Annotated in this window: 30 protein-coding genes (1 of these 30 only partly in view); 8 read left to right on the forward strand and 22 right to left on the reverse strand. The window is 42.2% G+C overall.

Translation table 11 applies throughout. The features are described 5' to 3' along the window. From MTBBW1_RS06255 to MTBBW1_RS06275, 5 genes are all read left to right on the forward strand, one after another. Positions 1-191 carry the end of an acetate--CoA ligase family protein gene (locus MTBBW1_RS06255; protein ID WP_080800711.1) on the forward strand. The gene continues 508 nt to the left of window position 1, outside the view, so the window shows 191 of its 699 coding nt (coding positions 509-699); its start codon lies beyond the left edge, outside the window; its stop codon occupies positions 189-191. A 206-nt stretch (positions 192-397) separates the two neighbouring features. Further along, positions 398-1780: an acetate--CoA ligase family protein gene (locus MTBBW1_RS06260; RefSeq protein WP_080800714.1), complete on the forward strand. Its 1383-nt coding sequence runs from the start codon at positions 398-400 to the stop codon at positions 1778-1780. Positions 1781-1792: 12 nt separating this feature from the next. Next, complete coding sequence (locus MTBBW1_RS06265; RefSeq protein WP_080800716.1) at positions 1793-2560, forward strand: enoyl-CoA hydratase/isomerase family protein; 768 nt, start codon at positions 1793-1795, stop codon at positions 2558-2560. A 96-nt stretch (positions 2561-2656) separates the two neighbouring features. After that, positions 2657-3091 carry a Zn-ribbon domain-containing OB-fold protein gene (locus MTBBW1_RS06270; RefSeq protein WP_186441110.1) on the forward strand — a complete coding sequence of 145 codons (435 nt, stop codon included), beginning with the start codon at positions 2657-2659 and terminating at the stop codon, positions 3089-3091. Between the two features lie 44 nt (positions 3092-3135). Further along, positions 3136-4317 (forward strand): thiolase C-terminal domain-containing protein, encoded by a 1182-nt coding sequence (locus MTBBW1_RS06275; RefSeq protein ID WP_080800721.1) that lies wholly within the window; start codon positions 3136-3138, stop codon positions 4315-4317. A gap of 304 nt (positions 4318-4621) precedes the next feature. Here the strand turns inward: MTBBW1_RS06275 and MTBBW1_RS06280 are convergent, their stop codons facing one another. The 18 genes from MTBBW1_RS06280 to MTBBW1_RS06350 all read right to left on the reverse strand — a co-directional run bounded on the left by MTBBW1_RS06280 (position 4622) and on the right by MTBBW1_RS06350 (position 34747). Next, positions 4622-5461, reverse strand: coding sequence for a 4Fe-4S dicluster domain-containing protein (locus tag MTBBW1_RS06280; RefSeq protein ID WP_080800724.1), 840 nt, complete (start codon positions 5459-5461; stop codon positions 4622-4624). After that, positions 5458-8607 (reverse strand): molybdopterin-dependent oxidoreductase, encoded by a 3150-nt coding sequence (locus tag MTBBW1_RS06285; RefSeq protein WP_080800726.1) that lies wholly within the window; start codon positions 8605-8607, stop codon positions 5458-5460. Before MTBBW1_RS06285 ends, MTBBW1_RS06280 begins: the two co-directional genes overlap by 4 nt. Positions 8608-9079: 472 nt before the next feature. After that, on the reverse strand, positions 9080-9223 hold the full coding sequence (locus tag MTBBW1_RS28175) for a hypothetical protein (protein ID WP_186441111.1): 144 nt from the start codon (positions 9221-9223) through the stop codon (positions 9080-9082). 215 nt (positions 9224-9438) lie between these two features. Further along, positions 9439-11568, reverse strand: coding sequence for a UvrD-helicase domain-containing protein (locus tag MTBBW1_RS06290; protein ID WP_080800729.1), 2130 nt, complete (start codon positions 11566-11568; stop codon positions 9439-9441). A gap of 302 nt (positions 11569-11870) precedes the next feature. Further along, complete coding sequence (locus MTBBW1_RS06295; protein WP_080800732.1) at positions 11871-18557, reverse strand: DEAD/DEAH box helicase; 6687 nt, start codon at positions 18555-18557, stop codon at positions 11871-11873. A gap of 3 nt (positions 18558-18560) precedes the next feature. Beyond that, on the reverse strand, positions 18561-18752 hold the full coding sequence (locus MTBBW1_RS27440; RefSeq protein WP_139786681.1) for a hypothetical protein: 192 nt from the start codon (positions 18750-18752) through the stop codon (positions 18561-18563). Between the two features lie 29 nt (positions 18753-18781). Further along, on the reverse strand, positions 18782-18919 hold the full coding sequence (locus MTBBW1_RS28180) for a hypothetical protein (RefSeq protein ID WP_186441112.1): 138 nt from the start codon (positions 18917-18919) through the stop codon (positions 18782-18784). Between the two features lie 2 nt (positions 18920-18921). Further along, on the reverse strand, positions 18922-21648 hold the full coding sequence (locus MTBBW1_RS06300; protein ID WP_080800735.1) for a MinD/ParA family ATP-binding protein: 2727 nt from the start codon (positions 21646-21648) through the stop codon (positions 18922-18924). Continuing rightward, complete coding sequence (locus MTBBW1_RS06305; RefSeq protein WP_080800738.1) at positions 21645-22070, reverse strand: hypothetical protein; 426 nt, start codon at positions 22068-22070, stop codon at positions 21645-21647. Before MTBBW1_RS06305 ends, MTBBW1_RS06300 begins: the two co-directional genes overlap by 4 nt. Beyond that, positions 22067-26905 carry a hypothetical protein gene (locus MTBBW1_RS06310; protein WP_080800740.1) on the reverse strand — a complete coding sequence of 1613 codons (4839 nt, stop codon included), beginning with the start codon at positions 26903-26905 and terminating at the stop codon, positions 22067-22069. The genes MTBBW1_RS06305 and MTBBW1_RS06310 overlap by 4 nt, the downstream gene beginning before the upstream one ends. A 13-nt stretch (positions 26906-26918) precedes the next feature. Continuing rightward, positions 26919-27164: a hypothetical protein gene (locus MTBBW1_RS06315; protein ID WP_080800742.1), complete on the reverse strand. Its 246-nt coding sequence runs from the start codon at positions 27162-27164 to the stop codon at positions 26919-26921. A gap of 4 nt (positions 27165-27168) precedes the next feature. After that, positions 27169-30069, reverse strand: a complete 2901-nt coding sequence (locus MTBBW1_RS06320) for a DEAD/DEAH box helicase (RefSeq protein ID WP_139786682.1) — start codon at positions 30067-30069, stop codon at positions 27169-27171. Beyond that, positions 30056-30463 carry a hypothetical protein gene (locus tag MTBBW1_RS06325; RefSeq protein WP_080800746.1) on the reverse strand — a complete coding sequence of 136 codons (408 nt, stop codon included), beginning with the start codon at positions 30461-30463 and terminating at the stop codon, positions 30056-30058. The genes MTBBW1_RS06320 and MTBBW1_RS06325 overlap by 14 nt, the downstream gene beginning before the upstream one ends. A gap of 504 nt (positions 30464-30967) precedes the next feature. Continuing rightward, positions 30968-31549 (reverse strand): paraquat-inducible protein A, encoded by a 582-nt coding sequence (locus MTBBW1_RS06330; RefSeq protein WP_080800748.1) that lies wholly within the window; start codon positions 31547-31549, stop codon positions 30968-30970. A gap of 19 nt (positions 31550-31568) precedes the next feature. Then, a complete protein-coding gene (locus MTBBW1_RS06335) occupies positions 31569-32561 on the reverse strand; it encodes a proline racemase family protein (protein ID WP_222423999.1) in 993 nt (330 codons plus the stop codon). Positions 32562-32683: 122 nt separating this feature from the next. Further along, positions 32684-33121 carry a YkgJ family cysteine cluster protein gene (locus tag MTBBW1_RS06340; protein ID WP_186441113.1) on the reverse strand — a complete coding sequence of 146 codons (438 nt, stop codon included), beginning with the start codon at positions 33119-33121 and terminating at the stop codon, positions 32684-32686. A 32-nt stretch (positions 33122-33153) separates the two neighbouring features. After that, positions 33154-33735: a YqaA family protein gene (locus MTBBW1_RS06345; RefSeq protein ID WP_080800752.1), complete on the reverse strand. Its 582-nt coding sequence runs from the start codon at positions 33733-33735 to the stop codon at positions 33154-33156. Positions 33736-34075: 340 nt separating this feature from the next. Continuing rightward, entirely contained in the window at positions 34076-34747 is a 672-nt protein-coding gene (locus MTBBW1_RS06350) for a protein-L-isoaspartate(D-aspartate) O-methyltransferase (protein ID WP_080800753.1), read from the reverse strand. Positions 34748-34876: 129 nt separating this feature from the next. On the opposite strand from MTBBW1_RS06350, the gene MTBBW1_RS06355 reads away from it, so the two are divergent. Then, the gene (locus MTBBW1_RS06355; protein ID WP_080800755.1) at positions 34877-35878 is read left to right on the forward strand and encodes a potassium channel family protein; all 1002 of its coding nucleotides are present in this window, start codon (positions 34877-34879) and stop codon (positions 35876-35878) included. Here the strand turns inward: MTBBW1_RS06355 and MTBBW1_RS06360 are convergent. Further along, entirely contained in the window at positions 35865-38117 is a 2253-nt protein-coding gene (locus MTBBW1_RS06360) for a CHASE2 domain-containing protein (RefSeq protein WP_080800757.1), read from the reverse strand. The two genes, MTBBW1_RS06355 and MTBBW1_RS06360, sit on opposite strands and share 14 nt — an antisense overlap. 69 nt (positions 38118-38186) lie before the next feature. Here MTBBW1_RS06360 and MTBBW1_RS06365 point away from each other — a divergent pair, with 69 nt between their 5' ends. Further along, positions 38187-38369, forward strand: coding sequence for a hypothetical protein (locus MTBBW1_RS06365; RefSeq protein WP_139786683.1), 183 nt, complete (start codon positions 38187-38189; stop codon positions 38367-38369). 127 nt (positions 38370-38496) lie between these two features. On the opposite strand, the gene MTBBW1_RS06370 is transcribed toward MTBBW1_RS06365, so the two are convergent. After that, complete coding sequence (locus MTBBW1_RS06370) at positions 38497-41994, reverse strand: response regulator (protein WP_080800765.1); 3498 nt, start codon at positions 41992-41994, stop codon at positions 38497-38499. A 165-nt stretch (positions 41995-42159) separates the two neighbouring features. On the opposite strand from MTBBW1_RS06370, the gene MTBBW1_RS06375 reads away from it, so the two are divergent. Then, the gene (locus MTBBW1_RS06375; RefSeq protein WP_080800767.1) at positions 42160-43248 is read left to right on the forward strand and encodes an ATP-binding response regulator; all 1089 of its coding nucleotides are present in this window, start codon (positions 42160-42162) and stop codon (positions 43246-43248) included. Here the strand turns inward: MTBBW1_RS06375 and MTBBW1_RS06380 are convergent. Then, on the reverse strand, positions 43199-46009 hold the full coding sequence (locus MTBBW1_RS06380) for an ATP-binding protein (protein WP_080800770.1): 2811 nt from the start codon (positions 46007-46009) through the stop codon (positions 43199-43201). The two genes, MTBBW1_RS06375 and MTBBW1_RS06380, sit on opposite strands and share 50 nt — an antisense overlap. Continuing rightward, a complete protein-coding gene (locus tag MTBBW1_RS06385) occupies positions 46006-47514 on the reverse strand; it encodes a bifunctional metallophosphatase/5'-nucleotidase (RefSeq protein WP_080800773.1) in 1509 nt (502 codons plus the stop codon). The genes MTBBW1_RS06380 and MTBBW1_RS06385 overlap by 4 nt, the downstream gene beginning before the upstream one ends. Between the last annotated feature and the right edge of the window lie 221 nt (positions 47515-47735).

Below are 47735 nucleotides of genomic sequence, written 5' to 3' on the forward strand. Positions count from 1 at the left end.
GGAAAAAACTGCTTGAAGGCTATCGGGGACAAGAGCCTGCTGATATCGCTTATCTACAGGATATGCTGCTGAAGCTCTCGGATTTTGTGGATAACACACCCGGCATTGAAGAGATCGACATGAATCCGGTGTTTACATACAAAGAGGGAGCCGCAGTGGTTGATGCGCGGATCATTCTTGCAGCAGATTAACTACTACTGCTTTGTCAAATCTTAATTTTAGTGTTAATTCTATTAACAGAGTACCCTGAATCTTAGTCTTGACGAAGCACTACCTGATTATCAATGATCATGAAAAATCCTGTAAAAAGAAGCCGGATTAATTTTGTGCAGGTATTTCAAACAGATAGTAAACACCAATTCGCCAAACCAAGTGAGATAAAGGATGGTGCAAAGCCATGATGGAACTATTTTTTAAACCCAAATCTATTGCTGTAATCGGAGCAAGCGGAACCCCTGGAAAACTGGGGTACGTAATCATAAAAAATATATCTGACAGCGATTTCAGCGGAAATGTCTATCCTGTAAACCCCAAATCAGATGAAATCCTGGGATATAAGGTCTATCGCAGTGTAACAGAAATTCCCGGAGATGTTGATCTGGTTGTTACAGTTCTTCCCACTCCAAAACTTACTGTTGCAACCATGGAAGATTGCGCTAAAAAGGGCGTTAAAGCCGTAATAATCGAATCTGCCGGATTTGCTGAAATGGGAGGAGATGGAAAACTCTATCAGCAACAGATAGTTGATATTGCAAAGAAAAACAATATTCGGGTAATGGGGCCTAACTGTTCCGGTATTGTATCACGGGACATTGTAACATCCATTTACCCGATAACAAAAAAAGTACCAAAGGGTAATGTGGTGCTCATAGGTCAGTCAGGCCTTCTTGCTGCGGGAATGGCATCGGATCTTGTGGAGAACGAAAGCCTGAATGTCAGAAATGTCTGTTCATTCGGCAACAAGTGCGATGTCAATGAAAATGACCTTTTAGAATACTTTGGCAATCAGGATGATGTGGATGTTATCTCCATGTATCTTGAAACGATTTCCGATGGAAGAAATCTTACCCGTATTGCCAAAAAGGTTGCTGCAGAAAAACCGGTTATCTTTCTTTCCGGAGGGCGTACCGAAGCCGGTGCCAGAGCAGCCATGAGCCATACCGGAAGTATTGCAAGCAATGCAATGATTGTTGAGGCTGCTGTGAAGCAGACCGGCATGATAATGGCCGATGATTTTACAGAACTTAAAGATTTTGCAAGGGTGTTTTCCACCCAGCCCCTTCCCAAAGGAAACCGGGTGGCTGTCATTACTCTGGCCGGAAGTGTAGGGGTCAATGTTTCTGATCTTTGTGCAAATTTTGGTCTGGAGCTGCCAAAACTTACTCCGGAAACAACAGAGAAACTAAAGGATATGTTTGACACACCAGTATCAAATCCCGTTGACCTCTATTTTTCCGTAACTAAGATAGGCTTTACCAAAACACTTGAGACCACTTTTCCTGATGCATTCCGTGATCCCAATATTGATGCGGCTGTCATTATTCTGGCAGGCTTTAAATATACCGAGGAAGCTGTTCAGAAAAAGATCATCCAGAAAATTGTCAAAGAGGTTGGAAAGCCTGTTGTGGTATGCATGGTTGTTGGATACAACAAATACAAAAACGTGATCATGGATGAAATGGGAAAAGAGTTGCCGGTCTTTCCCTCTTTGATCTCCGGTGTCAAAGCCTTGAGCAAACTGTGTGAATACGGCATCCGTAAACAGAAAATGTCATCCTGAGGAGATAAGGGTATGTCTTACGAAAATATCATTTTGGAAAAAGAAGAGAAGATTGCCATCATTACCTTCAATCGCCCCGAGGCCATGAATGCCCTGAATATCAAAACACGGGCGGAATTTGCAGCAGCCGTCAAGGATGTTGAAGAGGATGATGCCATAAAAGTGCTGATTCTAACAGGCTCTGGAAAAGCCTTTGTAGCAGGTTCTGATATAAAGGAGTTCCACGCCACAACACCCTTTGCAGCACACAATATCGTTCGTTTGGGCTCCATTGTGGAAAAGCTTGGAAAACCTGTTATTGCAGCAGTAAACGGTTTCTGCCTTGGCGGCGGCTGTGAGATTGCCATGGCCTGTGATCTTATTATTGCCTCGGAAAAGGCAAAGTTCGGTCAGCCTGAAATTAATCTCGGCATCATTCCCGGAGGTGGCGGTACCCAGCGTTTGCAGCGTCTCATTGGTGTCTGCAGGGCAAAGGAACTCATTTTTACCGGAGATATTATACGGGCAGATGAGGCAGAGAGAATCGGCCTTGTCAACCGTGTTGTGGGTATGGATGAGTTGATGCCAAAGGCAAAGGAGATAGCAGCCAAGATTGCCACAAAGAGCTCAGCAGCATTGAAGCTTGCCAAGCAGGCCATCAACAAGGGAATGCAGACAAGCCTTCAGGATGGCCTTGACTACGAATATGAGATGTATGCCCTCTCTCTATCCCTGGAGGACAAAACAGAAGGGGTGAATGCCTTCCTTGAAAAAAGGGCACCCAATTTTGTTGGTCGTTAATCCCCCATTTGATTCAGTAATAGGGCATGATGAATCAGGATGCCCGGGATTAACAGGATAATCAATCAGGATACAAAATTTATTAGGAACAATACAATGGAAAACATGGCAAACAAAGTAGCACGAATACCCAATTTAGTCGATTGGTCAACCGGTGAAGTGAGATTGATGAGTGCAAAATGCAACTCATGCGGCACCTATTTTTTTCCAAGGGAACATTATCAGCATCGCCCTGGATGCTCAAGGGAAGGTGTGGAGAACGTACTTCTTCCCCACAAAGGGAAACTGGCCAGTTACACCATTCAATATTATCCCTGCCCCGCACCTTTTAAAACCGAAAAAAAGATAACCCCTTACGGTATTGGCCTTGTTGAGTTTGAAGATGAGAAAATTCAGGTGGCCGGCATCATAACCGATACCGATCTCAAATCTCTTAAAATGGGGATGGAGATGGAGACCACAATTCTTGAAATGTTTACAAATGAAGAGAAACAGCAAGTGGTCACCTGGGCATTTAAAGCGGTTAAATAACGAATCAGCGATCAGTAGAAGCATATAAAAAAGGGATAATAAAAATGAGAGATGTATATATTATTGGAACCGGAATACACCCCTGGATGGGTTTTTCTGAGCAGGTATTTGCCGATTTTGCGGCTGTGGCTGTTGATAATGCATTGAAAGATGCAGACATTGAGTGGAAAAAAATCCAGGCCATCATGGCTGGAATTTTTATTTATGGTGGAAATGCAGGTCACCTTTCCGGTCAGTATCTGGAGAGCATCTTTGGTGAAACCGGCGTTCCTGTTGTAAATGTCTATAATGCCTGTGCCACAGGCTCCGCCTCCATCAGGATGGCATATAACAGCGTTGCTGCCGGTGAGACAGATACTGCTCTTGCCTTTGGAGCAGACGTTTCCCCAAAAGGTTTTCTTACTGCAAAATCCGACAATGCAGTTCAGGACAGGGATGTAATCCGCTGGAAAATGGGCGGAATGCCTAATCCCATTTACTGGGCACTGGAGTGCAGGAAAAGAATGGAAAAATATGACACCACAGAAGAAGATTTGGCATTGGTAAAGGTGCTGATGAGTGAATATGGCTCCAAAAATCCCCATGCACGCTTTAAAAAGACCTACACCATAGAAGAGGTACTGAACTCTGTCTATGTCTGCGATCCTTTAAGACTCTTTGAGATATGTCCTGTCAGTACCGGTGCTGCCGCGGTAATTGTCACAGCAGACAAGGAGCTTATTGCCAAAGCAGATAAAGCTGTTAAGATCAATGCCACCACAATGGGAAGTGCCATCTATGGCGATCCAACAATCCGTATCTCTGCTCTTTCATGCCCAGCTGTTCCAGAAGCACCCATGCTGAGTGAAAGCTATTCAGCTTCACGTCAGGCCTATGAAAAATCAGGCATCGGACCGGAAGACATTGATGTTCTGGAGCTTCCGGACAACAGCTCCTGGCATTATCTGGTCTATCTTGAGACCTGTGGGTTCTGTAAAGATGGCGAAGCTGACAAAATGCTCAGGGAAGGTGAGACTAAAATCGGCGGAAAACTGCCTGTAAATCCAAGTGGAGGATTCTCTTCCCATGGAGAAGCTCTTTCTGCCCAGGCGCTCTGGCAGGTAATTGAATGCACCAATCAGCTCAGGGGCCGGTGCGGTGAAAGACAGGTTGAAAATCCTAAGGTAGCCATGGCTCAGACCTATGGCCTTATGGGAAACAGCGGGACAACTATACTATCTGTATAACTTCCACGATGCAAAATGCGTTACAATCTAATCAATGAAAGTGGTATTTTGTTTTTTAATTTTGCAGCTATTGAATTTGTCTGAAGCAGGATAAAAAGGATATTCAGGATAGATAAACCTGCCTTATCCTGTTAATCCTGGGCATCCTGATTCAGACATTTTTGACAAAGAATGAGCAGGAAATAAACTTGTGTTGTCAGAAAAGAGAGAAGTCTTTGAAACATGTCACCAAAATGTACGAATGTGCAAGTGGTTTTAGACTCATTAAAAGCCTCAAAGAGCATAGGTGTCGGTTTCAAAAACGTCATATCCAGCTAACTTTTGCAAAACAGCTTTCCACAAGTTCAATATCAAATTCATCTGTCACTTTATGCTGATAAATGACCCTTATCTGATATTTGCCCCTTTTTTCCGGAAGTCCTGAAAATCTGTATTCTCCGAATGAATCAGTAATTTTTTGATCAACTAGAGAACCATTTTTAAACAACTCCACTGTGACTCCTTCAACACACTCTTCCACTCCATTTTTTCTGGTTGCAACTGATCCAGCTATAAAACATTTTCTATAAAGGGAAAGATTTTTATACATAACTATTGAACGCCCTCTCATTACTTTATGAAATGATTCAAGATCATTTGCCTTGATAAATGAGAAAAGCTCCTCTTCCGGAAGCGATTTGAAGGTCAAAGCTCCAGTGGGGCATGCCTGGACACATCGCGGTGCCTTCCAGCCATCATCAAGCAGATGTGCGCATAGGGTACATTTTTGAGGTGTCTGATTTTCCTCGTTCCACCATATGGCACCCTGGGGACAGGCTTTGACCAGATTCCGTTTTCCTCTGGCTTTTTCAGGATCAACAACTACTATGCCGTCAGATCGCTGATATATCTCTTTTTTCGATGTATTCCGAACACATGCTGCATCTTCACAGTGAAAACAGGGTTTTGGAAGATAGGTGACTGAAATATAAGGGAATTCCCCTTGTTCCCGTGTCAATATGTTCATCCAGCGGTGGCCGTGGAGAGGCTGGCTTAAAGTATAGGGCTTCCAGTCATTTTGATAGTGCTCATCCTTGCAGGCGAGAAAACAGTTATTGCAGTTTTCGCACTTTTCTATATCTATGATCATCAACCATTTATTCATTTTATTGCCTCTCGTTTTCCTTCAATTTGTACAGTCACACTTTTTCCTTCAATTTGTACAGCCCCACTTTTTCTTTCAATTTGTATAGCCCCACTTTTTCCTTCAGACATTTCATTTTTCCATAGTCTTATCTGAACAAGACATGAGTTTGGGGCCGATGAATGTGATCTTTTAATGATGCTTTTCCCGGGTGTAAGAAGGTTGATACAGCCTCCTTTATCAGCAGAATTACCAGGCTCGCCCACAGGTTCATATCGGGCAGAACCTTCACAGGAGTGGACAACCCCTGGAGGTAGTCTATGGGTAAGTTGTGCTGCACAGATAACCGATCCTCGGTCGTTAAATATCTCCACCAGGTCATGCTGCCTTATGTTTCTTGCCGCAGCATCAAGTGGATTTATTCTCACGATCCAGTAATAGTGGCCTTTTTTAAGGATTCTGTGATCCTTGACATCGTTCATGAAACCATCTTTAGCATCAAACATTGTATGAAAACTGTACCGAGGATGGGGGGATATCATCTGCAATGGGTATTTTTCCACCAAATCCTTGCACCCATGTCCTTCCCATGAGGGGATATATTTGGATATTGTGGGTCTTTCAGGATCATCAGGTGCAAATCTCTTGAGGCTTGATGACTCAAACTCAAGTTTTCCTGACTGGGTCTGGAGACCGGATTTCCATTTTTCAGTATAATCAGAAGGCAAAGGAGAGAGTTCCGGCAGATCCTTTTTTCTGCCTTCGGCAAACCAGCGGTATGAGACAGGTGCCCGCAGGGATTCATCAGGAGCCGGCACAACATAGTAACCCTTTTTCATAAACTGTTGCCATGAGATAACCTTTGGAAGATCACTTGCATTAAAAAGGCGGCGACACCACTCAAGCTCAGAGCTTCCCTCGGAAAAAGGAGCTCCAAGATCAAGACGCTTGGCAATCTCAAGGAAAATCTGATAGTCGGATTTTGATTCGCCCAGAGGCTCAATGCACTTATGCTGCATGGTGATGATCCGGTGATTCCACTGGGTAAACTGATGATGACTGTATCCGCCTGAATTTGCAGTCTCTCCTATATCCCATCTTTCAAAGTTGGTACAGGCAGGAAGAATGACATCCGCAAACTTTGACTCACCTTCAAACCAGATTGACTGGTTCACAACAAATTCAAGGTTGTCGCTTTGATACGCCTTTACATAACGGTTGGATTCAGGCATGGTTCCAAAATGAGAGCCGCCATATTTATAGTACATCTTTACAGGTGAATATCCTGGAGCCGGATATTTGAACTTTTTGAACTGCCCCTCAATGGTTTTTGGATCTGTGGGATAGCCCTCACAGCTTCCGTTGAGAAAAACCTCTGGTATTCTAAGACGGGGAATCATCTGTGCAACTGTATTCATGGATGGAAGCTGTGGCATTCTCTGGTATAGATTGACCCTAAGAGATGTGCCGTCCAGATCTCCTGAAAGACCGCCTTCAGCATATCCTGGAAAGAAAAAATGTGTATCCACAGGAGTTCCCTGCTGGAGTCCTCCCATGTTTATCCCGGGCTTTCCCAATCCCTGCATGGCCATGAGACAAACCATGGAGCGTGCCCACTCAATTCCTGTGGCACTCCTGCAGGCTCCTCCAAATCCGGCAAGTCCCCCTGGAGAAAGATAGGTTTTCCGTGTTCCCCATTTTCTGGCAAGGGCACGAATTTCCCTTGCTGGAACTTCTGTCTCTTTTTCCTGCCACTCCGGAGTTTTCTCAATTCCATCTTCTAAACCAAGGATGTAGTCCCGCCACTTTTCAAATCCTGTGGTGCGAAGTGCAACATATTCTTTGTCATAAAGATCTTCTGTAATCCACACATATGCTATGGCAAGACTCATGGCATTGCCTGTATCAGGTCTTGGGGCTATCCATTTGCCACCCAAAAGAGCTGCTGTATGGTTGTAATAGGGATCAATATGAACCATCTCAATGCCAAGCTCCTTTGCCCACTGCCTGCGCACTGTTCCTTCAAATGCTCCATATACGCCGCTTGTGGATTCCGGGTCGCTTGACCAGAAGACGATCATCTCACACTCTTTCAGGCAATCTTCAACTGTACCGTAGGTGTCAGATGCCCCGTTCCTCATGCTGTTACCCCAGTGGTGCATGGCTCCCCAGTACCATCCTTCCCAACTGTCGGGATTGTGGACAACCGGACAGTAGCCAATGGAGTTCATGAAGCGGTTTCTTGTGCTTAACCAGTATCCAAGATTTCCCCATGTATGGTGGGAACCGCTTCCATTCATGATGGAACCCGGGCCATAATCTCTTTTCATGCGCTGAATCTCTTTTGAAACAATATCAAGAGCTTCGTCCCAGGAGATACGTTCATATCCTGAAATTCCGCGATTCTGGCAGTTGCGTTCTCCATCTGGATCAAAGTCTATCCGTTTCATGGGATATAAAAGCCTGTCCGGAGAATAAATAAGTGACTTCAGGGCAAGAACATAAGGATTGACAGTGCCTCTTCTTGGTGGTGTAAAAGTTTTCCCGCGGGCATTGATTTGCCAGGGTGGAGCATCATTGTCATCAAACTCTATGGGAGTTATGCGTATAATCCTGCCCTCTTTAACATATACAAATACCGGCCCCCCATTGGTGTTGTTTGTGTATTTTTTGACACCATCCTTTAAAGGAATGCCATAAGCACCAGGGGTAGAAAGTCCTTTGAGCCATTTGAGACTCTGCATGAACCATATGGCAAGATCATCAGGGCCTTCAACATTTACAACAAAATTTTTCATGGCATGGATCTGCTCATGGTAATTGCCGCTGTTAAGCATGAGCCACACAGCAGAAGCAGCATCTGTAAAACTTACAGTAACATCTGCCTGGAAATTTGCCACATCATGGTGTTCATTATTACTTCCACAATTGAGATCAGTTGACCTTGCGACAATAGAACCGCTCTTGAACTCAAATATTCTGCCTTTTTTCTCTTTCAGGGCAATGATTTGTGCTGTAAAATTTTTTTCATTAAGGCGCTTTTTAAATTCCTTGTCAAAAATAGCTCTGATCCTAAATAGATACCCCAAGGCAAACAACATAAAACTCAAAAGGGGTTTTCCTGTAATTTTGAGTAATCTATGGATGATTATTTTCAATACTGGCATGGTAGGCTCCTCTGGTGAGTATATATTTTAATGAACTCTGGCTGATTAAACAGCAAAATACATGCCTATTTTTATAACGTACATGGCTGATGACCGCCACAATCGAAGAGATGAAAGTCGTTTTAAAAACAGGATGTTACCGAGACTTTCATATAAACGGCCACGGCAAACATATTTGCCACAACGAAGCATGAAAGCCTTTATATATCAATACTTTATGGAGACTTTTAAATAAAATAAACTGTAGGGGGCAGACCTGTATGTCTGAACTGTATGAGGGCAATCACTAAGAGGTTATTCTCCCTACTTTGCAAATATTCATTGTGGCATAAGGGGCTGTAATGGCCGTTATATGAAACAACTGAAGGGAATTTTTTTGTCAACATTTTGGGAGGATATCAGGTCTGGATTTATAAATCAGAAGCAATAAAAAAGCAAAAAAAACTTGGGGTTAGAGTGAAGGTTTATGTTGTTATATTACCGGATATGGTGATATGCTTTTACCATATCCGGTAATATATGATTGTGGTTTCCATATATGGAGATTATGGGCTTCCTGAAAAATGATTTTGGAATTTCGATTTTTAAAGGCAATTGCATTGTGTTGTATCTCCATAATTTGGCCTCCTTAATACTCCCATAAAAATATTGGCATCTATCATAGCATCCCAAAAATAGATTACATTTTTTTATTGAGAACCCCGATAAATGGGCATGTTGTCACAGCAAGTGTAAACCGATAAATGAAAGATGCCTTTATTTTGGGATGATATGAAGGATGTCTGATGTTAAAAACATAAATTTATGGATTGTTGCGCAACAAGGTGATGATTAAACATTGAGGTTATTTGATAACACTACCAACAGATATTCCCTTGCTCGTGAAATAGCGACATAACGTTCACATTTTTGTAATGGAGAGGCCTTATCCATATGGTTCATGGGATCATTTATATCCCCGCAGGCCAAACAGATCGCTCTGAACTCAAGTCCTTTTATCCGCTGCATTGTTCCCATCCGTATCCCGGGTTCATTTGCACCCGGATCAATCTCTCTGGGCTTCAGTCGGAAAATTTTAAAACCGGCTTCAGTCAGACTTGTAACAATTTGTTCTTTATAAGGGGTAATACAGATCTCATGATCCTTAAGGCCTTGCTCATTAATAAGGATTTGAACCCATGATATGATAGTTTCACATTCATCATTAATATTATTGCATTGTTCGACAAATGGTTCCGGTCCTTTGAATACAGATCTGTCACCTGTAATGGAAATAGAACCACCGTTTAGATCGTCAATCTCCATCCCTTGAAGAACACCATGGCTGTATCGTCTTATCTGCTCACTGGTTCGGTAGTTAATTTTCAATCTTCTGGATCTTCCTCTGATTTCGATTCCCGCCCGGCTCATGGGAATTTTACTGCGATAAATTCTTTGATGCCCATCGCCCACCGTACAAAGCGGATCACTCAATCCTTTGTCAACAGGGGCGATGGACCTGATTAGACGCAACGCTTCAAGACTGAAATCCTGCACCTCATCAACAAGGACATGCCTGTAACTTCTAAAGTTACCTTGTTCCACAGCCAGCCGTGCCTGATGCACAACGCCTTCAAAGGTCAATAAATTTCGTTTTTTCATTTCTGTCTGAAATTTCTTCAATACAGGCCATATCGCTTTTTTCTGTTTTCTTGAAAAACGGGGTCTTCCGGTTCTGACGGCTGAGAGATAATCATCTTCACAATATATTCCATTGACATCGACAACTAGCCAATATTCATCAATGATCTCTTCCATTTGTACCGGTATCTCTCCGGTCAAAGAGCGTTGAATCTCTTGCCAGATGGCATCATAATCTGATTTAGCTCCAATTTTTCCTTTCCAGCCGGAATGGAGACATATGGTTCTTGCAAGAGCATGAAGATTTGTCACCTCAATTTTTTTGGCTGCCTCTTTATCCATCCGGTAAATATAATCACTCAAGGTGATCGAAAGATTGGTTGTAAACGTTGTAATCAATATTTTATCATTGGGATCTTCAAGCTGATTGGCAAGATGAACGGCACGGTGAAGCATAACAACTGTTTTTCCCGTACCGGCAGCTCCGTTAATATTCATGGGGCCCTTTGTCTGCCAGCGAACCATTTTTTTCTGATAGGGGTGCAGGAATATTCTCCACTCATCAAGGGATCCTTCAAGAATCTCCTTTAGATGCTCTTCTCCATCAATAAGTACCAGATCAAAACTCGCTGAGTGGTCAATATTGGAAAAGTCTCCTGTTTCTTCCGGCCTGACGTCATCTTCTTCTTTAATCCGTGACAATCCAAGCATCTCATTCAACGCTTCATCGACACTCATTCCACAGGCAATACCGGTGAGTACGTCCTTGCAGTCGTTGGGAAGGTAGTCTATCAGAGCATCAAAGGCATCATCGGAGTCAATGGCGAGAACCGCCGGGATGAGAGGCTTGGGAACCCCTGCCATGAAGAGATCTTCATGGGATAGACTGGAAAGGAAATAGCTGTTTTCGTCAATAGCGCCTGTTTTTGATAAAGTCGGTGTCTTTGGTGAAGAGGCTGTTTTTGATGGAGTGGCTGTTCGGTTTTTTGCCATTGATTCCATTTCTGTGACATCAAACAGCTGAAAAACGCCGGTTTTCGGGTGAACTTCAAATCGTTTGTTTTTTGCCCACTCATAGGCTTTGTCATGGGAATCAATGTGTACCAGCAGAAAGATCTCCCCTTTATCCGGTGCAATGATAATCGCCCGATACCCGGATGGCAGATTCGCTCCCCTGACTTTATGGTCGGCCATACTCTCTTTAAGGGAGTGGAGATGCAATGAAGAATCTGTGGGATCTTTTTGAAAGATGTCGATAAACTCGGCCACTCTCTTCTGAACATTGGCGGGTATTTTGTTGAAATATTTCAATACATTTTTATGCACCATCAATTGAGCCATACGAAAATCCTTACTTTACTGTGAAAACAGCCGCTGTTTTCATTTTCGGGGGTGGCTGATCGACAGCCATGACCGTTTACAATAAACACGAGTTGGCGTTTTATAAAATTTAGCAAGAAAACCCACCGATCAGCGAAGTGTCGGTGGGTAGTTGACACCTTTTTAAATCTCAGTTTCAAAAATTAGGAATGAGTACGAAATAACTTACCCATTCTCCCCCTCTCCATTTATGGAGAGGGGGCTGGGGGGTGAGGTTGTTGGGCAAGTTATTTCAGACCGATTCCTTAGCTCACAAAGAGACGTTAACGACTTTCGCTCATTATGTTTAAAAACCACGCCAGACCATTGATCTCCAGGTCATCCGGCACAACGACTTTCCATCCATCTCCTTGCCATTTCTCACTGAAGTCGATCTGTTCACCGGCAAGCACGGCAACCGGCGGGCTTAAATCCGGCCAGGCAAGTTCTGCGAATGCATCTCCATCCACAGCGTCATTATAAAATTCTACTTCAGGGATGGGGGATGCTTCCATGGCAAGCCTCTCAACAAGAGGATAAAAAGCGGAAACCGTCTCTTCCTTGATCTCCTGCCACTCTTGAGAAAGCGTTTTCTCTTCTTCCACCCCAAAGTCCGGTGCTGTGCCGTTTTCAGCTTCTGATGTTGTCCAGAAGCTGAAGTTGTCATGGAATTGATAAAAATTCAGACAGGCAAGAAATCGTCTCCATCGTTCATTAAAATCACTGCCGTTGATTTCAAATTCCGTATCACCAAGATGGGCAAAAATCCCGAATCTGAAGGCTTTATGCAGCAGCACATCCTCCAATGAGGAAAATGCAAGGATATCCTGATTGAAAGAGATCTGATCAAAGAACAGGTGGGTTCCGGTATCAGCGCTTTCAATGGACTTCAGACCTTGCCCGGTTTGCCATGACTTCATCGATTCAATCAGATCAGAATAGTCGTATTTTTTATCTTTTGCCGCTATGGTCGATAGAGTGAACGTGGTTATAAAATGGATCGTATCCTGCCATTTCCTTTGGTAAGGTATTTTAAGAAAGGCTTTAATCTGCTCAAAACCATTATACAGTATCCCCCATGGATCTGTTCCTGTTATATTTAGCGAATTTTTTGCCACAGTATATTTATTGATGTAAGCAGCAATGGTTTTAGGACAGACCATTAAATGAAGTTGACGATCTGTATGTAAATCATCCCATGTGATATTCCACACCCAGAACTTTTCACTCTCCAGGATAGCTCTCCGTTTCATCATATCATCGGCAAGACGATTGTTTGGATAACAGTGATATTCAAATCCATCGGTGAAAACCGCCACAGGCCTTATGGATTCATCATCACAGGTGAGAAGAAAATCAGGTTGGGACGCTGTCATAACCCCTTGGGGCTTCCCCAGTCGGGGCTGCAATTCAAGCTCCCACAATCTTCCAAAAATTTCAAACCGAAACCCCTTGGCACCCTTTATAATGGTGGACTCCCATCTCCCCTTTTGGGTTTCAACAAACGCCTCCAGGGCGTCGACAAACCTCTTTTCCAGAACACTTCCAAACAAAGAATCCGGTTTGATATCTTCAAGTGTCCCCTTTGTGACCCTGTTGCGTCCCGCTTCCAGAAGCTCTTCAAGTAGCTTTATTCCTCTTTCCCTGCTGATTTTTTCAGATTTGTATTGCAGATGATAGGTTCTCAAGCATCGATAACAGCCATCAGTATCATCTTCTTTCTGCTTTAAATTTCTGCAGGAACAGAGCATCAAGGCATTTTTCGCACGTTCCAGGATATCCATGATACCTTCTGCAAATATTCCGGCTTCGTTTTTTTCCTGAAACAGCGTTTTTAAAAATCCAGTACCCCCCGGTACCGCATCCATGAGAATAAGATAATGTTTTGTCAAACCTGTGGATTTATCGGGCAGAATATGGGGAAGGACAATCAAATGGGCAGGGTCTCCCTCAAACCGTAATCTCAATCCAAGATAGATGCAGGCAATAAGTGTATCAATGTCCTGGTCATCAATTACAGGAAGCAGCAGACGAATCGCTTCTGATTTCAATTCCCGGTAAAGAAATATCCTTTCCCATTGAAATGGATTCAGGTGTGTATTGTACTGCCGGTCTGTGTCATATCTTTTTCTGGCCTTACAGCTTTTCCTATGTTTATACGACTCAAATTTCTCCTTTGACACCCCTGGTGGCACCACAACGCCGCAATCTTTACAAATGAAAAAACCGTTTTCCGAGAGCTTTTGATTCGGTCCGATATTGATATCAACACCTTGATCAAGGTATCCGCCGTTGATCACTCTTAAAATAATTTCTGTTCTATATTCAATCCCAAACGGCAGCGTATCTTCACCGGCAGCCCCTTTTGGAGAATTCAGTGTCAAATCAAATGAAGAGACAATATTGTAAAAAAGCTGCTCCCTCTCTTCTGTTTTGTCTCCGGAAAGACTGTCATAATACTCCATGTATGAAAGGGCCTGAGAATCGGAAAAATGGATAAAATCCTTTTGTTGCCCCAGGTCAAAAAGACTGTCACTGTCCCCTTCATGGCCGCACTGGGGACAATCCGGTGATGCGCCGGGTGCTTTGAGTCTGCTCAACGGTGCGACAAAGCCGCAGTTACCGCAGATTCCCCATTTTTCAGCCAGGGGCTGGTTAGGGTTTCCCATGGTGATCTGCTGAATGACAAAATGTTTCTTATGTGTGTAAAATGTGTTGCCCGGAGCAAGCTCCCTTATAGCCGAAGAGGCACCTCGGTAAAGATCAACCGGTTTTACTTCAAGATTCGTTCTTCGATGTCTGTTATAGACCGCACCATAAAATCCCACCCCACGTTCAGGAAAGGCATAATTGGGAAGCAGTCCATTACCGGTCAGAATTTCCAGTGTACTCAGCCGATTGATGTTGAGCAGCCGGGTTGTGATGATTTTCATCTCCTGGTCAATTTCAAAGGCTTCATCCACCTCTTCAGCGTTGAATTTTGCTTCATCCGCCTCTTCAGCATTGAGTTTTGATCTCTGGCTGTTCAATCTGTTTTTTGCATTTTCAAGATCCCGGATCGTTCGATCATAGAATCCTGCAACCTGGTGAATCTTCTGCAAAATGAGTTCTGTGGCTGTCTCAACATAAAATCGCTCTTTTGTGTCCTCTTTGATAATGCCCGGGATCGATTCAAACCGGTTCAGAAAATGGTTTTGAAAAATTTTTTCACTGTTTGAGACCCAGGTCATCATCGATATAATGGCCCCATTGCCATCGTTCATATCTTTAATGAACTGCCGGCAACTTGCCGGTATGATCATAAGTTTTCCGGCTTTGACGGCTGAATCAAAACAAAAGCCGAGGTATTGCCTCGCCAGTACGGCTGACGCATCGAGCCAGCATCCCGGCGGTGCCACCTGTCCTTTGATCATCTCGGAAGGTCTGGCATAAAAAAAGAGATCGTGTGGGCGCTGATTGATAATGGAGATGATCAATGCCGTGCCGGTGGAACGTCCTGCTCTGCCGATTCTCTGGAGATAGTTGGAGGTCGTCGGTGGAATGGAGCAGAGCATGGTACTGGAGAGATCCCCGATATCAATCCCCATCTCCAGCGTTGAGGTGCATGCCAGGACGTTGGGATCATCTTTATGGGATGACGTTTTAAAATCGTTTTCGATCTTTTCCCTCAGTTCAGTATCAAGAATACCGGTGTGTTCCTGTGCAACCACCCGCCGTAAAGCGCCTTTTTGATACCGATCCTGATAATACTTCTGGCGGGGGTCAAAAGATACCTGTCGATAAACCCCTTTGTCGGCATAGTATTCCATACTGGGCGCATCAAGAAATACGGACGCCTCATCCGGAGGCTTTACAATGAATTTATCTGTTTCACTGCATGCCAGTTTTACGCACTCCTGAAAAAGAGTGGCGGCATTCTGGGAAATGGCAAAAAACTCCGTTTTACTGTCCTGATGAAGTTTGACAAACAATCCTGCATCATGTCCGGCATTCAGAAGGGCTTTCAAGAGATCAATGTAATCCGTATTTGAAACAGCCGGCCTTTCAAGTGCCCGGGCCGTCCATAACAGATGCCAGGGATGGCGCCCTCCGCTACTTGGAGCAAGGACATTGACATGCTCTTTCTTATGGGAAGTCACCATGAGTTTCGGTCGATATCGTATCGCCGGTGGATAGGTCTCTCTTCCGGGAACCGCTCTGCCAAAGGGGTATTTTCCCCAATAGTTCTGTTTGGCATATGAATCAAGGTATGGGTGATAGAGTGCGCCTGATTCCCTGCATCGATGGAGAAATCCAAAAAGCCAGAGCCGAAGGCGGTCATCCGTCAATTTCGTCAGCACCGGGCTGATGCCTTCAATTCTATCCTTTAACTTGTCTATGGTTCGATCTATGAAGTCAGGTTGCCATCCCATACAGGCCGCACCGTTTTTCTCCATGGTTCTGCCATGGGAGAGCATAAAACCAAACTCACTCACTGCCTGCCACTTGAGGCGGGTTTCAACATCCTTGTAAAGGGCTGGCGGTGGGTCTTGAAGTTTTTCATTGTTTCGATATTTTGTATAGGGAAGATATTCAGATAAATCCGGCGGCAGCAGCGAGGCCATGGCTTCCTTAATGGAACCCGGGCGCCCCGGCAGCGGCAATGACCAGTAGGTCAAAAGCTTATCACCGGCCTCTTTAACCGGAAGTCCTTGAAAGCCCGCTTCATTGATCACATGCTGAAGTGCGGTTCGGTATGTGAAGTGGTATGTCCGTGCAGAGAAATACCCAGCCCGGTGCGACGCATCCTGAACACTGTCGGTAAAGGCGAGCAGCTTGGGATCATTATTCAATACCGAGCCAAACATTTCATCAATGATGACACTTGACAGGGTTGCAGACTGACACCCGATAAAAAAGATCCCCTCCTCCAAAAGACATTTCGGGCAACGCTGGGCGCCCACAACAGATCCGTTTTCAAGGCTTTTTATGCTTTTATCCACTTCAACACGAAACAGTTTATCCGATCCTGTCAAAGGGCAGGTGCCGTAGCCTTTTCTCAGTACAAGACTCTCCCGACACAGGTAAAACCCATCTGATTCCATCCCCGGCAAGTCATGTTGTTCTCCAGTTTTAATGGCATATTCTTTTTCATTAAGGAATGGGTCTGAAATAACTTGACCATCAACCTCACCCCCCACCCTTTTCTCCATGAATGGAGAGGGGGAGAATGGATCATTTGTTTCGTGCACATTCCTAAATGGAGTGATCACAACCATGTGCTGATCTTTACGTCCCTTTATTCCGAACCATCCCTGGTAAATCGTCCTCGGGTCATCAATTAGCTGATGCCCTTCAACACCCTCTGACTTGATGACGGTATCCTTGTCCGGCTCCACCATGGATATCCATCCAGACGCTCCACACTCACTGCAATGAAATGCCGGAAGGCTTCGGATATTTTTGGATGGCTCATCCAGCCAGATAAATCCCGGTTTCTCGTGTACAAGTCGTCCCAGACGCCTCAGTTCCCGAATCCAGAGTTGAACCTGTGTCGGAACCAATGGAAAAGGTCTTCCACTTCGCTTTTCTGAAGCATGGGAAATCAGGGAGCAGAATGAAGAGAGAATGGTGCTTTTATCTTCGTTTTTCTGTATGGCATTGATTTCAAAGTCAGCCTGACTGATCTTTTTGACAAAAAGATTCCATGGAATCGGGTCTTCCTGTTTCATTTCAGCAGCTTTAAAAATATTGAGAACCGCTTTAAAGAGCTTACTTCCCTTGAGCCAATCTCCCAGTTCCAGCTTGAAGGCAGCAACATCCTCTGCTGTATTGATGTCCCCTGAAAATAGAGGGCCTCCCCATATTTCGGATTGGCGGATCGCATAGGTCAGAGCATCTTCATCTTCTCTATTATGACATTGTTCTACATCCGGAATATCAACCGCAAAAAGATCGGATTTTACGATATCTTCAACCTCAAGACGCTCTTCTCCAATCACTGCTTCAGCTTGAATCTCCTCTTCAAACAAGATCGTAGCAAATGCTGCCAGCTTGTCCTTTCCCGTTGCCATGGCATCGATGGAACCATCTGTGATTTTGACATCGATATCTTCTTTATTTTCATCCAGGGTGGCACTGGTACCAACCACACACATTTCCCCTTTGGAAATTTCCAGTTTCTCTTTCAGGCGACGGATTAAACAGGCCACATCCGCACCCTGGGCCCCGTCATAGGTGTGCAGTTCATCCAGCACAAGATATTTCAGAATTCCCGGTGTATTGAATCGCCACAGTTCCTGATCCCGGGGTCTCATCAGTAGAAAGTCCAGCATCCGGTAGTTGGTCAACAGAATGTCCGGTGGAAACTCTTGAAGCACCTTATGATTTGAAATGCCGTGATAACTCTCCCCCTCTTTGCCTTTGCCCATTGATTTGGTGCCGCTCTCCCTGCCTGATCCGGGATCGGAAGGGTCAAACCGGCCGGTATAGTTTCCAACTCGAATACCTGCCGCTGTTAATTCAGGATCTTTTAAAACCGTTTCGGCAAATCTTCTTTCCTGATCCGAAGCAAGGGCGTTCATGGGGTAGAGGATAATGGCTTTAATGCCGTTCTGTCCCTTTTTCTTCTCCCGCAGACAATGGTCAAGGATCGGATAGAGAAAACATTCCGTCTTACCGGAACCGGTGCCGGTCGTGACAATAGTGGATTTCGGGGTTTGATTTCGACTGCTCAGTCTTAACCATGATTTGTACTGATGGAGAAACGGGTTGAATGGAATCGTAGTGTCCAGAGGAATCTTGATATTTTCCGGTGCCGGTCTGAATGGACGTTTTAACTGGAACCAGGGGCCTTTGAACATCCCGTTTTCAGGATCGTTGATAAACAGGCTGAATGCCTTTTCAGCCTGTTTGTCCAGAAAAGAAAATGTGGCTTGAAGATAGTATTCAACCTGCTTTCTGATATTTTGTGCAATATGAGCGGGGAGCATATATCATTCCTTGATACCGTAGTAGATGGCGTCAGATACTTCATTGGCATCGGCAATCAGGTCATCAAAGATTTCTGTGTTAATACCATAATGGTCAACAGTGACTTTTTTTATGGAGTGATTATCTTTTAAGCTAAACGCCTTCACTTGATCCGGTCGCAGAATATCCTGTTCAACCATTTTCTCTTTTTTCATGATGCTCTGCTTGTTTTCAACGTCACTGTTCAACATGATTCTGTTGTTGATATGGCATAATTCACATAGGTCTTTCCTACATTGTTAGGGCCACAGATCAAGGTTAAATCCCCTAATTCCAATGCCCCTTCATCGACATAACCAAAGTTTTTAAAATTAAATTTCATATTCAATTCCAAATTGACACTGTTTTTTCAACCGCTTTTCGTTTTATACTGAGCACCTTTGGACGAGCACCTCGATTAAATTTGAACCCCAGACCAATGCGATAGATTTCAGGAATATAAAAACGTTTTTCTTCCGCAGAGTCGGTTGTGTCTTCATAAACAACGCCGAGCTGTTTCAGCTCAATCAATGTGCGGTTGTCATCATCATCATCATCCAGCAGAGACTTTGAAAATGGAATCACCAGTTCCTCTTTTCCTTCCATTCTTTCCAAGTCGTTGGCCCAGGACTCAAATACTTTGGATTCCTGCTTTAGCTCATTGACCCGATCTGCACTGCATCCATTCATGGCCCGCTTTATGGCTGATGGCGGCAGCAACCGATCTTTCCATGGGGTATGAACTGTTTTGTCTGATATTTTTGCAGCTTCTTCCAGAAAACGAACAACGTCCCTTGCCTGGAGATATCCTTTAAAATCAGATAAAGCACCATATACCCAATTGATGGTATTGGCTTCCTTGGAGTTGTCCTTGCCCAGCTTCATACCCCACAGCTTCTTTAACTCTTTTTCCAGTTGCTCCGGCTTCATTTCAGAAGGATCGCAATTCACATTTTCTTTTAACGCACCGGATTTTATCACAATCCAGTAAGCCAATCTTAAAAAATCCTCTCGATTCCATAAGAGTTGATAGCTCTCATATTTTTTTTGAAACTGTCCGCTGTTTTGTCTTTTGGCACTGCCAAGATAATCCTGCCGTAAGAAGATCACCAGACCGATCTTTCGATCACGAATTTCACTGAGCCGTGTCGGGATGTCAAGCAGGGCAGAAACAGCATTCTGATGATTCTTATCAAAGTGGATATCCGGAAAAATATTCTCCAGCCCATCAAAGAGGAAAATGATAGGACTCTCTTTCAATTGATCATTGAGCTGCCGGAAAGATGTCACAGCACGGTTGCCTTCCGAAACAGCGGCAATAATCTGCTTTTCCCAGAAGTTTTTCCATTCAGATTCAGTATGGGCCTTCTCATCCCGAAATTGTTCTAAGCTGCTTTTAAATTGATCATAATCAAACCGTTCAAAGCGGGGAAGATTCTCTTTTAACCGCATCATCACAGAGGAATCACCAGGAATATCCGTAGATCGGAGAATCGGGAAAAAATCAGCATCAATCCCTGTTTTATCAGGCGCAATTCGATCACAAAATTTTTTATACGTGACAAAGCCTGCCATCCGCATGAAATGGAATGTTTTACCGGCCCCTTTGGTGCCAAGAGAGACCACCAAAGGCAGTACGTTAAAATATTGCCTGGGAAATTCCTTGAAGAATTTTGTCGTTAAAAAATCTTCTGCGTTTGTGTTTTCCGCAAAAAGATATTGTGAACAGAATGTTTGTAATTTTTTCAGAGGTGATGACGGTCCATCCTCACCTGAGACAAGATCGTCATCATTCTCATCAGGATCTTCAAGACCTTGAAAATAGGGTTTGAAAAAATCGATTAATGAGCCGGAGTTATCCCACACATCTTCCCAGGATCGGATATTGAGCAGTTCGGTCTTGAATGGGGTGGAGTGGATTGAAATGGGGTCTAACAGCAGTTCATCTTCGGGCTCCGGTTCGGATTCATCATCACTTTCAAACAGGGTTTTCTCAAAGCGGCTTTTTGCATTGATCATCCGGATCTCATCCAGATCCGGCGGCACCATGGAGATGATGATCTCCGGCAGCATTTCCCTTTGCAACCCGGTTTTTGTTCTGTTCAGTTTTATCATCTCCTTTAAAACCAGTTCCGTTCCAAAAAGAGACTGCTCCGACAAGGTCGTCACCAGAAATCGGTCAACATAGGGATCAAGCAGAAAAGGGGCGCTCAATTCGCTGATACCGGCCCTTAAATCGATAAATACATAATCCGCACCGATCTTTGTTGCGAGTTTGTCGAGACATTCCCTCAGTTTCCAGGGGTTTGCGTCCTGTGAAAGGTGCTCCGGTTTCACATTGATCTGAAACAGGTCAATGGGATCACCAAATGCCGGCAAAACATATATTTTTGTGGATTCAATCCCATGTTCAAATCGCTGGATCTCTTCTGCAAAATATTGAATCACGGCATCTTCTGTGTAGTCCGTCTCCGGGTCTGCATACTGTATTGCATCGAGAAATTGAGTAAATCCGATATTAGCCGTGCCTCCGACTCTGTTTTTCTCCCAGAATGTAATCCCTGGTGCTTCCAGATCTCCATCTACAACCACTATTTTTTTATCTTCGTTTTTATCTTTTACGATCTCACTCAAAGATTTTATCATTGCCGCAAGGTGAAGCGTTCTTCCCACGCCGCCCTTGAATGAGTGAAATGCAATGAATTTATTCCGGGGTTTTGGAACATCCAGTATGGATTCATCGGAGAGAAAAACTTTTGAGAAATAGAGGTTGTCAAATCTTGGCCGTTCAATAAATCCAATTGGTTCATCACTGCTCTCTTCAATTGATATTTCCAGCGGCAAGCGGCCAATATCAAGATAGATTCGGTTCTCTTCAGGGTTGTATATATCCGGGTTGGGGAACCATGCTTTAAATGCCTCTTTTACGGCATCTACATCTTCCGTCCTCTGTTCAACGGCAATCTCATCCGGATAGAAATGAATATTGATGATGCTTTCAGGAAAATGTCTGAAGTTATCGGTCTCTTTTCGAATTATTCTTTTGATATCCAGCCAGCTAAGAAGTTTCATCGTGTTAACGCCTCCTGTAACCAGGAATCAATTTGATCCAGTTTCTTTTTCAATTTGTCTTTATCTTCCCGATTATAGAACGTTCCTCCATATCGCAATGCCTGATGCAGATCCTTCACCGGCACAGTTTCAGGTGTTTTTGAACGGGTCAGAAATTTAAAATCACTGGAAAAGCGGTACGGTGCATGAAGATTACATAAAAGGGCCTGCAGATCATGCGTTAAATTGGCTGTCCCCTCATTGTTTTGGAGTACAAAGGTGTCTGCCATATTTTTACGTTTGAGCAGCAATGCTTTGATTCCACACTCAATGGCATAGATAAACAATAATAACTTGGCGTTGGAGTCGGTATGGTTCTTTTTGCATTCCTGCTTCAGATGGCGATAGGATTTATCCAGCTTTTTCTGACTGACATGAATCATTGTTCAATTTCCATGACTTTTTGATCAGAAAATCGTTTTTTGAATTCGTTGTATGCGATTTCATAATCTTTTTCCCTGTCCACCCCTTCAAATGGAGGATAGAAGGTTTTTGTGACGGTTTGAAGACCGTTGTCGATTTCCCAGGAAACAGTGAGGGGGGATTCGCCGTCCCAATCTTTAAGGGCTTCTCGGAATTCTTTGGCGCCCTGGTTTTTCCTTATTGTATTTGGAATTCTACGCCCCCGAAGATCATATCGATCATTTTCTTCATAAATTCTAACAATTGGAAATTGAATTCTATATATTGATATCAGCTCTTGTAACGAGAAGCCTAACGATAATGCGATTAATACATCAAGTTCTAAGATAGACTGTCTCCGAGAATAATCATAACGAACAGGGTTTTTCCATTCCCATTTATTGTAATTTATATCTTTCCATTGATTCTCAAAATCATTGAGTAATCGGTCATTGTTGGTTGCCCAGGAATCTTCAACAATCAATTGATCCGCGACATCTGTCCATAAACTCTCAAAATCTTTTGTAAGACAGGACAAGCGCAACATTCTGTTAATTATTAATTTGTCATACATTGAATTAATGAAAGGAAGAGTTTTTAAATCATCACCAGTAACATTTGACCTGCCTTTAATTTTTATGAAAAAATCAAAGCAAATTGAACAACAAGCTGCTGAAAATTTAAATAGATCAATATTGTTTTTAAAAATGGCAATACGGGCTGCATGGATTGCAGAAACACCCGAAGGCATTATTGAGCCAATAAGAGTTCTTTCATTTGTAGGCACACACATACCGCGAAAAACAAATTTAGGCCATTCATATATTTTTTTTCCTTTATCCCCTTTAGGCCATTTTTGAATAGAAGATGAAAAAATCGATTTATCACCATTTCTATCACCTTTGCGATACACAGAACGAGGTACAAAATTGGAGTCAATAGAGGTTAAATCAATCTCATCATATGCCCCTTTTGATTTACATGTTGACCTCGGATTTTTACAAAATGGAGTAGCAACATAAAAATGAGGACCGGATAATACTAATTCAGAAGATGAAGTCGGTAGAAAGCTTGGATTATCAACTCTTGTGATAATTCCATCCCGTTGCCCATAAGTTTCATCAAACATTACCGTTACCAGGAAATCTTTATCCATTTTTGATAAACGGTCAGGTGATTTAACAAATTTTTCTATCGCCCTTGAAGCTTCCTGGCTATGAATTTGAGGCAGTTTCGTTCCCAATGGATATTCATCTTCTATTTGAAAAAGTTTGGAATATATTTTTAATTGCTTCTCATCTATGTCAATGATCCTATTGATGTGCCCTCTTAACTCCCAGTTACCTTTTGGGTTTTTTACTCCAGGGGTTGGCTCATTGGGGAGAGTATGCTTTTGACTTTCATTAATTGTTTTCGGATGAAATAGATTTGAAATAGTTTTAAATCTGGGTTGGGATATTTTTCCACGAAAAATATTCAAAGCAAAATTCATTGCATGACCAACATCTTTAAATAATTGCAGCTCATTTCTAAAATGATATTGCTTTATTAATCTTCTGTAAATTTGTTCCCGAAATTTTCCTCCCTTTGGATCATCATAGACACCATTTGGATGGAGTAAACCACAAATTCCAGACGGATTTAACAGAGCCCATGATCTATGAATAAAATTTTTATAAAGATTTGTTTGAATCCCAGTTAGTTCGGAATATAAAATTCTGGAACTTAAAAAAGTGATATTGGCGATGCTTTTTCTTATGTATTCAGAATATGAATAGAGATTCATATTTGATGTTTTCAAAATAGTATTACGTTTTTTATTGATCTCACTGCTTCTATCTTCTTTAATCCCTAAAAATGGCTCAAGCTCAAGAAGAATAATAGAATCATTTAGACTATATTTCATCCAAGGTGGGTTTCCTAAAATTAAATCAAAACCACCATCGCCAATCATTGCCCCCAATATTTCTGTGAAAACCAATTCCCAATGATGAAAATTCTGCTCACCCGCAATCTCTTTCCCAACGCTATACCAGGAAACAATACCGGATAATATTTCCGTATCAGGTACATCTTCCTTGGCGGCATCGAACAGCCCCTTTACATCAAAGTCAAAAACAGTGGATAAAAAGCTCTGAAGGCTTTCGGCGGGTGGCTTATCTCCAAGAAGAATTCTGGCAGATTCAAGGAAACCTGACCGTTTCGGAAGATTGCCGGTTTGATCAAGCGGCCAGAACCAGAGTGCACACCAGGTGTCCATGATCAATTTAAGCCGCTGAAAACTTCCACTGCTGACTTCGAGATTCTGTTTTATTTTTTCCTGCTCTTTCAAAGACGGCCCTTTTTCAAGTGCTTCACTTGAACTTGATGCAACAGGCCAAACCGTTGCGGTGCAGGATGTTTTTTTCAGAGCTGCAGCTCTCTCTTCAGAGTATTGAATCCAATGCGCATCAATGAGGTTTGAGACTTCAATTGCCCTGTAAATATCATCTTCTTCCCACTTGGTTTTCACTTCATTTGCAATCCAGGATTTGGCATCATCGCATGAAGAGAGATAGAACTTTTTCATCAATTTGTCTTTATGGGTCGGGATCATATCCTCATCAAAGACAAGAAAGTGATAAATTTCATTTGCCTTTCTCTTTTCACCGGGCTTCAGCAGTCTCGGGACAGCAGCGCTCTTTCCAAAATGCTTGCCCTTTTTGAGCTGTTCCATTGTCCAGACACTTCGTCTTGCCCCGATCAAGCTGTTTCCGCATCGCAGCCTCAACCCGAACCACGGTGTGCTTCCGGGTTTGTATAGATCCGGCTGTCCATTTTCTCTCTCTTTGATCAACAGCCTGTGAATACTTCCCAGCCACAGAGACAATGCCCCCAGCTCCACTGCCGTGGCATTGAGATCCACCCCATAGACATTCCGGGTGGCAATATAGTGCTGAACCCGCCTTAGTTCATCCTGAAACCTTCCGGGCTCGATGGTCTGATGGATCTCTTTCTGCTTGAGTTCCAGATATTTTTCAGCCAGTTGACGGGTGGCTTCATTTAAAAAGGCACCACTGCCCATAGCCGGCTCACAGATTTTAAGACCGAGTATTTTGTCTGCATCTTCCGGCTTGTAATCTTTAAGAAGCTCCCTCAATGCTTCCTCAACGAGACATTTTGTCAAGACTTCCGGTGTATAATAGGATGCACTCTGCTCCCGATCGATACCGGAGAGATGGAGGATGAATGCCCCTTTGGGATAGATCCTCGGTTTTTTATTGATCTGTTCTATTTCGTCTTTCTTGAACTCCCCCTGTCTTGCAGCATCCACAAACCAGGTGGGTGTTTTTTTGTCTCCCCATTTCTTTGCAGCGGGTTTCACCTGAATCAGATCCCTGTCCGCAAACATCCCCTTGTAGGAAAGAAGCCCCTCATACACTGCCCCCAGCTGGTTAATGCCAAGCTCTGCATAGTTGACCCTTCCAATCTCTTTGCTTCGCTCTCCTCTGCTTAAGGAAAGGCAGCGGATGACCTTTTGAAGACACAGATTAGATAAAACGGCCTTATCCAGAAGATAGAGGCTGTCAGGATCGAACAGGGTGGCTGTCAGTGGGGAAAGAGAAAATGTGCCGGAGGCTTCAAAATCAAAATTGAACAGCCCATTCTCCAGATCATCATTTTCAATGGGATTGAAACCTTCATGGATAATCTTGAAAAGTAATTTCAAATGCTGGTGGAAATAGGTTCCTTTTTCAGTGGCAGGTGTAAGCGGGACATTTTCAAGATCGCGGAGTGATTCCAGACTGTAACCCAGTTTGTATATATCGTCGCTGATGGGCAGAATTCCCAGCTCTCCCCCTCTGGCTTCGGCATAGAAACAGAACAGCAATCTATAGATAAAAATCAGAGACTCTCTTTTTAGTATTTCAGCAGAGATGTCCATACTGCCGTCGGGAAATGGCTGTTCTCTGGTGCCAAGACGGGTGTATGGCAGATTTTTCTCCCTGCGGTATTGTACCCATTCATTGGCGAGAAGCTCAATGGCCTCCCTGACAGCAACCTGAAGATTGTCTGTCACACCATGGGCAAATTTATGGCTCTGCTCTTCAAGGGTATCATGGAGAATGTCATCGGAATCACCGGATGCGCACAAAGTCTGTTTTGAGAGAAATGCAGCAAAGTGGTCAAAGGTATCTTTCTCGTTTCTTCCAAATGCATCATCAAAATCAAAGACTAAATAACGCCCCTGTGCCCATGTATGGCGATCCAGCAGCAGGGCTTGACTTCCAGCCAGAAAGAGCAGCCATCTTGGAGATGATTCCATGGTAAAGATCTTTCCGATAAGGCGTTCCCAATCCCCCTGACACAAACTGTTTTCAGGGGCTCTTATCTGATTTTTCACAGGCATTGATGAGAGGGGGTCTTCACTGGGGATGCCGTCGGGCAGGCTGCTGTCCGGAAGAGAGAAGCCGGTTTCACAGATGACCAGCCATGGCGTGTTGTACCTTGTCACCCTTGCAATGGAAGGGACAACGGTTTTTCCGCCTTCCACAAAAAAATCGTCAGGCGATCTATCGGTATATCCCAGGGCTTCAAGCAGATGGGCATGAAAACCGGACAGGTTGAGACGTTTCTGAGGGTCAGGCTCATCAAGGGCAAGGTTTTTCTCTTTAAAATAGAGTTGAGAAAGTTGTCGTATTTTCGACGGGGTGGAAGCAGACCCTTCTTCTCTCCATCCATCCACAAGATTTTTGATATCTTTTGCAAAAAAAGAGCTGAGGTAGTGGGAGCTGTAATATTCCCCCACGTTGCTGATGCTGGTATCAAGTGCCATGGTGTGTTATACCTTACGCCTCCTTTCCCTGTATGACTAAAATAAGCCTTGTTGAAGGTTCCTGCGTGGTGATGAAACGATTATGGAGCCAGTCTTCACGGTCTTTCACATACGCTTCAATTTCATTGAGCTCTTTTTTATACTGTTTTGACTTTACACTATTTTCTCCATGTTTTTCAATCAATCCCAGCAGTAATTCTTCTCTTTTTCTGCGCCAGTTTTTTAGCCGCCTGGACTCTTTTCTTATGGGGCCTGCCAAGGTTTTATCCCGACTTTTTTTTGAGTTCTTTCAAGTATGAAATGCTTTCATCTACAGCTGAAAGAAGCAACGGCACGGCGGCTTTTAAATTGGGTTCCACTCCCTGATTTTCCATATGCTCAAAATCAATTTTTTGAAGGATGTCGGATAGTGCATAGTGCCAAACCTCCCCGCCCTTTAAAAATGAGATGGCATGGCCGTCAACCACCAGCGGATTTCCTGTCTTAGATGCCACTTGACCGATGAAGCAGAAACAGAGTTCCTGATCTTTCAGTTTGTTTGAAATGATAATCGGTGCCTGTTCCCGCTGGATCTCCATCAGTATCCGCTCCTTGATCCATAACAGGGCCGGATGCTGTTCTGTGCAGAGAAGTTCCTGTGACCAGTAACCGGACATATTTCTGGCGGCTTTGATGGCAAGCATGGCCTGATTGACATCATGGGTCAGTTTGAACTGGTCATTTTCCGGCCATGATTCAAGGGGAATGGCGGTTGCTCCGAAGATGGTATCGTTGGGTTCTTCCTGTTTTCCCAGCCGTCTTCTAAGGTCTTTGGGGGCCGTCAGTATCATGATGTTTCCCTTTTCCTGAAGCGGCAAAAATCCGGAATCGGGATGTGCTTCAGACAGATATTTGTACCCTTGGAGAAGAAATTCTTTGTCTGAAAAAAGTCTATAGCGATTTTTTATGAAAGAGTGCGATCTATTTGAACATGCGATATCCGTATCGGTTATGTCTGCATCCGCTTGATCTTGGCTCTCCAGCTCACTTTCCAGTGATAATGATGCATCCCTCAGCATTTGTTCAAGAAAATCGGACTCAGAAAATCCATCGGGATCATCGGGGGCCGGAGAATCCAATACAGTGACATTACCGGATAGAATTCCCTGATCGGCAATATACGCTTCTTCCTCTTTTGCATCGTACAATTTTAAAACGCTTTCACCGGAACGCCTTAATGCATTGATCTCTTCGACTTTATCGATCAAGCGTTCAAATATGGCCCTGTCCCCTTTGAGCATTCCCTGCTCCGTATCAACCATCAGGTATCTCAATATCGGGGATTGATCCTGTCCCAGCCGGTCGATTCTGCCGTTTCTCTGGATCAAGGTGATAATGGACCAGGGCAAGTCAAAATGGATAATATGATGACACTCATGGTGAAGGTTGATTCCTTCTGATGCCACATCCGTTGCGATCAGCATGCGTATGGGCGCGGAACCGGTTGCAAAGGCCTCTACCGTATCCATCAAATGGGTATCGGGTGTACCGCCATGGATGATGGATACGGCCTGTTTTGTCTGATTTTCAAATTTTTCGCTGTATTTCAGTTTGAAATCAGCAGCAATGGCGGATGCCAGCACCTCCTGGGTTTTTCTGTACTCCGTGAATATCAGGATTCTGGGACTCTCATTTTTTCCATTCCACCCGATTTCCTTGAGTTGTTGTTTCAAAAGAGCATATCGGGAGGAACTTTGTAACGTCAGTCCGGTTAAGCTGTTTGCAATGGTTTCAAGTTGTTCATATTCATATGAGTCGATATTGATGACTTCTTGATCACACGCTGTTACACCTAATGCTGTTTCACCTGACGCTGTTACACCTAACGATGTTTCATCTGACTCTGTTATACTTGATGATGTTTTGTCTGAGGTTGTATTAACTGACGCGGTTTCACCTGAAAGATTTTCGATTCTCTTTTCAACGGTTTTCAGACATGCTTCCGGGCTGGATAAAAACAGTTTATATAAACCATAGAGCAGTAGATGGTTTTGACGTTTTTTATTGTCTGACGCATGCCGATCCTTAAGCAAAGCCCCCCTTAAATCGGCCAGTTCTTTGAAAACAATCTCTTCATCAGGTGTTGCCCGGATGGACGTACTCAATGTGGGGATGACCTTTCGGGGGGCGAGCATCTCTTCACCGGCATCCTGCCTGATATCTTCTTTGAAACGCATTAAAAAGAAATTCTTGATGTCGTCACTGTCATATTCTTTAAAGGCAGGGTCCGGTATCGCCGAAGGATCAAGAAGTGAAATAAGACGGCCGAAGGTCTCTTTTTTTCCGTTATGCGGCGTTGCGGTGGTTAAGAGCATACTGTCTGTCCTACGGGACAACAGACGTGCCAGACGATAACTCTGGTGCCTTTCCGGGACACTTGCACCGGCCACATTGTGCGCTTCATCGATAATGACCACATCCCAGTGGGTGTGTTTGAGAAAATGCTCATATCTTGCAACGTTCTTCAGTGTGTCAATGCTGATAATCAACCGTTGATAGACTTCAAACGGGTTTTTGTTTGCCGGGATTTTGAGCCGCATTTTGGCAATGCCTACAGAGTCCAGCCGGACAATGGGGATATTGAAACGGTTCCACAACTCGGATTGAAACTGAGTCAGCATCGATTTTTTGGCCAATACCAATATCCTGTCCGCCCGTCCCCTGCGAATCAGCTCCGTCAATATCATGCCCACCTGGATGGTTTTCCCCAATCCAACGGCATCGGCCAGCAACAATCTGGGTCTCAGCTGCTTCAAAGCATGTTTGACAGCTGACAATTGAAAGTCCATTGGCTTGAAGACACCTAAGTTTGCCAAATCCGGTTCCAGTCCCGTTGCCGGCATCTGTCGAAGCTGGGCACCGATGAAAAGCTTGGAAAGTTTATACCCATTTGAATTGTCAGCAACGAGCTGGGTGCTTTTGGGATCAGCCGGTATGATGGTATCAAGCTGAGTCAAAAAGATACTCTGGTGACCTCGAACGAGATCATCAATCCCGACACAATGCACTGCAAAGTCGGAAACTGATATTTTCTTCAAGGCTTCCACACGGGTGACCAACCATTCCGCATCCCGGCAGATCACTCTGCTGCCCGGGGTAACAGGGGGCGTGTTAACATTCATCATAGTCCTCCGGGTCAATGCACAAATCCGCTCTGTCAGCCAGTTTCAAACATGCATTTAAAACTGCTGCATCATCGTCAAAGCCGGTTGGAGACAGGAAGTCATCATCCTCATCAGCGGTTTCGATAAAATATTGAATCATGCCTTTACACCATGGTTTTGCCATTTCAGGAATATTGCGCCAATCAGCGTGTATGGCATGAATTGATGAGACGATGGCACAAGCAAGGTTTACATTCACCATGGGGTTTTCTTTATGTGCGGATTTAATTTTATCAAAATACAAATCTGTTTTATCTGTTAGTTCATCAATCGAAAAAGCACTCGCATTTTTTGAGCATTTTATCAAAATATCGAACTCTTTACGCATCAGACCAGTTGGAAATAGCTCGGGCATAAAATATTCCTTGTAAACCGTCATGGCCGGAGTCCGACCACCCTCAATCATGGAAATAATGTATCTATTCCCACGGTAAAAATAGGCACCCTTAATATGACTCCAAAAGTACTTTACTTTTTTTGTAAGATATTACCGACACTAAGACTTTTCTCTCCGGAAAGTGTAACCCAGGAAATGAAGCATGCCTAAGAATAGATGAAATACAATTAAATTAACAATACTATTTTATATCTTATTCAAAAGGCTTTGCATAGGTTTAGTGAAAAAGGCAGGATTATCTATCCTGAACATCCTTTTGATCCTGGTTATCCTGATTCAGACAAATGCAATAACTGCTGGGAAAGCAATAAGGTGTCGATTTTTAGTTTATATGGTATTAGAAATGAGTATGACTCTTGAGTATAGAATACCCACTTTACACTTTCCAGAGAATCAGCCCCATTTTTTGGGTGTATTTTTCCGAAAAGTTTAAAGTACTTTGATGTTTGTATGAAAGATGCCTTACGCCTTATTGCTCAATTTTACCACCTTGTTTGTAATAAACATGATAAGGAGAACAGAAGCTCCAAAAATGTAGAGTCCGGCATGTACCTTGATTGTGGCAATGGCTTTCAGCTTTACTGTAACAATAAGGACTGCCACCACCATAACATCCAGCATTGCCCAGCGACCATATTCATGCATAAGACCAAGGTAGCGCTGTAAGGATTTATCGAAGTCACTATTTATTTTGTCGGAGTCACTATTTATTTTATCGAAGTCACTATTTATTTTGTCGGAGTTACTCTTTATTTTGTGGGAGGCACTATTTATTTTACTGGAGGCGTTCTTTATATTGAAAAGAATTTTGAAGAGAAAAGCAATCTTTATAACAGGCAGCACAACACTGAAAACTGTCACAATAACAAAAAGTATAATCTGACCGTTTCTAAGGAGTTCATAGACTCCGGAAAGTACCGAAAAAGAGCTTCTGATATATAAAAATTTTGACATTGTGATCATGGGAGAGACAAGTCCCACAGTTAGCAGCAGAGTTGCAAAGGTCAGGAGAAAGATCAGAAACTGGTATTGTTTTTTTAACATCACAAGCTCTTTTTGTTGACTATGATACAACGGATAAAGAAAAACCCTCCTGAAAAGGGTCTCTTGCCTGCATTACAAAATTATGAAAACCGGTGATAAATGCTTCACCTTCAATTTCAGGAAGTATTGCGGGTTTGGCTCCAACCATTGTCTCTCCAAGAATTTTTCCGGTAAATTGGGTGCCAAGGATGCTCATATAAGGATAGGGTTCCATCATGCCAAGCTTCCCCTTTGAGTATAGCCATGCCATTTTGGCACAGGTGCCTGTACCGCAGGGGGATCTGTCAATCTGACCACTTCCAAACACCACCATATTTTTTGCAGGAGAGCCGTTCTGATAGAGTTCTGTAAGGGCTACCTGAGAGACTTCTCCTGTACCTGGATGAACCACCTTAATTGCATCATTGACCTTTTCCCTGATTTCAAGGGCTTTTCTTTTAAGATAATCAACGTTGTCGAGGATTAATTCAACTCCCAGATCCTTTGTGTTGACAAGAGCAAAAAAATTACCACCGTATGATATGTCCACTTTCAGTGACCCCAGGCCGGAAAGTTCAATGGATACACTGTCATAGAAAAAAGCAGGTACATTGCATATTCTTACCTTTGCTGCCATACCATTTTCAATGGTAACATTTGCAGTTATCCTGCCTGCCGGAGTGTCAATAAGCACTTTATCAGCAAGTGGAATCATTCCAGTATTCAAAAGAACAACCACTGCTGCAATTGAACCATGCCCGCACATGTCCAGATAGCCTTTGGAATCCATAAAAATCACACCTGCATCTGCATCTTCAGTTGCAGGAGCTGTTATAACAGCACCAAACATGTCTTGGTGTCCCCTTGGCTCAAGCATCAGCATTTTTCTGACTTTGTCCATTTTCTGCTGCATCCACTTTTTCTTTTCCATCATTATTTTGCCAGGAATATGTGGAATACCCCCTGTAATAATACGTGTTGGCTCGCCGGCCGTGTGGCAGTCAACTGTGGTTATCATCTTTTCAATGTGCAATTGAGCCTCCTAAAAAAACATTTTTATAAAAGTCTCCGCAAGTAGCTGTTTTTATAATGATTGTCATTTTTTACATTGTGGCGGTCATCAGCCATGTACGTTATATTGAAATTGATACGCAATCATGCTTCGTTTATCAAAACAACCCCAGGACACTCCTCAACCAAAAGGGAAATCCGGTTGTCAGTTACATTATCTATACTGTAATGAGCCCAGAAAGGAAAACTGCGGCATTGGGCAGGGCGAGCCTTGTATATTGAGCATTTTTGATTATTATCAAGAAAGAGACATCTGAACTCCTTGCCGTCAAACTGCTCTCTTATCAACAGGCGATTATCCCTTTTTTCAAAAAAATTTTGCATGGCATCAATGGGGTTGAGATTCAAAAGGCTTGAAATATTGATCATCTCCTCTCTATTTATCCATATATTGCCGGATTTACCTCTGCAGCACAGAGCATGACAATCCCTGCATGCTTCAGAATTAAAGTAAAAGGAAAAGCCTTTAGAAGAGATGATTCTGGAAGAGGATTCTTTTTTGGAAGTATTGCAAATGGCCATATTACAAAAGATCCGAAGGTATGCAAACTGCATCAGAAAAACAATTTTACGGCAACAAATCCTGCAACAAGGATCACGGTGAAAACTGTAGCAAGAGCATTAAAATATTTTTCTACATAATCACGAATCCCTACTCCAAAAAAATAGATCAAAGCTGCAACAAGAACAAATCTCAATGTTCGTGAGCAGGCAGAAGATATTACAAAAACGAGGAAATTCACCTTAAAAATACCGGCAGATATTGTAAAAAGCTTGTATGGTATGGGAGTAAATCCTGCTATGGCTACTGCCCAGGCATCCCACTGCCTGAAAAGCTCTCCTATGTAGTCCACCCTGTCTGTCAATCCATACAGGGCAAAAATTTTATCCCCTGCAATTCCCATGAACTGCCAGCCTATGACATATCCTGCTATACCTCCGAGAACTGAACCTGCGCTGCAAATAAGGGCAAAACGAAATGATCGGGAAGGTGCTCCCACACAAAGAGGGATTAAAAGCACATCAGGGGGGATAGGGAAGAATGAAGATTCACAAAAAGATAGCCAGAAAAGCGCCATGGCTCCTCCTGGCCTTTGGGACCAGCTTAACACCCAGTCATAGGTTTTTCTCATCATAATACATTGTTCTTTCAAGGTTGCATTGTCGGATAGTTTAATACTAAGGAATTGATTTTTAATAACTTGCCCATTTACTTAACGCCCTAAACTCCTCTCCATTACTGGAGAGGGGGAGCTTGGGTAAGTTAATTAAACCCTGTTACTAAACATCGACATCTAAGTGTTTTTTTAAGAACTTATTGAATTTGTCTGAATCAGGATAACCAGGATGGATAGGATATTCAGGATAGATATAGACTTCCAGAAAAATATTTTTTAATCTCAACTTTGAAGGGCAACCACATAGGGTTGCCCCTACATTGTGCTTGCCAATTCAATTATCTGGAATACAATAGCACTACTGATCTTTCTCTTCTTCTTTCCATCCATGCCTGCCAATAAGTTTTACAAATCGACATCCGCCCATACTTGTGGTGAAAATACCAGTTTTTCTTTTTTCAACAAGTAGAAGCTCCTGAATAAGATGTCCCCCCACAGGCATTATAAGGCGTCCACCCACTGTAAGCTGATCAATTAGGGGTTGTGGTATTTTTTCTCCGCCTGCTGTCACAATAACAGCATCAAAAGGGCTTTCTGATACCCATCCCTGGGTGCCGTCTCCATATCTGGTAACGATATTATGATATTTAAGGTTGTCAAATAGTTTACGTGTTCTTAGAAACAGATTATTGTTTCTCTCTATTGTATAGACCCTGAACACAATCTGGGAGAGTATGGCAGCCTGATACCCTGAGCCTGTACCAATTTCCAGGACACGCTCCCCACCCTTAAGATTCAGAGCCTGTGTCATCTCTGCTATAATATATGGCTGGGAGATGGTCTGACCCTCACCAATGGGAAGAGGGTGATCACCATAGGCATTGTCAATAAGGGCTTCGCTAACAAAAAGATGCCTTGGAATGGTTCGCATGGCATCTATGGTTGCAGGATCTGTGATGCCCCTTGCAACAATCTGCTGATCAACCATATTATTGCGCCATCTGTCATATTTTATGGAATCAATATTCATGTTTACCTATTATCAGCAGAAGCCTTTTCCGTCAAGAAAAGTGTAAAGTACTTTTGGGGTCATATGAAGGATGGGCATAGATATTACTATTTTCTTGATTTTTAATTATAGTGAGGTTAATAAAATTCCATGAATAAACTTCGACAACTCATAATATCTACAACCGCATCCTTAATGGTCTTTGCCATGGGAACTTTTGGGTATATGTTCATTGAAAAATGGGATCTTATGGATTCCATTTACATGACTGCATTGACTCTAGGTTCTGTGGGCTACAGTGAAGTGCATCCATTGAGTTTTAATGGCCGTATATTTACAACAATACTCATTATTTCCGGTGTCGGTCTTGTAATGTATCTTGCAGGTGTTGTGGTTCAGTTTGTGGTAGAAGGAGAAATCAGAGCCATCCTCGGGAGAAGAAAATTGGATAAAAGCATCAACAGACTTAAGGATCACTACATCATCTGCGGATATGGTCGAATTGGCCGGACACTTTGCCGACAGATAAATGAAGAATCAGCCCAGATTATTGTTCTTGAAAAAAGCGAAGAGCTTGTCCCTGTACTTGAGAAAGACAAAATGCTTTATATCCAAGGAGATGCATCCAGTGAATCAACTCTTATCAAAGCCGGGATTCATAGAGCAAAGGCCATTGTCACTGCACTTGCCACAGACACTGATAATGTTTTTCTGGTTCTAACAGCCCGTCAGTTGAATCCTGATATCTATATCATGGCAAGGGCTGGCAGCCAAAACGTCAAAAGTAAACTTCTGGCAGCCGGTGCCAACCGTGTCGAATCTCCCTATGACGTTGGTGCGGTATCAATGGCACTGAAACTTTTAAGGCCAAGTGTCAGCAATTTTCTTGACATAGCACTCTCCAGAAAACAGAGAGCCATTCAGATTGAAGAGATAAGAATCTCACCCAAATCCAAGATCATCAACATCATGCTAAAGGATTCAGGAATACGCCAGAATTACAATCTTATAATAATTGCAATAAAGAAAAAAGATGGTGAGATGATATTTAATCCTTCCTTTGAAACATTTATGGAAGAGGGTGATACTGTAATTGCAATGGGACGTGCAAGCAGCCTGAAACAGTTCAACGAAGAGCTTAATCCACAGTGATGCTGACTGTCGTCTCTCTGCTCATCTGCTCTGACACTTTTATTAGATGCTCCTCTTCAAGGATAAACGCATCCACAATATCAGGATCAAAGTGCCTCCCCTTGCCTTGTAAAATTATATCCTTTGCCTTTTCATGATCAAAATCACCATCTGCTCTTTTCATTTTTCTGATAAGGGCATCATAAACATCTGCAAGTGCCATTATCCTTGCAGAAAGTGGGATCTCCTTGCCTTTAAGGCCGTGATTATAGCCGCTGCCGTCCCATTTTTCATGGTGATAACGGATGATCTCCCTGGAAATTGCAAGAAAAGAGCTATTCATCTCAACATCTGAAGCCTTCTCTGCCTCGCATATTGTCTGCCACCCATATTCAGTATGTTTTTTAACCTCATTGAACTCTTCTTCTGTAAGTTTCCCTGCTTTAAGAAGAATTGCATCTGGAACAGCAACCTTGCCGATATCATGCATAGGTACAGATCTGTGCATCATCTCAATGGTTTCATTGTCAAGTTGATCTGCATAGTCGGGGTGAAGCGAAAGCCTTTTTGCAATAATTTTTACAAATTGCGCTGTTCTTCTGATATGGAGACTGTCTTCCCCGTCCCTTTTTGTTGCAAGACAACTTATTCCCATGATGGTAAGATTCTGGGCATCACCCATCTGCCTTGCTTTCTGCAGTATATTTTTCTCTCCAATGCGGAAACGCAGTATGCTTAGAAATAAAAAAGTGGTCAGCATCACAAGAAAGGGGTATAGCGTTGATATTACAACATTAATGCTATGAATAAATTCCAGTTGGCATAAAAAGAGCAAAAAGATCATAAGCGCAAGGGATGCAAGACACAACATGGGACTTAAGCGAACCATAATAAGGGTTGAAATCAAGCCTGTTATAATTGTAAAAAAGAGTTCCAGTCCCCTGCTCCAAACCGGTCGTGATAAAAAATTTTTGTTTATTATATTATCTGCAATTGTTGCATGGATATTGACCCCGGGGCAGACCGAACTTAACGGGGTAAAGTGAAAATCTCCAAGGCCAGATGCAGATGTCCCGAGAAAAACCATTTTTCCTTTCAATGTTTTGGAGTTAACCCTGTGGTTCAGAAGATCAGATGCCGAAAGGATTTCAAAAGGTTCATTGGGCGCTCTGTAATGAATCAGAAGTTCTCCATCACTTGTGAGGGGGATAAGGGTCTGATTTATTCTCAATCCTTCTATTCCTGATGATGAAATTTCTATAATAACCTTATTGGCATTCATCTGCTGCATAACAGTGGCAAGAGCAAAGCCAGGGAAAAAATATCCATTATGGCTTGTAATCAGGGGAACCCTACGAATAATACCATCGCTGTCAGGAAGCATATTGATAAAGCCTGTACCTGATGCTGTCTCTGTAAAAAGATCAAGAGGTGCAAGGAGTGAATTCCATTGGGAATTTTTTATGCTGTAATTATCAAAATTTCCATCAGGTGAACGTATCAGTGTATCAAGGGTATGAACCAAACGCTCTTTGACATTAACTTTGTTTTCATTAACTTTGTTTTTATTATGGAAATGGGATATTGACTGCCTTGAAGGGTCTCCATGAAAATCACTGTTTCCATTTTCATGGTGCAAAGCAGGTGATGGCAAGATGGTTAAATTCTTTGGAAAAAGGTTTTTAGGATAAGATGTGATAAATTTTGATGCAAGAATAAATTTTGCGTTTTTCAATGCCCGTGCCATCATAAGATCATTATCCTGAAAATCATGCGGGATATTTTCAAATGAATATTGATTGCCTGTTCTTGATGCCAAATCTTTAAGCACCCACGAAGGAGATGTTCTATCAGGCTCGGTGAAAAGTATATCAATGCCCACAGAGCCGGGCTTTGCATCACCTATGATGTCAAGAAGCTCTGCAACAAGGTATCTTGGCCAGGGCCACTGACCCATCTCATTGAGGCTTTTGTCATCTATATCAACAATAACCGGCTGGGGAGTACCTTTGCTTTTAATGCCTTTGTGCTGTAGATCATAAATTTTCTGATCAAGAAAAGAGAGAATTGATGGTTGATATAGTAAAATCAGAAAAAAGGTGCAGGTAATAAAAATCCCTACAACAACCATGCTGTTTTTTTCAGTCAGATGTTGGAGAGCCTTACCGTGAAAATTAAGAAAATTAAAGCGGTTTTTTTTAAGATGCGGGTTTGAGAAATAGCTCTGTATTTTATTTTTAAAACTGTTTTTATTCTGCATTTTTTATCCTGCATCAGATATATCATTCCAGATTAAACGGGCATGGCTGCCATCCAGCTACCCCCGAATATGAAAAATTGTATCCATTTCCACGGTAAAATATTTTTCGGTATGAATGGTAGGGGCACGGCGCGCCATGACCTTACAAGAAAGCTATTTGTCTGGAAAGCATTTGTCTGGAAAGCACTTGTCCGGCAATCTACTCAAAATCGACATCTTATTGCTTTTTCAGAAGTTATTGCAGTTGTCTGAACCAGGATAACCAGGATGGATAGGATGCTCAGGATAGATAATCCTGCCTTATCCTGTTAATCTTGGGAATCCTGATTCAGACAGTGTTGACAAGGCTTACAAGATCATAGGTGTCGACTTTGAGAATCTATAATTTCACCAGAATATCTTCGACAATGGAACCTGCATCCTTGAATTTGTACCGTGACAGAAAAGAACCAATTTTATCCATATCTGTTTTAACAAAAGCAGGGTATCCTTTTTCAAGAATATCATTAAGGATTTCCCTGCATTTTTTAGGTTTTCCTGATCTGAGCTCCGTTATCAATATTTTCAGGGCAGAAATAAAAAGCTCTCTATCTTTATCAGAAAATTCAACTGCGGCTTTCATCTCAGTGTAAGTTTCTTTTCCCATTACATGGGTAATAGCAGATTTTTTATCTGTAAGCCCATTTTCAATAAAATTTTCTTTTATATTACAACTGTTTTCTTTATCTACAATATATTTTTCTAAGAGTCCAAAAAGCTCGTCAGGCTCAATGGGTTTGGATATATGATCAACCATGCCGGCAGCAAGGCTTTTTTCTCTGTCGCCTGCCATGGCATGGGCTGTCATGGCAATTATGGGAATATGCGCATAATTTTTATCTTGGCTGATGGTTGATGCTGCTTCAAGGCCATCCATTTCAGGCATCTGGATATCCATCAGAACAATATCAAACTTCTTTTTCCTGATTTTCTCTATGGCATCTTTGCCATTTTCTGCAACATCGGTAATACACCCTTTTGCTTTAAGAATTTCCACAGCAATTTCTTGGTTAAATGGACTATCTTCGACAACAAGAATCCTGCTGCCACAGAGCTTCCCCAGGCTTTTATCGCTATTGGAGATTGAAGCAGGAGTGTGGTTAAGTGAGACCTTTTCTGATTTATCATCAAGATCAACATCATTTCCAAATCCTTGCAATATCTGTTTTTCACAAGCAGAAGAGTCTTTTTCATCGCAATAATCAGATTGATCTTTATAGGGATGCTTCACCACACCAAGCAGAACCGTAAAAATAAATGTGCTTCCCTCTCCCAAAGTACTCTCTACACGGATATCGCCACCCATCAGATGAATAAGCTTTTTGCATATGGCAAGTCCAAGACCTGTTCCTCCATATTTTCTGGTTGTTGAATCATCTGCCTGGCTGAACGCTTTAAAGAGTCTTTTATTCTGCTCGGGGGCAAGTCCAATGCCGCTGTCTTTTACTGAAAACTGGATAAGGGCTTTTTCACCATCTTCTTTTGTGGCATACTCCATTGATCTGTTGTAAAAGTCATTGTTACTGTGAAATTGATTTAATGGCTTATCATAAGGGTTATTATTATCAGGGTAATTAATACGCTGTACAAGGATCTCAATTTTTCCATGTTCAGTAAATTTTACGGCATTGGCAGTCAGATTAAGCAGAACCTGCTTCAGTCTCAAAGGATCTCCTGAAAAGATGGCCGGCAGATCAGAATCAACATGGAAAGAGAATTCAAGTCCCTTTTCCTCTGCTTTTAGCAGCATAATGCTGTAAACATGGTCAAGAATCTCTTTAAGATTAAAACTAACTATATCTATGTTAAGCTTTCCTGCCTCAATCTTGGAAAAATCAAGAATATCGTTTATAACGCCAAGAAGAGATCTTGCCGAAATATCAATCTTTTCAAGGTAGTCTCTCTGGCGGGGAGACATTTCAGACTGAAGTGCAAGCCATGTCATTCCCATTATTGCATTCATGGGTGTCCTGATTTCGTGGCTCATATTGGCTAGGAACATGCTTTTTGCACGGGTTGCCTCTTCTGCAGTATCTTTTGCCTGTTCCAGCTCCTCCATTGTTTTAAGCAGTGCAACCCTTGATCTTGCAAGCTCATTTACCTTATTTTTAACTGCCTCTTCAGCATTATGTCGATCTCTGATATCTTCGACAGTAACAATAACCTCGGAAGGTGTGCAAGATGGATCCACAGGCTTGAAGATGATTCTCAAAAAATTATATTCACCGCTTTCATCAAATCGGTAACGGCCTTCAAATTCTGCCTGCTCTCCTGCAATGGCTTTATTGAGAGCAGTTTTTATCTGTTTATCCCTGCCGTTTTTAACAGGATTAAATCCAATGATGTAACGTTTTGAAATACCAATCAATTTGATCAATGTATCATTGCAATTTTTTATTACTCCATCGCTGTCTATGAGAAGGATTCCAACAGGAGAATTTTCAAAAATTGTGCGATGATGAAGTTCGCTTGTCTTTAGCTGCTGTTCAGTTGCTTTGCGCTTTAGATTTGAAGATATTAATTCCGCAAGACTGTTTACAAAAAACTGCTCCTCTTCCTGAAGGGAAAGAAGCTCGTGGAAATTTATAACAGGAGATAAAATTGCAATTGTACCTTTATTAATACCATCAAGAACAATATCAGATTTAAAAAGTTCCTTTGTAAATTCCCATTGATCTGTACTGTAATCCCTGCCGTTAATATCAAGCCTTACAACAGTTGTTCCGGAATGGTCAATGGCCTCTTTCACAAGGGATATCAACTCACTGTAAAGGTCGTTGTTGGTAAACTCGGCTTTGTTGAAAAGCTCGGAGGCTCTGTAAAGGCACTGTATGATTTTCATACGTTGTTTCATGCCTGACACAAGGGATGTACTCTGTTTGAAGATCTTTTGCCGGTCTTCAATTATGCAGCGTATGCTTTTTTGTAGTGATTCAAGTTCATTGCATGAAAATTTATAGACAGGAGTATATTTTTCGGCAATCTTAAGAGCAGGATCCATTTGCCCGTCAATTTTAAGGGCGGAGTCCTTTTGCTCGCCAGTTTTAATGGCAGGATCATTTTTCCCGTCAACTTTATAAGGCTTTGTCTGGTCAGTCATGCCAGAATAGTCAGGTAGATCATTTTTGCCTGCTCCAAAAAAATGATCAATTTCCAGCAAATCCTGTTTTATTCCTGAAACCTTACGGCGGGTCACAAAAAAAATAACAGCGAGAATAGAGGCCAGCAAAGCTGCATTTTGTATTATGAAGCGCTTCAGGCTTTCTGACAAAATATTATCTCTGTCTGTGGCAACTTTTTCAAGATAATCAAAATTGAATCCTGCAATGACAACATGATCACCTTTTTTAACCATACTTGCAGTGTTAAGGGTTTTTCTGCTGGCAAAAGTTGTGGAAGCTCTTATTTCTGAAAACTGAGCATTAAAAGTATATTTTTTCCCATTCTCAAGTGTTGATATACGTTGAACAAGATTTTTAAACTCAACTTCAGACAGGCTGAAATTTTCTTCCAATGATTTTGTCAGAAGTTCAGAAGAGGAAGGAGATATGATTATATATTCATACCCATCAGGTTCAAGAAAAAAGAAGTTGCTAATTTCATTATACGGCAAGTTATAAGATGCGTAGTTTTGAAGAATTCCACCTTCAAAAAGCTTGACACTGTTGTCAAGCAATACCTTAAGTTTTTGCCTCTGATATTCAAAAGATGTTTCCATGCCTGCCATGGAAAGGGTCTCTTTAATTTTTGTTTTATATGTCACTCCGGAGAAAAAAATTGTCAATATATTTGATAACAAAACAACAAAGAGGATATAACCGGTAAAAAGGCGAATCATGTTGAGTTTTATCTCCCTTTGTAGTATAGAATAGTTACTTTTCTAAACCTTAATGGCTGGATTTAAAGGTTTACATTATCACACAGTTTGCTGATGATACAGCATAAAATACATACAAAAAACTAAGCCCCTGCTGTAAACACCATAAAAAAAGAAATTAAAAAAATGACAAAAGATAGAAAAAAACCAACTGTTCTTGCTGTGGATGATGTTCAGGAAAATATTGAGATCCTTTTGGAAATCCTTGATGACATGTGCGAGGTGGCAGTTGCACTGGATGGATTCAGTGCCCTTGAGATTGCATTTGCCACAAAGCCAGACCTCATTCTCCTTGATATCATGATGCCTGAAATGGATGGGTATGAAGTCTGTCGGAGACTTAAGCAGGATAAAGCTCTTAAAAAAATACCTATTATCTTTATCACAGCCCTTGACAGCAGCGAGGATGAATCAAGAGGACTTGCAGCCGGTGCCATTGATTATATAACAAAACCATTTAATCCTGATGTTGTAAAAGCCCGTGTAAAAAACCATCTGGCACTTTATGAAGCTTCAAAACTTCGGGAAGATATGGAGCAGATAATGCGCCATGATCTTAAAAATCCTTTGATGTCAATTATCAATGTTCCCCAGTTGATAATGATGATTGAAGAAAAATTATCCCCTCAATCCGTGGAGCTTCTTGAACAGATTGAAGCATCGGGACAAAAACTTCTCTCCATGATAAATCTTTCACTTGATACTTTTAAAATGGAGCAGGGCTTTTATTATTTGCAGCCTGTAAGAGTAGAACTTGTCTCTCTTTTAAACAGAATTATCAAGGAGCAGTGCTGTGCCATCAAAAAAAGAGCCGAGATCCTTATGACAATTGATGGCAAACAGGCAGAAAGCTCAGATACATTTGGAGTCTCGGGAGAGAGCCTTTTATGTTATACAATGTTTTCCAACCTGTTGAAAAATGCCATTGAAGCAACACGCGGAAAAGGCAGAATTACCATCACACTGAAAAGCGTTTTTCCAAGGCAGATATCCATTCATAATCCTGGTGCTGTCCCTGAAGATATCAGAAATACATTCTTTGAGAAATATGCCACATCAGGAAAAAAAGGGGGAACCGGCCTTGGAACATATTCTGCTTTCCTGATCGCCCAGACCCTTGGAGGAACAATTCAGATGAAAACATCTGAAGATACAGGGACTTTGATTACTGTTTTTCTTCCGGTTTTTGATGAAAGCCCTCATATATCGCATTAATGATTTTAAGCGCATCCGAAAATTTGTATCTACCCACTGCCCTCTCCAGCGATTGGAGCAACTTAGCTGTATCCTCAGGCCATACATACATTTTTATTTCAGAAAGAATCTCTTTGCACAGCTTTGGCTTTGCCTTTTTTACATTGGGTTCAAGCTGGTTTAAAAAGTTCTTCAGGATATCAATATCTGCAACAGGCATATTATTTCCAACAGGCACATTGTTTCCAACAGGCATATTATTTCGAACAGGCATATTATTTCGAACAGGCACATTATTTCCAACAGCCTCATTATTAAGCTCAATCTCTCCGTATTTGGCTGTTTTAGTAAGGCTTTCATCTCTTGATTGTGCAGGTGAGCAGCCATTGCCATTATGAAGATTATTATGCATTGACTCTTTAATAGCATGATGCCCATCTTTTTTCATAGGAACATCACCTTTCATAGGAGCATCACCTTTCATAGGAGCATCACCTTCCATAGAAACATCACCTTCCATAGAAACATCACCTTTCATAGAAACATTTTTTTCCTTCTGGGAATCTCCTGAAAAAACAGCCTTTTTAAATTTTGCTTCAGGTAGATCTTTTGCCTTTTCGGAAGATATGGATGAGGACAACAACCCCATACCGAACACAGCACTGAAGGAGAATTCACTTCCAACTCCCTGGGAGCTTGTGACACTTATTTCTCCCTCCATCATGGAGACAATATTTTTACATATTACAAGGCCAAGTCCGGTGCCACCAAACCTGCGGGTGGTTGATGAGTCTGCCTGGGAAAAAGGTTGAAACAGTTTTGTAAGTTCTTCAGGTGACATACCAATGCCTGAATCCCTCACAGAGAATAGTAATTTTAATCTATCATCTTCAAGGGGAGAAAAATCCACTGTTATGACAACTTCTCCTTCCTTTGTAAATTTTACGGCATTGCCGGCAATATTGGTCAATACCTGGGTAAGGCGAAGGGGATCTCCTGAAAGAAATCTGGGAAGCTTGTCATGTATATCAAGAACAACTTTAAGATTCTCCTTTTCCGCGGCTTTTACCCTGACGATGGTCAGGACATTTTCCAGAAGTTGGTTCAGGTCAAATGTTATCCTCTCCATACTCATTCTGCCGGCTTCAATTTTTGAAAAATCAAGGATATCATTGATAATGGCAAGAAGGGATCTGGCAGAGACATCTATGGTACTTATATAACGGTGCTGCTTCTCTTCAAGTTCACTTTTCAATGCCAGATGACACATGCCAATAATGGCATTCATGGGAGTTCTGATCTCATGGCTCATTGTTGCAAGAAAGGAACTTTTGGCTCTGCTTGCATCCTCTGCCAGTTCCCTTGCCCTGCTTATTTCATTTATAAAATAGTTAACAGAACGGGCAATGTCTGCAATTTCATCATTACCTTTTTCATCTATAACAGTCTGGCGACCAGCAACCCTTCCCAATACCGCCTTGTTAAGTGCAATCATCCGGACTGTCAGCAGATTCCTGAAATAGAAAAAGACTCCCACAGCAACCATCAGAGCAAGTAATAACAAAAAAATATATATCAGGATGGAGCTTTTAAGATGTCTTGAAAGCATCTCGGCATTTTTTGTGGCACTTTCAACCATTCGGGTAAATTCGGTTATATTGGAGGTGTTGAACTCCACAACAAGACTGCGAACAAAATTTCCCCTGCCGGCACTTTTGCTTGCAATGCGAATACGTTCATGTATTGAAGATATAATACCGAAATCTCCAAACAGAACTGCTTCAAGCCTGTTTCTGAAATGGTCAAACCTTTTAAACATCTCATTGCGGTCAACAATAAGGCAGGTAGCTCCCTGGTAAAATCTAAATTTTAATCCTGATCCGGCATCAAAAATCTGCTGCAAAAGAGAATCCAGAACATCCAGCTCTTTTTTAAGTGTCATCTCAAGGCGTTTGATATCATAAAGGCTTGTCATGAGCATTCCCTGGCCACCATGATCAAGGATATTCTGAGATTTTTGTTCCCATTGCAATATGAGTCTATCTATCTGTTTTTTTGCAAGCGAATCATTTTTGCCGTCAAAGCACCCTTTACTATTATGGTCAGAGATGGATGATGGATTTGAACATGAGGGGATGGCAAAAAGGAGCTTTTCATTATTTTTATGGTCCGGAGTATCTGAAGAATTTGGCCAAGGAGGGCTGACAAAATAATCTCCTTCATTGTTTTCATTGTCAGATGTGGTCGATGAATTTTGACATGAAGTTTTATTAATCTTGCCGGTCAGACAGTCTGCAACAAGAAATTCTTTTTTCAGAAGATACATTGCTTTAAAAGCTTCGTTAACATTAAATATGATCTTTATTCTGGAAGCAACAAGAAGATTGAGATCGTCAATGGCCAACTCAAGGGCATCAAGTTCATCATTAAATTTCTTTTTTCTGGTTTCAACACTTATATTGTTGCTGAGTGTACGGATCTCCATGAAATGGTTCTGGAGCATTTTGTGTGCTATTCTGCGGTCAGGCTCACTCTCTGCTCCTGATAGTCTTTCGGTCTGATAAAGTAACTGACTTAGCATGCTTGTCAGACGGGAACTCATCATAATTCCCGGAAGGGTCTTTTCGGCCATTGAATTCAATGCATTATCAAACTTAAAAAGACCATACAGTGACAGTACGGAAATCATCAGCAGAACAGCCACCATTACAGCAAGTCCACCTCCAATGGTGGCAGCAATTCCATGCCTGTTTCCGTCTGTCTGTTTTTTTAACGATATCATTCAGACACCTGTATTAACCGTCCATCAATGGTTGGGGAAACAGAACTTTTTTCCTGAATATGTGTCCTTAAAATTTCCCACAAAAGCTGACTTGTACGGTGATCTTGCAATATTTTACACTGTTTGAATATCTCATAACCGTCCCCGCCCTGTGCTATAAAATCAAGGGTTGCAACTCTGTAGTTTGCGTCGGGGTGAAGTGGAGCATTGCCTGCCATTACAGATATGACACGCTTGCCTGGAGGAGCTTCTGGCGAGTAACGAACAACAATGCCAGATACATGGGGAAAGCATCCCTTCTCTTCTTCAATTCTGCTTAAACCGTTTTCAAGTGCAATAAGAAGTTGACTTCCTTTAACCTGTATCACTGTACTTGTGTTACGAAATGGCAATTCGCTCTGTATATCACGCCTTGTCAGAATGGTTCCCGGTGGATAAATTTTGTTGCCACGGATACCACCTCCGTTTATCAAGGCAATATCTGCTCCATGCCATGCCCTGAGCGAATCTGCCGCAAGGTTTCCAAAGGCATTTTCACCTGTTCGCACAGCTTTTCGGGTTGTATCAAGAGAAGTCAGAGTTTTGCCAAGCTCCTTATCCATCAACTGGGTAAGATGAGCAAGATAACCATCTATCTGTCTGGCAAGTTCAGGCTCAGGCGGTAAATCCTTTAAAGGAACCATTTTAACACTGTTTGACCAGATTAAATTTTTGTTTATATCTCTGTCAAGCTTAAGCTCCACTGTTACAGCAAGCCTATCATCAGAACCCTGCCTGATATAAAGGCCTTTTTCCGTTGGAACAACCTCGTCCATCCTGGAATCTGACTGAAGAAGTATATCAATGGTTCCATCAGCAAGAAGGCTCTCCCTTTCAGGAATGTTGTAGCCTGTCATGAGAATGACAAGATCAGCATCCATTGTTCGGAGCTTATTTGAAATTTGCTGTATTGTTTCAGAACTGTTTGCAATGGAAATACGCTCGGTGCGAAAGGCAGAAACAACTTCCGGATCAATGATTGCAAAAATACCTATTTTGTATTGGCCATATTCATATAATAGTTGACTTTCAATCCCTTCAAATCTGCCACCATTGCCCATGGGATCAATAATGTTTGCATTTAACATGGGAAATGCAGCTTCATATGTCCTTAGTATAAATTCATCTTCCTTGTATGAGAATTCACGCTTGGCAACTGCCATGGCATCCGGCATAAGAGTGTTGAGAATATCAATCATATGGGCACCACGGTCAAAGGAGGAAAGGGCACTTGGGCCAAGGGAGTCTCCACCGTGGAGAAAAAGAAGGTGTTTGTTCTCCCTGCGTTGTCGAACAAGAAGAGTTGCAAACTCGGAAAGACCGCCTGAATCCTTCCTGGATTCTATGTTGGGCATGTTGGAAATATAAACAAGATTGATATGGAGGGGTTTACACCACAGGAGGTAATTCGGAGAGCAGAAAAACGCCAGTAACAACAAAATAGCTAATCTGATGAAATGTTGCATTGCACTTCCCCTTTAAAGAGTCATGAGTCTGTTAAAAGTTAAAACATTTACAGATTCAATATCAATAAATTCAGGAAGTTACAACCAAAAAAACATGCATGTCATTTTTTAGTAATGAGTCTCAACTCTTCTTTGTTAACTTCTACATTAGAGTGTCTGAATCAGGATTTCCAAGATTAACAAGATAAGGCAAGATTATCTATCCTGAGCATCCTATCCAT

The sequence above is a fragment of the Desulfamplus magnetovallimortis genome (assembly GCF_900170035.1).
Lineage (GTDB): Bacteria > Desulfobacterota > Desulfobacteria > Desulfobacterales > Desulfobacteraceae > Desulfamplus > Desulfamplus magnetovallimortis.

Excerpts from the sequence above, each read along its gene's own strand:
- MTBBW1_RS27440 (WP_139786681.1), bottom strand. The coding sequence starts at position 18,752 with ATGAAAAAAGAGAAAATGGTTGAACAGGATATTCTGCGACCGGATCAA.
- MTBBW1_RS28175 (WP_186441111.1), bottom strand. The coding sequence starts at position 9,223 with ATGGAGATACAACACAATGCAATTGCCTTTAAAAATCGAAATTCCAAA.
- MTBBW1_RS06310 (WP_080800740.1), bottom strand. The coding sequence starts at position 26,905 with ATGGCACTTGATACCAGCATCAGCAACGTGGGGGAATATTACAGCTCC.
- MTBBW1_RS06260 (WP_080800714.1), top strand. The coding sequence starts at position 398 with ATGATGGAACTATTTTTTAAACCCAAATCTATTGCTGTAATCGGAGCA.
- MTBBW1_RS06360 (WP_080800757.1), bottom strand. The coding sequence starts at position 38,117 with ATGCAGAATAAAAACAGTTTTAAAAATAAAATACAGAGCTATTTCTCA.
- MTBBW1_RS06375 (WP_080800767.1), top strand. The coding sequence starts at position 42,160 with ATGACAAAAGATAGAAAAAAACCAACTGTTCTTGCTGTGGATGATGTT.
- MTBBW1_RS06345 (WP_080800752.1), bottom strand. The coding sequence starts at position 33,735 with ATGATGAGAAAAACCTATGACTGGGTGTTAAGCTGGTCCCAAAGGCCA.
- MTBBW1_RS06285 (WP_080800726.1), bottom strand. The coding sequence starts at position 8,607 with ATGCCAGTATTGAAAATAATCATCCATAGATTACTCAAAATTACAGGA.
- MTBBW1_RS06350 (WP_080800753.1), bottom strand. The coding sequence starts at position 34,747 with ATGAATATTGATTCCATAAAATATGACAGATGGCGCAATAATATGGTT.
- MTBBW1_RS06370 (WP_080800765.1), bottom strand. The coding sequence starts at position 41,994 with ATGATTCGCCTTTTTACCGGTTATATCCTCTTTGTTGTTTTGTTATCA.
- MTBBW1_RS06275 (WP_080800721.1), top strand. The coding sequence starts at position 3,136 with ATGAGAGATGTATATATTATTGGAACCGGAATACACCCCTGGATGGGT.
- MTBBW1_RS06280 (WP_080800724.1), bottom strand. The coding sequence starts at position 5,461 with ATGAATAAATGGTTGATGATCATAGATATAGAAAAGTGCGAAAACTGC.
- MTBBW1_RS06355 (WP_080800755.1), top strand. The coding sequence starts at position 34,877 with ATGAATAAACTTCGACAACTCATAATATCTACAACCGCATCCTTAATG.
- MTBBW1_RS06340 (WP_186441113.1), bottom strand. The coding sequence starts at position 33,121 with ATGGCCATTTGCAATACTTCCAAAAAAGAATCCTCTTCCAGAATCATC.
- MTBBW1_RS06365 (WP_139786683.1), top strand. The coding sequence starts at position 38,187 with ATGAAAAATTGTATCCATTTCCACGGTAAAATATTTTTCGGTATGAAT.
- MTBBW1_RS06380 (WP_080800770.1), bottom strand. The coding sequence starts at position 46,009 with ATGATATCGTTAAAAAAACAGACAGACGGAAACAGGCATGGAATTGCT.
- MTBBW1_RS06305 (WP_080800738.1), bottom strand. The coding sequence starts at position 22,070 with ATGATTCATGTCAGTCAGAAAAAGCTGGATAAATCCTATCGCCATCTG.
- MTBBW1_RS06290 (WP_080800729.1), bottom strand. The coding sequence starts at position 11,568 with ATGGCTCAATTGATGGTGCATAAAAATGTATTGAAATATTTCAACAAA.
- MTBBW1_RS28180 (WP_186441112.1), bottom strand. The coding sequence starts at position 18,919 with ATGAAATTTAATTTTAAAAACTTTGGTTATGTCGATGAAGGGGCATTG.
- MTBBW1_RS06320 (WP_139786682.1), bottom strand. The coding sequence starts at position 30,069 with ATGATGAATGTTAACACGCCCCCTGTTACCCCGGGCAGCAGAGTGATC.
- MTBBW1_RS06265 (WP_080800716.1), top strand. The coding sequence starts at position 1,793 with ATGTCTTACGAAAATATCATTTTGGAAAAAGAAGAGAAGATTGCCATC.
- MTBBW1_RS06330 (WP_080800748.1), bottom strand. The coding sequence starts at position 31,549 with ATGTTAAAAAAACAATACCAGTTTCTGATCTTTCTCCTGACCTTTGCA.
- MTBBW1_RS06325 (WP_080800746.1), bottom strand. The coding sequence starts at position 30,463 with ATGCCCGAGCTATTTCCAACTGGTCTGATGCGTAAAGAGTTCGATATT.
- MTBBW1_RS06300 (WP_080800735.1), bottom strand. The coding sequence starts at position 21,648 with ATGAAACTTCTTAGCTGGCTGGATATCAAAAGAATAATTCGAAAAGAG.
- MTBBW1_RS06270 (WP_186441110.1), top strand. The coding sequence starts at position 2,657 with ATGGAAAACATGGCAAACAAAGTAGCACGAATACCCAATTTAGTCGAT.
- MTBBW1_RS06385 (WP_080800773.1), bottom strand. The coding sequence starts at position 47,514 with ATGCAACATTTCATCAGATTAGCTATTTTGTTGTTACTGGCGTTTTTC.
- MTBBW1_RS06295 (WP_080800732.1), bottom strand. The coding sequence starts at position 18,557 with ATGCTCCCCGCTCATATTGCACAAAATATCAGAAAGCAGGTTGAATAC.